The organism is Mesorhizobium sp. B263B2A (genome assembly GCF_020165775.1).
GTDB classification, from domain to species: domain Bacteria; phylum Pseudomonadota; class Alphaproteobacteria; order Rhizobiales; family Rhizobiaceae; genus Mesorhizobium; species Mesorhizobium opportunistum.
In genome coordinates this window covers 1-48,525 of record NZ_JAIUIU010000037.1, presented here as the reverse complement: position 1 = coordinate 48,525, position 48,525 = coordinate 1, and the positions used below count along the sequence as shown (strand labels likewise).

The 48,525-nt window shown below is 65.2% G+C and carries 42 protein-coding genes and 1 pseudogene; 27 read left to right on the top strand and 16 right to left on the bottom strand.

The features are described from left to right. The 5 genes from LB568_RS31270 to LB568_RS31250 form a co-directional block, all read left to right on the top strand. The coding region (locus LB568_RS31270) for a hypothetical protein (protein ID WP_224732195.1) at positions 1-359 on the top strand (359 nt) is incomplete at its 5' end. A gap of 273 nt (positions 360-632) precedes the next feature. After that, entirely contained in the window at positions 633-1,901 is a 1,269-nt protein-coding gene (locus LB568_RS31265; protein WP_224732194.1) for an efflux RND transporter periplasmic adaptor subunit, read from the top strand. Between the two features lie 3 nt (positions 1,902-1,904). Beyond that, positions 1,905-5,084 carry an efflux RND transporter permease subunit gene (locus tag LB568_RS31260; protein WP_224732193.1) on the top strand — a complete coding sequence of 1,060 codons (3,180 nt, stop codon included), beginning with the start codon at positions 1,905-1,907 and terminating at the stop codon, positions 5,082-5,084. A gap of 10 nt (positions 5,085-5,094) precedes the next feature. Then, positions 5,095-6,588: an efflux transporter outer membrane subunit gene (locus LB568_RS31255; protein ID WP_224732192.1), complete on the top strand. Its 1,494-nt coding sequence runs from the start codon at positions 5,095-5,097 to the stop codon at positions 6,586-6,588. A 199-nt stretch (positions 6,589-6,787) separates the two neighbouring features. Further along, complete coding sequence (locus tag LB568_RS31250; protein ID WP_224732191.1) at positions 6,788-7,669, top strand: EamA family transporter; 882 nt, start codon at positions 6,788-6,790, stop codon at positions 7,667-7,669. A gap of 102 nt (positions 7,670-7,771) precedes the next feature. Here LB568_RS31250 and LB568_RS31245 read toward each other — a convergent pair whose 3' ends face one another. Both LB568_RS31245 and LB568_RS31240 read right to left on the bottom strand, forming a co-directional pair. After that, a complete protein-coding gene (locus LB568_RS31245; RefSeq protein ID WP_224732190.1) occupies positions 7,772-11,734 on the bottom strand; it encodes an autotransporter domain-containing protein in 3,963 nt (1,320 codons plus the stop codon). A gap of 182 nt (positions 11,735-11,916) precedes the next feature. Further along, the gene (locus LB568_RS31240) at positions 11,917-12,936 is read right to left on the bottom strand and encodes an AraC family transcriptional regulator (protein ID WP_013894393.1); all 1,020 of its coding nucleotides are present in this window, start codon (positions 12,934-12,936) and stop codon (positions 11,917-11,919) included. A 230-nt stretch (positions 12,937-13,166) separates the two neighbouring features. Here LB568_RS31240 and LB568_RS31235 point away from each other — a divergent pair, with 230 nt between their 5' ends. The 5 genes from LB568_RS31235 to LB568_RS31215 all read left to right on the top strand — a co-directional run bounded on the left by LB568_RS31235 (position 13,167) and on the right by LB568_RS31215 (position 18,206). After that, positions 13,167-14,231, top strand: coding sequence for a helix-turn-helix transcriptional regulator (locus LB568_RS31235; protein ID WP_224732189.1), 1,065 nt, complete (start codon positions 13,167-13,169; stop codon positions 14,229-14,231). 212 nt (positions 14,232-14,443) lie between these two features. After that, complete coding sequence (locus tag LB568_RS31230) at positions 14,444-15,148, top strand: outer membrane protein (RefSeq protein ID WP_013894395.1); 705 nt, start codon at positions 14,444-14,446, stop codon at positions 15,146-15,148. 76 nt (positions 15,149-15,224) lie between these two features. After that, positions 15,225-15,941 (top strand): outer membrane protein, encoded by a 717-nt coding sequence (locus tag LB568_RS31225; protein ID WP_224732188.1) that lies wholly within the window; start codon positions 15,225-15,227, stop codon positions 15,939-15,941. 127 nt (positions 15,942-16,068) lie between these two features. After that, a complete protein-coding gene (locus LB568_RS31220; RefSeq protein WP_224732187.1) occupies positions 16,069-17,451 on the top strand; it encodes an NfeD family protein in 1,383 nt (460 codons plus the stop codon). After that, positions 17,448-18,206, top strand: a complete 759-nt coding sequence (locus LB568_RS31215) for a slipin family protein (protein WP_013894398.1) — start codon at positions 17,448-17,450, stop codon at positions 18,204-18,206. Before LB568_RS31220 ends, LB568_RS31215 begins: the two co-directional genes overlap by 4 nt. Positions 18,207-18,223: 17 nt before the next feature. On the opposite strand, the gene LB568_RS31210 is transcribed toward LB568_RS31215, so the two are convergent. Beyond that, positions 18,224-19,153, bottom strand: a complete 930-nt coding sequence (locus LB568_RS31210; protein ID WP_013894399.1) for a LysR family transcriptional regulator — start codon at positions 19,151-19,153, stop codon at positions 18,224-18,226. Positions 19,154-19,250: 97 nt separating this feature from the next. On the opposite strand from LB568_RS31210, the gene LB568_RS31205 reads away from it, so the two are divergent. Further along, on the top strand, positions 19,251-20,261 hold the full coding sequence (locus LB568_RS31205; protein ID WP_013894400.1) for a zinc-dependent alcohol dehydrogenase family protein: 1,011 nt from the start codon (positions 19,251-19,253) through the stop codon (positions 20,259-20,261). Between the two features lie 199 nt (positions 20,262-20,460). Here the strand turns inward: LB568_RS31205 and LB568_RS31200 are convergent, their stop codons facing one another. The 6 genes from LB568_RS31200 to LB568_RS31175 all read right to left on the bottom strand — a co-directional run bounded on the left by LB568_RS31200 (position 20,461) and on the right by LB568_RS31175 (position 28,156). Next, entirely contained in the window at positions 20,461-22,758 is a 2,298-nt protein-coding gene (locus tag LB568_RS31200; RefSeq protein WP_224732186.1) for a xanthine dehydrogenase family protein molybdopterin-binding subunit, read from the bottom strand. Further along, entirely contained in the window at positions 22,755-23,738 is a 984-nt protein-coding gene (locus tag LB568_RS31195) for an FAD binding domain-containing protein (RefSeq protein WP_224732185.1), read from the bottom strand. Before LB568_RS31195 ends, LB568_RS31200 begins: the two co-directional genes overlap by 4 nt. Continuing rightward, positions 23,735-24,208, bottom strand: coding sequence for a (2Fe-2S)-binding protein (locus LB568_RS31190; RefSeq protein ID WP_013894403.1), 474 nt, complete (start codon positions 24,206-24,208; stop codon positions 23,735-23,737). The genes LB568_RS31195 and LB568_RS31190 overlap by 4 nt, the downstream gene beginning before the upstream one ends. A 150-nt stretch (positions 24,209-24,358) precedes the next feature. Next, positions 24,359-26,614, bottom strand: coding sequence for a xanthine dehydrogenase family protein molybdopterin-binding subunit (locus tag LB568_RS31185; protein WP_224732184.1), 2,256 nt, complete (start codon positions 26,612-26,614; stop codon positions 24,359-24,361). Next, positions 26,604-27,662 (bottom strand): FAD binding domain-containing protein, encoded by a 1,059-nt coding sequence (locus LB568_RS31180; protein WP_224732183.1) that lies wholly within the window; start codon positions 27,660-27,662, stop codon positions 26,604-26,606. The genes LB568_RS31185 and LB568_RS31180 overlap by 11 nt, the downstream gene beginning before the upstream one ends. Then, entirely contained in the window at positions 27,659-28,156 is a 498-nt protein-coding gene (locus LB568_RS31175) for a (2Fe-2S)-binding protein (protein ID WP_023780491.1), read from the bottom strand. The genes LB568_RS31180 and LB568_RS31175 overlap by 4 nt, the downstream gene beginning before the upstream one ends. Positions 28,157-28,433: 277 nt before the next feature. Between LB568_RS31175 and LB568_RS31170 the strand changes: the two genes are divergently transcribed. The 6 genes from LB568_RS31170 to LB568_RS31145 all read left to right on the top strand — a co-directional run bounded on the left by LB568_RS31170 (position 28,434) and on the right by LB568_RS31145 (position 34,985). After that, positions 28,434-29,057, top strand: coding sequence for a TetR/AcrR family transcriptional regulator (locus LB568_RS31170; protein WP_013894407.1), 624 nt, complete (start codon positions 28,434-28,436; stop codon positions 29,055-29,057). Positions 29,058-29,203: 146 nt separating this feature from the next. Then, entirely contained in the window at positions 29,204-29,950 is a 747-nt protein-coding gene (locus tag LB568_RS31165) for a DeoR/GlpR family DNA-binding transcription regulator (RefSeq protein WP_023780493.1), read from the top strand. A 103-nt stretch (positions 29,951-30,053) separates the two neighbouring features. Continuing rightward, a complete protein-coding gene (locus LB568_RS31160) occupies positions 30,054-31,625 on the top strand; it encodes a sugar ABC transporter ATP-binding protein (protein ID WP_224732182.1) in 1,572 nt (523 codons plus the stop codon). Then, positions 31,622-32,623, top strand: a complete 1,002-nt coding sequence (locus LB568_RS31155; protein ID WP_224732181.1) for an ABC transporter permease — start codon at positions 31,622-31,624, stop codon at positions 32,621-32,623. Before LB568_RS31160 ends, LB568_RS31155 begins: the two co-directional genes overlap by 4 nt. 77 nt (positions 32,624-32,700) lie before the next feature. After that, complete coding sequence (locus LB568_RS31150; RefSeq protein ID WP_224732180.1) at positions 32,701-33,858, top strand: substrate-binding domain-containing protein; 1,158 nt, start codon at positions 32,701-32,703, stop codon at positions 33,856-33,858. 128 nt (positions 33,859-33,986) lie between these two features. Then, a complete protein-coding gene (locus LB568_RS31145) occupies positions 33,987-34,985 on the top strand; it encodes a bestrophin family protein (RefSeq protein WP_140576551.1) in 999 nt (332 codons plus the stop codon). A gap of 251 nt (positions 34,986-35,236) precedes the next feature. Here the strand turns inward: LB568_RS31145 and LB568_RS31140 are convergent, their stop codons facing one another. Both LB568_RS31140 and LB568_RS31135 read right to left on the bottom strand, forming a co-directional pair. After that, complete coding sequence (locus LB568_RS31140) at positions 35,237-35,524, bottom strand: hypothetical protein (RefSeq protein ID WP_013894414.1); 288 nt, start codon at positions 35,522-35,524, stop codon at positions 35,237-35,239. 91 nt (positions 35,525-35,615) lie between these two features. After that, complete coding sequence (locus LB568_RS31135; protein ID WP_224685345.1) at positions 35,616-36,368, bottom strand: DUF899 domain-containing protein; 753 nt, start codon at positions 36,366-36,368, stop codon at positions 35,616-35,618. A gap of 382 nt (positions 36,369-36,750) precedes the next feature. On the opposite strand from LB568_RS31135, the gene LB568_RS31130 reads away from it, so the two are divergent. The 3 genes from LB568_RS31130 to LB568_RS31120 all read left to right on the top strand — a co-directional run bounded on the left by LB568_RS31130 (position 36,751) and on the right by LB568_RS31120 (position 39,612). Then, complete coding sequence (locus LB568_RS31130; RefSeq protein WP_224732179.1) at positions 36,751-37,971, top strand: helix-turn-helix domain-containing protein; 1,221 nt, start codon at positions 36,751-36,753, stop codon at positions 37,969-37,971. 33 nt (positions 37,972-38,004) lie between these two features. After that, a complete protein-coding gene (locus tag LB568_RS31125; protein WP_023769467.1) occupies positions 38,005-38,637 on the top strand; it encodes a DUF5074 domain-containing protein in 633 nt (210 codons plus the stop codon). 144 nt (positions 38,638-38,781) lie between these two features. Next, complete coding sequence (locus LB568_RS31120) at positions 38,782-39,612, top strand: aldo/keto reductase (protein WP_224732178.1); 831 nt, start codon at positions 38,782-38,784, stop codon at positions 39,610-39,612. 95 nt (positions 39,613-39,707) lie between these two features. Here the strand turns inward: LB568_RS31120 and LB568_RS31115 are convergent. Both LB568_RS31115 and LB568_RS31110 read right to left on the bottom strand, forming a co-directional pair. Then, positions 39,708-39,845 (bottom strand): annotated as a pseudogene (locus tag LB568_RS31115) (DUF559 domain-containing protein); the annotation flags it as partial. Between the two features lie 73 nt (positions 39,846-39,918). Then, a complete protein-coding gene (locus tag LB568_RS31110) occupies positions 39,919-40,227 on the bottom strand; it encodes a hypothetical protein (RefSeq protein WP_013894419.1) in 309 nt (102 codons plus the stop codon). A gap of 171 nt (positions 40,228-40,398) precedes the next feature. Between LB568_RS31110 and LB568_RS31105 the strand changes: the two genes are divergently transcribed. After that, the gene (locus LB568_RS31105; RefSeq protein WP_224732196.1) at positions 40,399-41,055 is read left to right on the top strand and encodes a glutathione S-transferase family protein; all 657 of its coding nucleotides are present in this window, start codon (positions 40,399-40,401) and stop codon (positions 41,053-41,055) included. A 279-nt stretch (positions 41,056-41,334) separates the two neighbouring features. Beyond that, complete coding sequence (locus LB568_RS31100) at positions 41,335-42,837, top strand: ATP-binding protein (RefSeq protein ID WP_224732177.1); 1,503 nt, start codon at positions 41,335-41,337, stop codon at positions 42,835-42,837. Positions 42,838-42,862: 25 nt separating this feature from the next. Here LB568_RS31100 and LB568_RS31095 read toward each other — a convergent pair whose 3' ends face one another. Together LB568_RS31095 and LB568_RS31090 are read right to left on the bottom strand one after the other, a co-directional pair. Then, positions 42,863-43,141, bottom strand: coding sequence for an usg protein (locus tag LB568_RS31095; RefSeq protein WP_013894422.1), 279 nt, complete (start codon positions 43,139-43,141; stop codon positions 42,863-42,865). Positions 43,142-43,157: 16 nt separating this feature from the next. After that, positions 43,158-43,313: a hypothetical protein gene (locus tag LB568_RS31090; protein WP_013894423.1), complete on the bottom strand. Its 156-nt coding sequence runs from the start codon at positions 43,311-43,313 to the stop codon at positions 43,158-43,160. Positions 43,314-43,640: 327 nt separating this feature from the next. On the opposite strand from LB568_RS31090, the gene LB568_RS31085 reads away from it, so the two are divergent. From LB568_RS31085 to LB568_RS31065, 5 genes are all read left to right on the top strand, one after another. Then, complete coding sequence (locus tag LB568_RS31085) at positions 43,641-43,955, top strand: co-chaperone GroES (RefSeq protein ID WP_023768249.1); 315 nt, start codon at positions 43,641-43,643, stop codon at positions 43,953-43,955. A 57-nt stretch (positions 43,956-44,012) separates the two neighbouring features. Further along, a complete protein-coding gene (gene groL / locus LB568_RS31080; protein WP_224732176.1) occupies positions 44,013-45,644 on the top strand; it encodes a chaperonin GroEL in 1,632 nt (543 codons plus the stop codon). 68 nt (positions 45,645-45,712) lie between these two features. Then, positions 45,713-45,928: a hypothetical protein gene (locus tag LB568_RS31075; RefSeq protein ID WP_013894426.1), complete on the top strand. Its 216-nt coding sequence runs from the start codon at positions 45,713-45,715 to the stop codon at positions 45,926-45,928. A 60-nt stretch (positions 45,929-45,988) separates the two neighbouring features. After that, complete coding sequence (locus LB568_RS33740; protein ID WP_318013310.1) at positions 45,989-46,696, top strand: DUF982 domain-containing protein; 708 nt, start codon at positions 45,989-45,991, stop codon at positions 46,694-46,696. Positions 46,697-46,807: 111 nt separating this feature from the next. Further along, a complete protein-coding gene (locus LB568_RS31065; protein WP_224732175.1) occupies positions 46,808-47,410 on the top strand; it encodes a cupin domain-containing protein in 603 nt (200 codons plus the stop codon). Positions 47,411-47,442: 32 nt separating this feature from the next. Here the strand turns inward: LB568_RS31065 and LB568_RS31060 are convergent, their stop codons facing one another. After that, complete coding sequence (locus LB568_RS31060) at positions 47,443-48,423, bottom strand: ABC transporter permease (RefSeq protein WP_224732174.1); 981 nt, start codon at positions 48,421-48,423, stop codon at positions 47,443-47,445. Positions 48,424-48,525 lie beyond the last annotated feature (102 nt).

The window sequence follows — 48,525 nt, the reverse complement described above, 5'->3', positions numbered from 1 at the left end:
CTTCCGCCACCCCAGCCCGGGAATGGCTGAACCCTGACCGGCTGCGCCGGCCGGCCCGGTACCCAACCCGTTCTCGGGCCGGCCGGTTTTTTCAAGGGATGGCGGCCGCACCATCCCACCGTTTCAAAGCAAAAAATGGAAGCACGGCAATGTGGGAAGCCATGATGATGCTGCGGCTGATGGCATCGATGAGCCCGCGATTCTCGCTCGGCCAGCGCGCCGACCATGCCATGCCGCCAGCCCTGCCGGTCGATACGCTGAAGGGCGCGATCCGCCTGAGCTTCGCAGCCTGGCGACTGTCGCTTCCGCTTTCGCAGCAGCCCAATAGCCACGGACATCATGACCGCAAGATCGCGTAAGACATGGGCGAGGGTTGGCATACCCTCATCGATGGGCATAATGAGGCGATGGGCATCTCGGCCGGCCCCCCGATCATCGGGCGCTGCGGCCGCGGAGAAGGAGCGCGACATGGGCCGCTTCGAAGCACGCTCGATGCGCCCGCAGGCCCGGCGTGGCCCATCGTCTCGACCGCCATGACCGGGCGACCAACCTTGCCCATGCCGGCAGGCACTCTCCGCCACTCCCGCTACCCGGGCTTCAAGCGACAGCAACTCCAGCGAAAGATCGAGGCCATGCATCTCAAGCCTAGCCAGTCCGCTTTGTCGGCCAAGACCCGCCGGCTCGCGCCGTGGACGGCGGCGCTCGCCGTCACCCTTGTCCTGGCGGCCTGTTCGCAGGAGCAGAGCAAGACCCCTGCCGGCATTGGCGGCGTCGGCAAACCGGAAGTCGGCGTCGTCACGCTGCATCCGCAGTCGGTTGCCATCACCGCCGAATTGCCGGGGCGCACGGCCGCTTCGCTGATCGCCGAGGTGCGCCCGCAAGTTGACGGCATCATCCAGCAGCGTCTGTTCAAGGAAGGCGCCGAAGTGGTGGTGGGGCAACCGCTCTACCTCATCGACCCGGCCAGCTACAAGGCAGCTTATGACAGCGCGGTGGCGTCGCAGCAGAAGGCGGAAGCGGCAGTGCCGACCGCGCAGGCCAAGTTCGACCGCTATGCCGGCCTTTTGAAGCAGAACGTTGTTTCCAAACAGGATTATGACGATGCCGCCGCCACGCTGGCGCAGGCCCAGGCCGATGTGGCGTCGGCGAAGGCCAGTGCGGAGACCGCGCGCATCAGCCTCGACCGCACCTCGATCACGGCGCCGATCGCCGGCCGCATCGACAAGTCGACGCTGACGCCGGGCGCCTTGGTCACCGCCAACCAGGAAACGGTGCTGACCACGATCCGTTCGCTCGATCCGATCAATGTCGACGTCACGCAGTCGAGCACCAATCTGCTCAATTTGCGCCAGGCGATCTCGGAAGGGCGGCTGAAGTTCAGCGGCCCCAATGTCAGCGTCAAGCTGAAGCTCGAGAACGGCACCATCTATCAGCAGACCGGCAAGCTGGAATTCGCCGGTGCCAATGTCGACCAGACCACCGGCACCTTCGCGCTGCGCGCCGAGTTCCCCAACCCGGACCGCCTGCTTCTGCCGGGCATGTATGTGCGCGCGCTGGTCGAGGAGGGCGTTGCCCAGAACAGTTTCCTGGTGCCGCAGCGCGGCGTCAGCCGCAACACCAAGGGCGAGGCGACCGCAATGGTCATCAACGCGGCGGGCAAGGTCGAGACACGTGTGCTCGCGGTGCGCAACAGCGTCGGCAACAACTGGCTGGTGGATTCCGGCGTCGGCGACGGCGACCGTGTCATCGTCGAGGGCATGCAACTGGTACGCCCCGGCGGCGATGCCACGGGCGTCGAGGTGACGATCGACGAGGCGACCGGCGAGATCAAGGACCGCGGGCAAACATCGGCCGTGCCCGCCGCATCCAAGACCGCCAGTAACCAGTCGACCGGGAACTGAGCGATGTCACTATTCTTCATCAACCGGCCGATCTTCGCATGGGTGATCGCCATCGTGATCATGCTGGGCGGCCTTCTGGCGCTCACCACGCTGCCGATCTCGCAATATCCGCAGATCGCGCCGACCACGGTCAACATCAGCGCCACCTATCCGGGCGCCGATGCGCAGACGGTGGAGAATTCGGTGACCAAGGTCATCGAGCAAGGCATGACCGGCATCGACAATCTCGACTACATGACGGCGACCTCGACCTCGACCGGCTCGGCCTCGATCACGCTGACCTTCACCAGCTCCGCCGATCCCGACACCGCACAGGTGCAGACGCAGAACAAGCTGCAGCTGGTGCAGTCGCAGCTGCCGCAAGTGGTGCAGAGCAACGGCATCACCGTCTCCAAATCCTCGACCGGCTTCCTGATGGTCATCGGCTTCGTCTCCAGCGACGGCAAGATGAACTCGACCGATCTCGCCGACTATGTCGACGCCACCGTCAACGACACGCTGAAGCGCGTCGAAGGCGTCGGCTCGACGCAGCTTTTCGGCTCCGGCTATGCCATGCGCATCTGGCTCGACCCCGACAAGCTCGCCAAATACGCGCTGATGCCGAACGACGTGGCGACCGCCATCGAGGCGCAGAACACGCAGGTGTCGGCCGGCCAGCTCGGCGGCCTGCCAGCGCGCAAGGGCCAGCAGCTCAACGCCACGGTGACGGCCAAGAGCCGGCTGCAGACCGCCGAACAGTTTCGCAACATTATCCTAAAGAGCCAGACCGACGGCTCGCTGGTGCGCCTCAATGACGTCGCCACCGTCGAACTCGGCGCCGAAAGCTACACGACGCAGGCCAATTACAACGGCAAGCCGGCGGCGGGTGTCGCCGTCAACCTGGCGACGGGCGCCAACGCCATCAGCACGGCGGAAGCGGTGCGCACGACGATCAACCGGCTGAGCTCGACCTTCCCGCAAGGCGTCGAGGTCGTCTACCCCTACGACACGTCGCCCTTCGTGCGGCTGTCGATCGAGGAGGTGGTCAAGACGCTGGCCGAGGCGATCGTGCTGGTGTTCCTGGTGATGTTCATCTTCCTGCAGAATTTGCGCGCCACCATCATCCCGACCATCGCCGTGCCGGTGGTGCTGCTCGGCACGTTCGGCGTGCTTTCCCTGTTCGGCTATTCGGTCAACACGTTGACCATGTTCGCGATGGTGCTGGCCATCGGCCTCCTGGTCGACGACGCCATCGTCGTCGTCGAGAATGTCGAGCGCGTCATGGCGGAGGAAGGACTGCCGCCCAAAGAGGCGACGCGAAAATCGATGCACGAGATCACCGGCGCGCTGATCGGCATCGCCACCGTGCTGTCGGCCGTGTTCGTGCCGATGGCCTTCTTCGGCGGCTCGACCGGCATCATCTACCGTCAGTTCTCGGTGACCATCGTCTCGGCCATGGTGCTCTCGGTGCTGGTGGCACTGGTGCTGACGCCGGCACTTTGCGCCACGATCCTGCGGCCGCCCAAGGACCATGCGACGCAGACCGGCCCGTTCGGCTGGTTCAACCGCACCTTCGACCGCGGCACGACGGCCTATCGCGACGGCTCGCACGGCATCATCAACCGGTCTTGGCGCTTTCTTGCCGTTTTCCTCGCCATCGTCGTCGCCATGGGCTGGATGTTCGCCCGGCTGCCGAGCTCGTTCCTGCCGGAAGAGGACCAGGGCATCCTGATCACCAGCGTGCAACTGCCGGTCGGCGCCACGCAGGACCGCACCGAGCGTGTGCTGAAGCAAGTGACCGACCATTATCTCAGTGACGAAAAGGATGCCGTCGAAGGCGTCTTCACCGCCTCCGGCTTCGGCTTCGGCGGCGCCGGGCAGAATGTCGGCATCGGTTTCGTGCGGCTGAAGGATTTCAGCCAGCGCAAAACGGCAGCCTCGGCGGCGCAGGCGATCGCCGGCCGCGCCATGGGCGCCTTCTCCAAGATCAGGGACGCGCAGGTCTTCGCGCTTGCCCCTCCCGCCATCCAGGGTTTTGGCAACACCAACGGCTTCGACTTCTACCTGCAGGACGTCAACGGCGCCGGCCATGACGCGTTGATCCAGACGCGCAACCAGCTCCTGGCCTTGGCCGGGCAAAGCAAGCTGCTCGCCAACACTCGGCCCAATGGCCAGGAGGACCAGCCGCAATTCTCGGTCGACATCGACCAGGAAAAGGCAAGTGCGCTGGGCGTCAGCCTCGCCGACATCAACAACACGCTGTCGAGCGCCTGGGGCAGCGACTACGTCAACGATTTCATCGATCGTGGGCGGGTGAAGCCGGTCTATATGCAGTCGGATGCGAACTTCCGCATGCAGCCGGAAGACCTCGACAAATGGCAGGTCCGCAATGCCAGCGGCGCCATGGTGCCGTTCTCGGCCTTCGCCTCCAGCCACTGGACATTCGGCTCGCCCCGGCTCGAGCGCTACAATGGCTCGGCGGCGGTCGAGATCCAGGGTGCGGCGGCCACGGGCATCAGCTCCGGCGCGGCGATGGACGAGATCGACAGGCTGATGGCGCAACTGCCCGCCGGATATTCCCACGAATGGACCGGGCTGTCGCACCAGGAGCGGCTTTCCGGCAACCAGGCGCTGTCGCTCTACGCGATCTCGGCGCTGGTCGTGTTCCTGTGCCTGGCCGCCCTCTATGAAAGCTGGTCGATCCCGTTCGCGGTCATGCTCTCGGTGCCGATCGGCATCTTCGGCGCGCTGTTGGCGGCCACGCTGTTCGGCCAGACCAACGACGTCTATTTCAAGGTCGGCCTGCTGACCACGATCGGCCTTGCCGCCAAGAACGCCATCCTGATCGTCGAGTTCGCCATCGAGCGACAGACAGCCGGCATGGGGCTGGTCGAGGCGACGCTGGAGGCGGCGCGACAACGGTTGCGGCCGATCCTGATGACGTCGCTGGCTTTCATCCTCGGCGTCACCCCGCTCGCCATCGCCCGCGGCGCCGGCTCGGGGGCGCAGAACTCGGTCGGTATCGGCGTCATGGGCGGCATGATCGCGGCGACGGTGATCGGCGTCTTCCTGGTGCCGCTGCTGTTCGTCACGGTGCGGCGCATCTTCAAGGGCAGGGCGGCCAAACCAAGTACTGGGCCAAGTACTGGGCCAGATACCGGACAAGGTACGGGCGAGGCGCCGGTGACGGCCAACCAGCAATAGGAAACTTTACATGAGAGGTTTGGAACGTGGCCCGGTGGCCGCGGGGCGGCTCTTCGTGCCCATGATAACGGCAGTTTTGCTCGCAGGATGCGTCGTCGGCCCGGACTATCGGACGCCCATCCTGGCGATGCCGGCGAACTGGAGCGGTGAGAGGCCGACGAAATCCGTCCAGCCGGCGCAACTGTCGCGATGGTGGCAGCGGCTGCGCGATCCGCAGCTCGACACGCTTGTCGAGGAAGCGGTCGCCGGCAATCTCGACGTCGCCACCGCCAAGGCCAAGATCCGCGAGGCGCGCGCCAGCTATCGCCAGACCGCCGCCACATTGCTGCCATCCGTGGACGGATCCGGATCGGTCACCCGCAACAAGTCGGCCGATACGACGACCGGCAGCAATGCCACCTACACCGAGTATCAGGCCGGCTTCGACGCGAGCTGGGAACTTGACCTGTTCGGCGCCAACCGCAGGGGCGTCGAGGCCGCACGCTATGGTGTCGATGCGTCCGAGCAGGAATTGCGCTCGACCCTTCTGACACTGGTCGGCGATGTGGCATCCACTTACACCCAGGCGCGCGGTTACCAGGCCCGGATCGCGCTCGCCCGGCGCTCGGCCGTGTCGCAGCGGCAGACCGCCGAACTCACCCGCACCATGGCGCTGGCAGGGTCGGCAACGGCCGCTGACGTCGCCAAGGCGATGGGGCAGGCGGCCAGCACCGAGGCCGCGGGGCCGACGCTGGAAGCAAGCTATGCCGAGGCTGTGCACCGCCTGTCTGTACTCACCGGCCGCCCGCCGGCGGCACTCAGCGAGCGGCTGAAGCGCAGCAGGCCGATCCCGTCGCCGCGCCTGCCGATGCCGACCGGGATTCCGGCCGACATCCTGCTCTCGCGCCCGGACGTGCGCATGGCCGAACGGCAATATGCGCAATACACCGCCAAGGTCGGCCAAGCAGAAGCGGCGCGTTATCCGTCGGTCAGCCTGACGGGAAACATCAGCACGGCGGCCCTCAATCTCGGCGATCTCGGCAAGAATTGGTCGATCGGCTGGTCCTTCGGGCCGACGCTGAGCGTGCCGCTGTTCAACGCCGGCCAGTTGCAGGCGGCGGCCGACGTCGCCCGGGCGCAGCGCGACCAGTATTTCATCGCCTACCGGGCTTCTGTGCTGACCGCGCTGGAAGATGTGGAGAATGCGCTGGTGCTGATGGCGCAGGAGCGCATCCGGATCGGCAAGCTTGCCTCGTCGGCGAAATCCTACGGCGAGGCGGCGAGCCTCGAAGGCACGCTGTACAAGGCCGGCGAGACCAGCCTTCTCGATGTGCTCGACGCGCAGCGCTCGCTCTATTCCGCCGAAGACTCGCTGCTGCAAAGCCGCGTCCTCCTGGCGACCAATTACATCGCCCTCAACAAGGCGCTCGGCGGCGGTTGGGACGGCACGGTCGACAGCGGCAGGCCCGAAATCGTCGACGTCAAGACCGGGCCACGGCTGGCGTCGAAGGCGGCGGCGCAGTGACCAAAGGAGGACCATGCTGAACCGTGATTGTCGTCTGAACTTGGCATCAAGACGGGCGCGCTGATGAAAACGGGCGGCCCGCCAGGCTGGCTGTGCCCTTATCAACGCCTCCGCGCTGCCTCACGACAGGCGGGCCGGTTCACCCTATTGCCATGCTCCGGGAAGGTTTTCGCCGGGCGGCATGGGAGGATGAAGTCAATTGACATCGACGCCGGTTGCCAGTCGCGAAGCGGCGCCTTTGCCTGTCGCGGCGCTGATGGGCGCCATGGTGTCGATCCAGATCGGTGCCACCTTCGCCAAGACCTTGTTCCCGGTGATCGGCGCACAGGGCACGACGACGCTCAGGCTCGTCGTCGGCGCGTTGATGCTGATCGCGGTGCTGCGGCCCTGGCAGATGCGGCCTTCGCGCGCCACCTTGCCGTGGCTCATCGCCTATGGGGTGACGCTCGCAGCACTCAACCTCTTGTTCTACGCGGCACTTGCCAGGATTCCGCTCGGCGTCGCCGTGGCGCTGGAATTCTCCGGCCCGCTGCTGGTGGCGACGCTGACCTCGCGGCGCGCCAGCGATTTTGCCTGGATCGCGCTTGCGGTCGCCGGCATCGTGCTGTTGTCGCCGTTCATCCGTTCGCTGCAGCCGCTTGATCCGGTGGGGGTGGTGCTGGCACTGGCGGCCGGCGGCTTCTGGGCGCTCTACATCGTGCTTGCCCAGAAGGCCGGCGCGGAACTCGGCTCGCGCACAACCGCCTACGGCATGGCGATCGCCGCCGTTCTGGTGTTGCCCTTCGGCGTGGCCCAGGCCGGCATGGGACTGCTTTCGCCATCGATCCTGGTCAGCGCATTGCTCGTCGGCCTGTTCTCCAGCGCGCTGCCGTTCTGGCTGGAGATGGTGGCGCTGACCCGGATGCCGGCCCGCATCTACGGCACGCTGACCTGCCTGGAGCCGGGGCTGGGCGCGCTGGCCGGTTTCCTGTTCCTGCACGAGAGCCTGACCGCACCGCAACTGGCCGGTATCGCCGCCGTCATCGTCGCGGCCGCCGGCACGGCGCTGACCTCGAAGCCGCCGGTGCCGTCGCCGGAGTAGGGGTATCGGGCAGGCGAACGCGCGAAAAGTGGTTCAGCGTTCGCCCCCGCCGTCAGCGAGCATTGCCTCGATCCGGCCGAAATACGTTCGCTGTTTTTCTCGTCAGAATTTTACGCTGAGGTTTGCCTTGGCGCCATTGTCGACCGCTCCGCCGCCGAACCGGCCGGTGTAGGACAGGCCGAGCGTGGCGTTGGAGGCAAGCGGCAGATCGACCCCTGCCTCGACTAGCGCGCTGTCCTTGGCGATCGGCACGCCAGCGATGGTGAAGGCGTCGCCGCCGGCGAAGGCGAAATTGGAGGTCGGCGTGACATCGCCGAAGGCATGGCGCCAGCCAAGCATGCCGCGCGCGGTGGCGCCGATGCCGCCAAGCATGAAGTCGGTGGAACCGCGCAAGCCGAGCGTGGTGAAGGTGGCGTCGGCGGTGCGGCCCTGGCTGGTGAGTGCGGCTGGGCCGCCCGTCTCGGTGAAACCGTCGGTGTGGACGCTGACATAGGCAAAGTTGGCGAACGGCTCGAACTTGAAGCTGCCGCCGGTCTCGGCTTTGTAGGCGAGTTCGCCGAAGATTTGCGCGGTGCTGGCATCGTAGTCGGCCGACAGCCCATCGGCAAAACCGTTGAAGGTGACGGAGCGATGCGTCGAAAGGCTGCTCCAAGAGTAGGCGGCGCCGGTGCGGAAAGCGATGGCACCCCAGTTGGTGCCGCCATAGAGACCGAGATGGTAGCTGTCGCTCTTGCCGGAGGATTGGCGCGCGTCGGCATCGAATGAGGAATGGCTGTAGCCGCCGAGAACGCCGACGCGCCAGCCGCCGGCCAGCGTGTCGGCGCCGGCCAGCAGGCCGCCGGTCGATCGATCGAAGGCGGCGGCATTGCCGTCGCTGTCGGTCTTGCCCCAGGAGCCGAAGGCCTGGCCCCAGACGGCGAAACGATCGGTGTCGGCGGCGACCATTTCAGGCCCGCCTTCGCCATAGGCCATGACGGGGAGGGCAGCCGTGCCGGCATCGCCGAAGGCCGCACGGATTCGGGAAGTCGCGGCGTCGCGCACGAAGCGGCTGTCCTCGACCAGCATGCCCTTGGCCGAAGCGTGGATCTCGCCGGAAAGCTGGTCGAAAGCGTCCTGGGCGGCGGCTTCGCTCGGCAATGCAAAGATGGCATCGAACAGCGTATTGCCGCTGCCAAGACTTTCCGCGCCGCCGCCGGTGGCGATCTGGTTGGGCGTCAGGCCGACGGCGGCGAAGGTCTTTGCCTGCACCACATCGAGATAGACATGCTTCGGGTCGTAATTGGCGACAAGGCCGACGAAGGGGCCGGCTCCGGTCAGCGTATAGGTGCCGGTGACGCCCGTATCGGCTTGCAGCACGGTGTAGTGCGTGCCCAACACATAAGGCGCTGCGTCCGTCTTGACCACGTCGAGGACAGCGCCGTCGGCGATCGTCGCCGTTCCCGTCGCCATGATGAGATCGGACTGGCCGGTCGAGGTCAGCTCGACCTGGTAGATCGAGCCCGCCGCCTGGTCGACATTGCCCGCGACATGGAGCGTGCCGATCGAATTGCCCGGCGCGATGATGCCGCCCGACTGTGCCAGGATGCCGCCGACTGTGCCGTTGCCGCTCAATATGCCGCCGGAGACCGTCACCAGCGAGCTGGCCAGCGAACCGTTCACGGCCAGCCGTCCGCCGACCACGTAGGTGGCGCCGGTGAAGCCGCTCGAATCCGCCGTCAGGTTCGTCGTGCCGGCGATCTGGTTGATCCTGCCGGCGCCGCCGATCGCCAGGGCGAAGGCGTAGTTCGTGTCGGTATGATTGAAGTTGATTGTGCCGTCGCCCGATCCGAATTGCACGCTCGCGGCATTGAGCAAGCCCGGCGCCAGCGCAGCCGCACCGGTCGCGCCACCGATGTTGAGCGTGCCGACGGAGCCGACATGGCTGGCAATGGTGACGATACCCGCGGCTGAAACGATGCCGCCGTTCGAAATCGTCAATGTGCCCGCACCGTCGAGGCCAACCGTAAGGCCGGCGCTGCTGGTCCAGGTCGCGCCAGCTCCGTTGACCGTCGCCGTGCCGGTCGAGCCTGGATTGTAGCCGACATAGCCCCAGGCATTGGTGACCGTGCCGCCATTCAAGACATTCAGTGTGCCGGTTCCGAGGTTGCCGAGATAGAGGTCGCCGCTGTTGGCCCAAATCGAATTCGCACCAGCCACGGTCACCAGACCCGTTCCTGTAGCGACGCCGCCAACCGTTGCGGCAGCGCTCTTGACGCTTCCCCCATTTGAGATGGCCAGCGTGCCGGTACCCGCGGTGCCGACGGACAGGGCCGAGCTGTTGATCCAGCTCGAGCCCCCGCCGTCGACGATCACCGTACCGGTGGAGCCGACCGAGTTCCCCAGGTGGCCGACAGTGTTTTTCACCGTGCCGCCCTGGATCGTCAGCGTGCCGACACCGCCGCCGCTGACGCCGACATAGAGAGCCGAACTGCTGTTCCATGTAGAACCCGCCCCGGTGACCAAAGCGGTGCCGACGGAGTAGTTGCCGACATAGCTCAAGACGCCGTCGACAGCGCCCCCGTTCGAAATGGTCAACGTGCCAGTCCCGCTCTGGCCGACAACGAAAAGATTCCCGCTGCTGGTCCATTTAGAGCCCATGCCGTCGACAATCGCGGCGCCGTTCGAGGCAGCACTGTAGCCAATATAGCTCGAACCGCTGTCGACCGTGCCGCCGCCCGAGATTGACAGCGTGCCGGCGCCGAGACCGCCGACAATCAGCGTGCCGCTGTTTGTCCAGGTCGACTTCTTTCCGTCGACGAACACCATGCCGGTCGAGCCCGCCTTCGCGCCAACAGTCCCCGAGGCGTTGCTTACCGCGCCGCCGTGGGTGATTGCCAGAGTGCCCGCGCCGAGATTGCCAACATAAAGATCGGAGGCATTGCTCCAGGTCGAGCCGGCCCCATCGACGAACACCGTGCCGGTCGAGCCCGCGAAGTCGCCAACATAGCCCAGGGCGTTGCTTACCGCGCCGCCGTTCGTGACCGTCAGCGCACCCTTGCCCTGATCGCCGATGAACAGATTGGAACTGTTTGTCCAGGTCGAGCCATCGACCGTCACCATGCCGCTGGAGCCTGCGGCATAGCCCGCATAACCCACCGAACTGGTGATCGCGCCGCCATTCGTGACCGTCAGCACGCCAAAGCCCGCGTTGCCGACCGCGAGGGCTCCGTTGGCCCAGGTCGAGCCGGCACCATCGACGGTCACCGTGCCGGTCGAGCCCGCCAGGTTGCCCACGATGCCGCTCAGGTTGCTGACCGCGCCGCCGTTCGTGACCATCAGCGCACCCTTGCCCTGGTCGCCGACGAACAGGTTGGAACTGTTTGTCCAGGTGGAGTCCGTACCATCGACCGTCACCGTACCGCTGGAGCCCGGATGCCAACCGATGGTGCCCACGGCATTGCTGACCACGCCGCCCTTGGTGATATCAAGCGTGCCGACACCGAATTCGGCGACATACAGGTCTCCACTGTTGGTCCAGGTCGAGCCGGCCCCATCGACGGTCACGGTGCCGGTGCCATAACCGAAGCCGACATGACCCACGGTGTCGCTCACAGCGCCGCCTTTTGAGATCGTCAAGGTGCCGGTGCTGTTGGTGCCCAAGGCAAGGAAGAGGTCCGAACTGTTGCTCCAGACCGCATCCGCGCCAACGACGCTCACGCTGCCGTTCGCGTCAGAAGCGTAGCCGAGAAAGCCGGCGGTGTCGGCGAGCGTGCCGCCGCTCGTGATGGTCAGCGAGCCCGAGTAGCTCGCAATGGTGCCGACAAACAGGTAGTGTGCGGCCGCATTTGGCGCATTGATCACGGCCGGGTGGGGGAATGTCGGATCGAGAGAAACGTCGTCTGCCGCTGTCGGCACCGACCCAGGGTTCCAGTTTCCCGCGGTAAACCAGTCCGTCGAAGCAGCGCCGGTCCAGATCTCGGCAGCCGTGGCGGCGATCGGCTGGCCAACACCGATCAGCGCCGTCGATGCCAGCGCCAGACATTTTAACGCCTTCGCCTTGCGGCACCCCAAACCATTCTGCGGCATTCAGTCCCCTCACATTACGGTCGTTTCGCCCTGAGGCTGACATCGCATCGCGGATAGAGATTGTCTTGGGCTGGGCCGCACTGGAATTGGACTGGGGTGAACAGCAGTCCATTTTGTGCCCACTGTGGCAGTTCGGTGCGATCGCGCAGGTGGGCCTGCGGACTACAGCAGGAGCCCATCCCCTATCTGGCGCTCGTCGGCGTATGGCCAAACCGGCGGCGAAAACAGCGATTGAAATAGGACACATCGCTGAACCCGCTTATCATGGCGATGTCGCTGACCCGCATGTCGTCATTGTGTCTTTGCGAGAGCATCTTGTGGGCCCGCTGCAAGCGCAATTCGAGGACGCGCTCGGTGAAGCTGGTGCCGGTCTCCTGAAGGAGATCGTGGACGTAGCGCGCCGACAGGCCAAGTTCTTGTGCGACGCCTTGGGCGGAGATGCCGGGGTCGGCGAAATTGTCGGCGATCTTGGCCATGATCGCCTGCAGGCGGGCGGCGCGCAGGCCCCGGAGGCCGGCCAGTTCGGCGCGCTGGCCTTTCGCGCCGGTCACCAGGCCGATCAAATCGACGATCGTTTCCGTCGCGTGTGCTATGAGATCTGGCGAGGCGAGGGGGCGGCCGGCTTCAAGCAGCTGGCAATAACGCTTGAGGAGATCGAGCGCTTCGTTTTCGGCGCCTATCTTTAATGCCAGCCTGTCGTCGATCTGCGGGAAGGCCTGTGTGAGGATGGCGCGCGGAACGACCACGTTCGTCCAGACGTTCCAGTCGGCACCGCCCATTTTCAGCGCTTCCGCTGCCGTGACCAGGACCGCTTCGCCCCGACCGACGCCGTATTCGCGGCCGGCCTGGGTCCCGGACAACAGGGTGTCGGCCTTGTTGATCAGCAGCAGGTATCCGTCATTGTCGTCATCGGCAATGTTGCTCGCCTTCCTCGTCGCATGCTTGATTGTTCCGGACATCTGGCCAAGAACCAGTTCTCCCACGGTCGTGGCTTCGATCGAGGCTTGGAAGGGCAGGTTTTCCGATGTGCCATATTCGACCGACCATATCTCCGCGACATGGATGTCCTGCCAGAGGGAAAACCGATCTCGTTCGCTGAGATGCGATGGCAACTGAGCCGATGAAAAGACCGTCTTTTGTGACAATGGTGCAACCCGATATGTATTCGCTAACTCTAATATATTGAGCGCGATGCTTCCCATTCCAAGAATAACCAGCGACAATAGCCGCCAGTATCAACTGATCGAATTCAAATCCTTAATCGAGATCAACCGCGCGTGGCGTCACCTGAAAGTATGACGCTACAAATTCCTTCGAGGCGAGATCGGAGCAAAATGGGGGGCGTGTGGAGAGACTGAGCAGTGAAGTTCTCTGTTCGATCATTGGCGATATCTATGATTGCGTCCTGGACCCCGACGGTTGGGCCGGGGTGATGATCCGGATCACCGGGGCTGTCGATGCGGCCTATACCACCATCGCGCTTGCCAGCACCGCCGGCAATCAAGGCCGCTTCGCGGCCCAATCGCCCTGGGATCCCGAACAGATGCGCGTGCTCCAGGAGGACTATGATTTTGACACGATTCCCGGGCTGAAGGCTGCGGTCGTCGGCGACGTCGACAGTCCTGTCGCGACGCTGTCGCAGATGAGCGAAGCCGAGCTCCAGCAGACTCCGTTTTTTCAGAATTGGGCCAAACCGCAGGGACTGCGCGAAGGCTGCATCACCAAATTCGTCCATACGCCGGACCGGATCGGGCTGATGGGTTGCACCACGCGGGCCAGCAGGGAGGCCATATCAGCCGAGGATCAGCGTTTCCTGGCGTTGCTCTCGCCGCATCTGCGCCGTGCGTCGCTGATCGGAGATCTGCTCGATCAGAGCCGCGTCACCGCCAATCTCTACCGCCAGGCACTCGACCATCTGGCGGTGCCTGTTGTCCTGACCGGAGCCAGTGGAGCGATCCTCCACGCCAATGGCGCCGCCGAACGGATGTTTTCCGCGCAAGGCCCCATTCTTTCGAGGAACGGCGTGCTCCAGGTTCAAAATCCGGCGGTGGCCCGCGCCCTGCTGGAAGCGATCGCCAGCGCGGCGAGCGCGGATTTTCTGCTTGGCTCCCGCGGCATTGGCCTGCCCATTTCGGCCCCGGGCCAGCCGCCCGCCGTGGCCTATGTGCTGCCGTTGAGCGAAGGAACGGCTCGCGCCGCTTTCCAGCCCGCATGTGCCGCCGTCTTCGTGTCGACGACGACGTCCTCTTCCCCGCTCCCCGAGGCCGTTCTCACCACCTTGTTCGACCTTACGCCGGCGGAGGCGCGGGTCCTGTTGCGCATCGGCAGCGGATTGTCCGCCTCGAAGAGCGCATCGTCTCTCGGCATCGGCGAAAACACGCTGAAAACGCATCTCAATCGTATCTTCGCCAAAACCGGTACGAGACGCCAAGCCGATCTCGTCAAACTCGTCTCGGACATAGGTACGCCGCTGGCGGTTCAGGCCTCAATAGGCTAAAGCCGCTCGCCGCCGAACACAGGCCACCGATCGACTGAGGCCGAATGGCCACACCGACCGAGAAAGCATTGCAGTGCTCTCCAGGACAATTCAGGTGCGGCCCAGCCCAAGACGGGACCGGCGGACAATGCAACACCGGGGACGCGACAACAGCTGGATCTCCGCGACGCATTTCGCGCGGGACCATAACCCTTGGGGCGGCAGACAAACAAATGAAAACCCTTCTTCTCGCGACAGTCTTCATTCTCGGGCCTGTCGGCATGGCCTGCGCGGCCGACATCAATGAGGTTTCGCCTGTTGCCGGCTACGACTGGTCCGGCCTCTATGCCGGCGTCGATGCCGGTTACGCGGCCGGAAAATCCAATCTCTTCATCGCCGGCGGCGGCTTCGGCGGCGGATCCGACCTCAACGTGCCGCTTGATCCGGACGGTTTTGTCGGCGGCATCCATATCGGCACCAACTACCAGATGGCGAACAACTTCGTGATCGGCGCCGAGGCTGATATCGCCTACAGCAATGCCGATGGACTGACACCTGTCGACACCGGCGGCGGTGGCGTCACCACATTGCTCAAGAGCGAACTCAAATGGCAGGGATCGGCGCGGCTGCGGGCGGGCTACGCGTTCGACCGGACCTTGCCCTACATTACCGCCGGCGTGGCCGCGGCCAAATATGAAGTGACCGCGATCAGCGCCGGCCCCGGCGGTGAAATACCGTTCCACGACGAGAGCCATGTCGGCTGGACGGTTGGCGCCGGAATCGAGCATGCCTTCACCGACAGATGGATCGCGCGGGCCGAATACCGCTACTCCGATTTCGGCAGCCAGGACCTCTCGTTGGCAGCCGGTCTTCCGACGGTGACGAGCGTCGATCTCCAGACGCACGATGTCCGGGTCGGCCTCAGCTACAAGTTCTGATCCACAAGGCCGAACAATACCCCGCGCCGGCTTTTTCGGCGCGGGCAACGCAATATTTCGGGGCAACATACAAACGATGAAAACCATTCTTCTTGCCATGGCGGTCATCACGCCTGTCGGTATGGCGTCGGCAGCGGACACCAACGTGGTTCTGCCGGGTGACACCACCTACAACTGGTCCGGGGCCTATATCGGCGCACAGGCCGGATATGCATGGGCAAATGCAAGGGTCGGCCAGACCTTTGCCCCGGGCAGCTTCGACGATTACGGCTGGGGATACAATCCGTCGGGTGGGTTCGGCGGCCTGTATGCCGGCGTCAATCATCAGTTCGATAGCGGGCTTGTTCTTGGCATCGAGGCTGACTACAGCTTTGCTGGCGTGAAGGACACGACGCATTATCGAGCGCTTGGTGTCGATGACCCGGCCTTTGGCGGTGAACTCAAACTGGATACGGTCGGCTCGCTACGCCTGAGAGCCGGCTATGCGGTGGATCGGTGGCTTCCCTTTGTCACCGGTGGCCTGGCGGTGGCAAGCTACAAGCACACCACCGTGAACCTTCCCGGCAGCACACCTTGTGCCGACGTCAAGGGCACAGTCGCAGGCTATACACTTGGCGCCGGCGCCGAATACGCGGTTACCGACAATTGGCTGGTTCGCGGCGAATACCGGTTCGCCGATTTCGGCCGCCACACTTCTGTGCGCCACTCCTTGGTTAATGGTGCTCCTCTAAACCCGGATGCGGTCGACCTGACGACGCATGATCTGCGGATCGGCGTGGCCTATAAATTCTGACCGCCGAAGCCGCCAATCTCCCCTAGAGCGGGGAAATTGCGCTCAGCCGCTTCGCCAATCATTGCCACCATTCCCCTCATGGACTTCGCTGAAATGGAACCCATATTGAGTTCATGGAGCGTTGAGCGTGTCCTTCGCGCGGGTGGCCCTTCTTGCCGTGACCCTTGTCGTCGCGGCTGTCGTTTCTCCCTTCCCTTCGGCCGGGGGCGAGAGGGTTGCGTTGAGCGTCGCCATCGACGGCGCCATCGGGCCGGCAAGCACCAGGCAGCTCGAGGAAGCGCTTGACGTCGCCGCCCGGCGGGACGCCGCGGCACTCATCCTGAAGCTCGACACGCCCGGCGGGCTGGTTACTTCGATGCGCGAGATGATCGCCGACATCCTGGCCTCGCCGGTGCCGGTCATCGGCTATGTCGCGCCGGCCGGCGGCCACGCGGCGAGCGCCGGCACCTATATACTCTACGCCACCCATGTCGCGGCGATGGCGCCCGGCACCAATCTCGGAGCTGCAACACCGGTCGAGATGGGCGGGCTGCCGTCGCTTCCCGGCGGCGAGAAGGACAACGGCCCGGCTAAGGACCAGAAGGATGCCAACGGCCGGCCGGCCGGCGATGCGATGATGGCCAAGGTGACCAATGACGCCGTCGCCCTGATCCGCTCGCTCGCCGAATTGCGCGGGCGCAATGGCGATTGGGGCGAGAAGGCGGTGCGCGAGGCGGCGAGCCTGTCGGCCAATGCGGCGCTGCAGGAGCATGTGATCGACCTCGTCGCCCGTGACACCACCGAGCTGTTGCAGCAGGCCGATGGCCGCACGGTCGATGTGGCCGGCAGGAAAGTGCTTCTGGCAACCAGCGGGCTGCCGGTAGAGACGCTGGAGCCCGGCTGGTTCATCCGGCTGCTCGCCGTCATCACCGACCCCAACACCGCCGTCATCCTGATGCTGGTCGGCGTCTACGGCATCGTCTTCGAGTTCACCAGCCCAGGCGCGGTGGCGCCCGGCGTCGTCGGCACCATCTGCCTCGTGCTCGGGCTTTATGCGCTCGATCTCTTGCCGATCAACTATACCGGCCTTGCCCTGATGCTGCTGGGCATCACTTTTCTGGTCATCGAGGCGTTCAATCCCACCGTCGTGCTTGGGCTCAGCGGCGTGGCCGCCTTCGTGTTCGGTGCCGCCATGCTGATGAGGGTCGAAGGGCCAGGCTTTGCCATGTCATGGGCCGTCATCGGTCCCGCCGCCGCACTGACGCTTGGGCTGGCGCTGCTGACCGGCACCTACGTCTGGGCGGTGCGCCGGAACCCGCCGCGCGTCGGTGGCGAGGCCATGCGCGGCGTGCCGGCCGAGATCCTCGACTGGCAGGGCGGCGAGGGCCATGTGCTTGCCTTGGGCGAGCGCTGGCGGGCGAAGGCCGATGAGCCGATCGAGGCGGGCGACAGCGTCGAGGTCACCGACATCAGCGACCTGGTGCTGACGGTTCGGCGGCGCGATGCGGGAGGCAATGGAGCAAGACAATGATGATTGGTTATGTGGCCTATCTGGTCGTCGCGCTGGTGGTGATCATGTTCCTGTCCGCGGCCATCCGCATCCTCAGGGAATATCAGCGCGGCGTGGTCTTCACGCTCGGCCGCTTCACCGGGGTCAAGGGGCCCGGTCTCATCATCCTCGTTCCCTTCGTCCAGCAGATGGTGAAGGTCGATCTGCGGGTGGTGGTGCAGGACGTGCCGCCACAGGACGTGATTTCGCGCGACAACGTCTCGGTGAAGGTCAACGCGGTGCTCTATTTCCGCATCGTCGACGCCGAGCGGGCGGTCATCCAGGTCGAGGACTTCATGGCGGCCACGAACCAGCTGGCGCAGACCACGCTGCGCTCGGTGCTCGGCAAGCACGAGCTCGACGAAATGCTGGCCGAGCGCGACAAGCTCAACAGCGACATCCAGGAGATCCTCGACCAGCGCACGGATGCCTGGGGCATCAAGGTGTCCAATGTCGAGATCAAGCATGTCGACCTCAACGAGAACATGATCCGCGCCATCGCCAAGCAGGCCGAAGCCGAGCGGCTGCGGCGTGCCAAGGTGATCAACGCCGAGGGTGAGCAGCAGGCGGCGGCGAAGCTGGTCGAAGCGGGGCGGATGCTGGCGGCCGAGCCGCAAGCCATGCAACTGCGCTATTTCGAGGCGCTGCACGACATTGCCGGGGAGCGTTCGTCCACGGTGGTGTTCCCGCTGCCGGTCGATCTGCTCGGGCAGTTTTTGAAGGGGCAGGGGAAGTAAGGGCGTTGCGGCACCCTTCATCCCCGCCACGGCGGCTCCGGCGAAAAGCGCTTGGCGATCCAGTCGGCGAAGGCGCGGGTCTTGGCGGCTTGTCCCTTGGCCGAGGGCATGACGACATAGACCGCGCCTTCGTCGGCCAGCGTCCAGTCCTCAAGGACGGGCACCAGCCGTCCGTCAGCGAGCTCGCGGCCGACCAGCCAATCAGTGCTCATCATCAGGCCGACGCCTTGCACGGCGGCCTCGACCAGCACCTCGGCATCGTCGCTGACCAGCGGCCCGGAAACCTCGACGCGCACGCGCCGGCCTTCGCGGTTGGTCATCTCCCAGGCCGGAAAGGTCTGGAAGCCGGAGAAGCCCAGGCAGGAATGTTCTAGCAACGCCTGCGGTGTCTCCGGCGTGCCGCTTCGGGCGAGATAGGTGGGAGCGGCGCACAGCAGCCGGCGCCGCGTCGCCACTTTGCGTGCCACCAGACGTGAATCCTCCAGCGCGCCGAGCCGCACGGCGACGTCGAAATTCTCGGCGACCAGATCGGCGAAGCGGTTGGAGAATTCGGCCTCGATGCGGACATCGGGAAAATCGGCCAGGAATTGCGGCAGCAGCGGGCCGATCCACATGCGCCCGAAGGTGCCGGGCAGCGCCAGCCTGAGCAGGCCGCGCGGGCCGCCGCCGGCATGGGCGGAAGCCGCTGCCTCGGCCTCGTCGACCGACGCGAGGATGGCGCGCACGCGCACCAGGAATTCGGCGCCCGCTTCGGTCAGCGACACGCTGCGCGTCGTGCGATGGAGCAGCCTTACCCCCAGCCGCTCCTCCAGCGATTGCAGGCGCCGCGACAGGATGGTCGCGTCGCGCCCGACGCGCGCCGCCGCCCTGGTGAAGGAGCGCGCCTCGGCGATGGCCGCGAAGGCCGCCATTTCGGCAAGGGCTGCCGGCTCGTGTGATTGCTGCATGATCCGCAATACTCAAATGTAGATGACGAGGATTATCTATGGATAGCGCAGCAGCTAGGTTCACTCAACCCATCCATCGTCACACAGGAGTGAAACCATGAAAGCCATCGAACTCAGCCAGGCCAGGCTGGACGCCTTCCACGCCACGACCGTCGCCACCCCCGAACCGCAGCGCGGCGAGGTGCTGATCCGCCAGCGCGCGGCGAGCCTCAACTTCGTCGATGTCGCGGTGGCGAGCGGCAATTATCCCGGACCGACCTTTCCGCTCATCCCGGTCGCCGACGGCGCCGGCGAGATCGTCGCGCTGGGCGAGGGCGTCACGACATTCAGCACGGGCGATCGCGTGATCGCGCATGCCAAGCCGCACTGGATCGGCGGTCCGCCGCGGCCTTACGAGATGAGGCAGATGCGAGGCATCTCGCTGCCGGGGTCGCTGTCCGAATATGTCGCGCTGCCGGCCAATGCGCTGGTGCCGGTTCCGGCGCACCTCTCCTTCGAGGCGGCATCGACACTGCCGATCGCCGGCACCACCGCCTGGAACGCGATCCGCGCCGCCAATGTCGGGCCGGGCTCGGTCGTCGTGCTGCTTGGTACCGGCGGCGTCTCGATCTTCACGTTGCAACTGGCGAAAGCCTTCGGCGCCACCGTCATCATCACCTCCTCGTCGGATGAGAAACTGGAGCGGGCGAAGGCACTCGGCGCCGATCATTTGATCAACTACCGAGCGACGTCAGACTGGGACGACAAGGTGCTGGAGCTGACCGGCGGCCTCGGCGCGGACCTCGTCGTCGAGACCGGCGGCGCCGCCACCTTTGCCCGTGCGGTCAACGCCACCGCGCCCGGCGGCACGCTGTTCACCATCGGTTTTCTCACGGGCGCCGAGGTCACGGTCAATCTGCTGCCGATCATCATCAAGGCGCTGAAGGTGGTCGGCAACAACACCGGATCGGTGTCCGACCTCCGTGACGCGGCCCGCGCGATCGGTGCAGCCGGGATCGAGCCGGTCGTCGACAAGGTGTTTTCACCTGACGAAGCAGCCGAAGCCTACACCCACATGGCCGCCGGCGGCCTGCATTTCGGGAAATTGGTGTTTGGGTTGGAGTGGTGAGGGGAGGATGAGGCTTGCGCCTGGCCGCCCCCCTCTGGCCTGCCGGCCATCTCCCCCTCAAGGGACCCTCAAGGGGGGAGATTATTCACTTCATCGTCCTCACCAATGATCAACGCTGGAAAGCCGAAACTGCCAATCTCCCCCTTGAGGGGGAGATGCCCGGCAGGGCAGAGGGGGCGCCTCGCACCATGCCCTCTACCTAAATCAGCTTCTCCAGCGTGATCGGCAAATCCCTGATCCGTTTCCCCGTCGCATGGAACACCGCATTTGCTATAGCCGGCGCGACGCCGACGATGGCCACTTCGCCGACGCCCTTGCCGCCAAGGGCCGAGGAATGCAGATCGGGGATGCCGACCGAGATCACCTCGATATCGGGAATGTCGGCGTTAGTCGGCACGAGGTAATCGGCGAGGTTGTCGTTGACGATGCGGCCGTGGCGGCGGTCGACGATGCCTTCCTCCAGCAGCGCCTGGCCGATCCCCATGATGATGCCGCCCTTCCACTGGCTTTCGGCCAGTTTCGGATTGTAGAGCCGGCCCGAATCCAGCGCCGACACCACACGCGAGACGCGCACCGTGCCGAAATCCTCGTCAACGCGCACTTCGACGAAATGCGCGCACCAGGAGTAGCGGGAATAGTCGCCTTCGGTGTGCGGCAGCGCCATGGCGATGGTGGTGTAGTTCTTGTAGCGATCCTCGGCGCTCGAATTGGCCGGCATGGTGTCGCCGGTCGCCTCGATATGGTCGCGGCCAACGCTCTTGAGCAATTCGGCGATCGAGACATCGGGGCCATCACCGCGCGGCGAACCGATGCGGCCGTTGCTCACCACCAGCGTGTTGGCCTGCAGCGCATGGAAGGGCGATCGCGGATCGCTGATCGCCAAGCCCACCAACTGGTCGAGCGCCGAGGTGGCGGCCTTATGGACCGCACCGGTCATCACGCCGGCCAGCCGCGAGCCGCCGGTGACGCCGGCGCGGGGGAAGCGGGAATCGCCGAGCTTCACCACCACGTCGTCGGCCGGCACGCCAACCGTCTCGGCAGCGGTCTGCGCCAGGATGGTGTAGGTGCCCTGACCCATGTCGATCGAGGAGCTTTCGACCTCGACCGAACCGTTGGCCAGGATGCGCACGATCGCCTCGCCATAAGCGCGCCGCACCGGATATGTGCCGGCGGCGACGCCCCAGCCGATCAACTGGTTGCCGTCGCGCATCGAGCGCGGCTGCGGCGTGCGCCTTGCCCAGCCGAAGCGCTCCGCGCCTGCGGCAAAAGCCTCGCGCAACTGCCTTGTCGACCAGGCTTTTTTGACGTGTGGATCCTGTTCGGCGTAGTTGCGCAGCCGGATCTCCATCGGGTCGATGCCGACCTCGTAGGCGAGTTCATCGATGGCGCTTTCTATGCCGAAGGCGCCGGGGTTCTCGCCTGGCGCGCGCATGGCGCCCGGCACCACGCTGTTGACCCGCACGACATTCTGCTTCGAAGAGAAATTCGGCGTCGCGTACATGATCGAGGTGACCGAACCCAGCGGCTCGACCCACATGCCGTCGATCGATGTTTCGTTGACGCCGCGATGCACGATGGACTGGATGACGCCGTCATGGCCGGCGCCTATCGTCACCGTCTGTCGCGTCGCGGCGCGGCCGCCATAGCCGGTGAAGGTCTGCGGCCGGGTCATCACCAGCCGCACCGGCCGGCCGAGCATCTTGGCGGCACTCGCGGCAATCGCGCCGTGGCCGAGCGCCAGCGCCTTCGAACCGAAGCCGCCGCCAACATAGGGCGAGACCAGCCGCACATTCTGGAACGGCACGCCGAACCATTCGGCATAGGTGCGGGCCATGCCGTCCAGCCACTGGCTCGGCTCCCACACGGTGAGATGATCGCCCTCCCAGCGCGCGATCAGGCCGTGCGGTTCCATCGGCGCCTGATATTCGCGCGGCGTGTTGTAGGCGGCGCAGATCCGCACCGGCGCCGAGGCGAAGGCGGCAGGCGCATCGCCCCATTCCTTGGTCATGGCATCGATCGGAATGCCGTCCCCGGCCTTGCCGTCGCTGAGGTCGACAATGGAAGGCGTCTCGTCATAGCTGACCTTGACCAGGGCCGCTGCCGCAACCGCCTGCTCGAAGGTTTCAGCCACCACGGCGGCGACATGCTGGCCCGAAAAGGTGATGTCGCGCGCCAGCGGGCAATAGGGCTTGTCGGGCGGCGGCGTGCCGAACCAGTCGGACGCGGTCCTGAGGCTGATAATGGTGTCCGGCGTCAGCACCTTGAGCACGCCCGGCGCTGCCTCGGCCTCCGCTGTCTCGATCGAACGCACCTTGCCGGAAGCAATCGTGCTTTCGACCAGCGCGGCATATGCGAGGCCTTCGAGCTGCTGCTCGACGGCGTATTTGGCCGCACCGGTGATCTTGGCCGGGCCGTCGACACGCGACAGCCGGCCGCCAACGGCTTGCGCCAGCGTTCCGTCCGAGGCGTCACCATGTCTGATGTCGTGAACGGTCATGCCGTCTCTCCCAACTTGAGAATAGCGCGCGCGACGACACGCGGCGCGAGCTCGATCTTGTAGTGGTTGGCGCCATGGTCGACGGCGCCGTCAACGGCGAGCCGGCTGGCGGCGCGGACGGCGTCCGGCTCCAGCGCCTTGCCTTTCAATACGTCTTCGACGGCCCGCGCCCGCCATGGTTTGGTGGCGACACCGCCGAGCGCGACGCGCAGGTCACGGATGGTACGGCCATCCGCCTCGAACTCGATGCCGACAGCGGCGCTCGCGGCGGCGAATTCATAGGATTGCCGGTCGCGGATCTTCAGGTAGGTCGAGCGGCGGGCGGCGGCGAAACCGGGGATCTCGATGGCGGTGATCATCTCGCCCGGTTCGATCGGATGTTCCCTATCCGGCGTGCTGCCAGGCAGCAGGAAAAAGTCGTCGACGGGGATGCGTCGATCGCCGAGATGGACCGTCGCGTCGAACGCGATCAACGCGACGGCAAGATCGCCGGGGTACATGGCGATGCAGGCGTCGCTGGTGCCGAGCACGGCGTGTCCCCTGGTGACGCCGCCGATCGCCGAACAGCCGCTGCCGGGTTGCCGCTTGTTGCAGGCCCGAAAATTGGCGGGATCGCGGAAATAGGGGCAGCGCGTGCGCTGCATCAGATTGCCGCCAATGGTCGCCATGTTGCGGATCTGCGCCGAGGCTGCCTGCCATAGCGCTTCGGAGATGGCCGGGAAGCGGCTTTTGATCCCGGCATGGTCGGCGGCATGGCCCATGCGGGCCAGCGCCCCGATGGTGGCGCCGCGCTCGTCGACTTCGATCCGGTCCAGTCCCTTGAGATGGGTGATGTCGACCAGCATGTCCGGCTCGGCAACGCCGCATTTGGCGAGGTCGATCACCGTGGTGCCGCCGGCCAGCAGCATGGCGCCGGGCAGGGCGGCCGCCTGGCGTGCGGCGTCAGCCGAAGCGGCGCGGAGATAGGAAAAGTCCCTCATGACGCGGCCTCCAGGGCTGCCTGGCGCACGGCGGCGACAATGTGCGGGTAGGCGCCGCAGCGGCAGAGATTGCCGGCCATGTATTCGCGGATCTCTTCATCCGAGCCGGCATGGCCTTCGCGGATGCAGGCCACCGCCGACATGATCTGGCCTGGCGTGCAATAACCGCACTGGAAGGCATCCTGTTCGAGGAAGGCAGCTTGCACGGGATGCAGTTCGCCCTCCCGTGCAAGCCCCTCTATGGTGGTGACGGTGCGGCCCTCGGCCTGGGCTGCCAATGTGAGGCAGGCCAGCACGCGCTCGCCGTCGATGTGCACGGTGCAGGCGCCGCACTGGCCGTGGTCGCAGCCTTTCTTGGTGCCGGTCAGGCCAAGGCGGTCGCGCAAGGCGTCGAGCAGCGTCACGCGCGGTTCGAGCTGCAACTCGTGCCGATGGCCGTTGATATCGAGATGGACGGGGATTTTTGTCATGGGCGTCTGGCTCCAGTTGCTTGACGCGGATGGGATTGGGATAGGGCAGGTGAGGGCCGGACGGCTTCCAGCCCTGTCGCTGCGCTGTCGTTTCTGGTGCGCGTCGTTCGGAAGGGGATCGGCTTCCGAACGCCCCCCACGCTCGTCACCTCAGAGCAGGTCCTCCAGCCGGATCGGAAAGCGCCGGGCCCGCACGCCAGTCGCATGCCAGACCGCATTGGCGACGGCACCGGCCGTGCCGGTGATGCCGATTTCGCCGACGCCCTTGATGCCGAGCGCATTGACGTGGGGATCGTGCTCATGGACCAGCAGTGCCTCGACCGACGGTACGTCGGCATTCACCGGCACATGATATTCGGCGAGGTTGGCATTCTGGATCCGGCCCGAGCGCCTGTCGGTAACGGCTTCCTCATGCAGCGCGAAGGAAACGCCCCAGATCATGCCGCCGTAATACTGACTGCGCACCAGCCGCGGGTTGATGACCCGTCCGGCGGCGAATGCACCGACCAGCCGGGTGACGCGGATCTGGCCGAAATCGGGGTCGATTTTGACCTCGGCGAACACCGCGCCATGTGCGTGCTTGGCATAGGCCTCCTGCGAAGCCGGATCCGGAACACCCTTGCCATGGCCTTCAACCTCGGAGAGGCCCGCGCGGGTAAGGATCTCGGCATAGGTCTCGCTGCGGCTTTCGTCCTCGCGCCGATAAAGCCGTCCGCCGCGCGCCAGCAAACCTTCATTGCCGGCGCCGAACAGCGGCGAGCGCTCGTCACCGGTGGCAAGATCGGCAAGCCTTGCGATGACGGCGGCGCCCGCATTGTGGATCGCCATCCCGGCTGTCGCCGTGTGGCCGGAGCCGCCGGCAATGCCGGCATTGGGAAGATCGGAGCTGCCGGCCTTGAACTCGACCCGGTCGATGTCGAGCCCCAATCCGTCGGCGGCGATCTGGGCAAAGGCGGTCCATGCGCCTTGCCCCATATCCTGGGCGCCGGTCTCCATCAGGCCGCTGCCGTCGCTTCTCAGCACGGCGCGGGCCTCGGCCTGGAACATGATGGCGGGAAATGTGGCTGTGCCCATACCCCAGCCGACGAGGAAACCGTCCGCGTCGCGCATCCGGCGCGGTTGAAGCGGGCGACTCGCCCAGCCGAACGCCTCGGCCGCCTGTTGATAGCATTCGCGCAGCGCTTTGGAGGAGAACGGCTTGCCCGTCATCGGCTCGATTTCGGCATAGTTCTTGAGCCGGAATTCCAGCGGGTCCATGCCGCAGGCATGCGCGGCCTCGTCGATGGCGCTCTCCAGCGCGATCGAACCGGTGGCTTCGCCGGGAGCCCGCATGAACAGCGGCGTGCCGGTGTCGAGCCGCACGGCATCGTGCGAGGTGGCGATGGCCGGACTGGCATAGAGTGTATGCGAAGCGTCGGCGGCCGGTTCGAAGAAATCGTCAAACGTGCTCGATGTGGTCCTGGCGTGATGGGAGATCGCGGTCAGTTGGCCGTCGCCGTCGATGCCCATACGCAAGGTTTGGCGGGTCGGGGCGCGATGGCCGACGGGGCCGTACATCTGCTCGCGCCGCAGCACCAGCTTGACCGGACGGCCGACGAGGCGTGCCGCCAGGATGCCGAGCACCTGAGGCCCGGAAATCATGCCTTTGGAGCCGAAGCCGCCACCAAGGAAAGGGCTGCGGATATGGATATTTTGCGGCGCGATGCCGAACAGGCCGGCGATGCGGCCCTGCGCCATGGCAAGGCCCTGGCTCGGCGTGTCTATCGACAGGCGGTCGCCATCCCAGGCGGCCACGATCGCGTGCGGCTCCATGGCGTTGTGGTATTGAGCCGGTGTCTCGTAGGTCGCCTCGATCCGCGTCGTTGCCGATTTGAGGCCGGCATCGACATCGCCCTTCTGCTGCACCGCCGGGCCGCCGACGCCGACACCGCGGGGTACGAAGCTTTCAGCGCCGTCGAGACCGACGCGCGCGGGCAGCGCTTCATAGCGCGGCGACAGCAGCGCGGCTCCTTCGGTCGCTGCTTCAAGGGTTTCGGCGATCACCACGGCAATGCTCTGGTTGGGATAGCGGACCTGGTCGTTCTGCAGCAGATCGAGCCGGAACATGAAGGGGTTGTCCTTGGCATCCGGATCGATGGCGAGGGCCGGGCGGTTGCGTGGCGTCATCACCTCGACCACGCCCGAATGCGCCTTGGCCGCCTCGATATCCAGCGCGACGACGCGGCCGCGCGCGATGCTGCTGACGGCCAGCACTGCATAGAGCATGCCGGGCGGATGGTTGTCGGCGGCATAGCGCGCGGTGCCGGTGACTTTCAGAAATCCGTCGCGGCGGGTCAGCGGCTGGCCGATGCTGGAGCCGTGCCGGGTATGGGCGGGTTGCTGGTTGAGGTTGAGTTCAAGCGTCATGGCGCGCTCCGGGGATGGAGGAAAAAGGGGAGGCAGGCAGGGCCGGCAGCCGTTCGGGCGTTCCTGCCCGTGCCGACGTCAGCGCCCGGACGACAATGCGCCGGGCAAGTTCGATCTTGAACGCATTGTCGCCGGACGGGCTGGCGTCGGCCAACGCGGCATCGGCGGCGCGAACGAAGCTCGCCTCGTCGGCATCGGCGCCGAGCAGGGCGGCTTCAGCCGAACGCGCCCGCCACGGTTTGGCGGCCACACCGCCCAGCGCCAGCCTTGCACCGCGGATCTTGCCGCCGTCGATGACGAGCGCCGCGGCGGCCGAGACGACGGCGAAGGCATAGGAGGTTCGTTCACGCACTTTCAGGTAGCGCGCATTGGCGCGGAAGGAGGCGGCCTCCGCCGGCAGCCGCACCGCCACGACCAGATCGCCGGGCTCCAGCGGATTCTCCAACTGCGGCGTCTCGCCGGGAAGCCGGTGGAATTCCTCCAGCGTGACGTGGCGCCGGCCCGCCTTGCCCTCGATCTCGACCACGGCGTCGAGTGCCACCAGCGGCACGCAGAAGTCCGACGGGTGCGTGGCGATGCAGGCATCGCTCCAGCCAAGCACTGCGTGCAGGCGGTTCTCACCGCCCAACGCATCGCAGCCGGCGCCCGGCTCGCGCTTGTTGCAGGCACTGGCAGTGTCATAAAAATAGCTGCAGCGCGTCCGTTGCAGCAGATTGCCGCCGACGGTGGCGGCATTGCGAAGCTGCGCCGAGGCCCCCGAAAGCAGCGCTTCGGCCACCGCGGGATAGGCGCTGGCGAACGCCGCGTCATGGGCCAGATCGGCATTGCGGATCAGCGCGCCGATGCGCAGGCCGCCATCGTCCAGCCGTTCGATGCGATTGAGTTCCGGCAGTCGGGTGATGTCGACGATGCGCTCGGGGCTGGTGATGCCGCCCTTCATCAGGTCGAGCAGATTGGTGCCGCCGGCGAGATAGGACGAACCTGGCTCGGCCGCCGCCGCGATGGCGTCGGAAATGGTGGCGGGCCTGATATAGTCGAAGTCTCTCATGCCGCGGTCCTCCGGTTGGTTCTGGCAAGTTGCTCCTGGGCTTCCAGGACGGCCTCCACGATGCCGCCATACGCCGCGCAGCGGCAGATGTTGCCGCTCAGCCCCTCGCGGATGCGCTCGGGATCGTCGCCTGCCTGTCCTTCGGCGATCAGGCCGAGCGTGCTCATGATCTGGCCGGGCGTGCAGAACCCACACTGGAAGCCATCATGGGCGATGAAGGCGGCCTGCACCGGATGCAGTTCTTCACCGTTCGCGACGCCTTCGATCGTCAAGACGTCGGCGCCGTCATGGCTGACCGCCAGCGCCAGGCAGGAGTTTATGCGCTTGCCGTCGACCAGCACCGTGCAGGCGCCGCACTGGCCGCGGTCGCAACCCTTCTTGGTGCCGGTGAGGTCAAGCCGCTCCCGCAACAGGTCGAGCAGCGTTACGCGTGGATCGACCTCCAGTTCGTGTCGGTGTCCGTTGATGGTGAGCGTGATGGGAAGGCTGGTCATTGACCTCTGGCTCCAGTGCTTAGGTCGGGAATTGAACTGGCGCCTTGCCGGGAAGGGCAAGGTACCTCGTGGTCAGATGCTGGTGATGAAAGCAGAGACGAAGACGGTTCTCTCGCACGCAGGGGAGATGTCGGCTTGCAGGCTGGAAAGACGTGACATACCCATTCCCCTGATTATATGATAAAGGTACTCCACTAAAACGGAGGTGCCTCCGTTTATTACGTGGGGGCTGGCCCGGCCGGGTTCAAGCCCCCATATTTGATCCGTGGAGAAAAAATTGGCCGTCGAGCCGTCAGCACTCGCCGAAACGAAGACCGCCGCGGAGGCCAAGCCGCTGCGCGCGGATGCCCAGCGAAACCGCGACCGGCTGGTCGAGACGGCGGCGGCGCTGTTTGCCGAGCGCGGCATCGATGCCTCGCTGGAGGAGATCGCACGCCGCGCCGGGGTCGGCATCGGCACGCTCTACCGGCATTTCCCAACGCGCGAACACCTGGTCGAGGTGGTCTACCGTCGTGAAGCGGAGGCGCTTTGTGCCGCTGCCGGGGAGCTTGCGGCAAGATATCCGTCCGATGTCGCGCTGGAAGAATGGATGCGGCGCTTCGTCGACTACATCGCGACCAAGCGCGGCCTGGCGACCAGCCTGCGCATCCTCTTCACCACCAATTCAACATTGTTTTCCGACACGTCGGGGCGGATATCGCAGGCCTTGCGGCAACTGGTCGAGGCGGCGGTGGCCGACGGCACTATCCGCGGCGACGTCGATGCCTCCGACGTCCTGCACGCGCTGGGTGGCATCTATTCCGCACCCGATACACCGGAGTGGCGCGACCGCTCGTGGCGGCTGGTCAAACTGCTGATGGACGGCTTGCGGTTCGGGGCGGGGAAATCCGCCAAAGCCTGATGGTCGAACGATTGGCCCGGCGACCGGTAAAGCCAAGCCGGGCATGCCCGTCAGCCATTGCAGGACCAAGTCGCGCACCGCGCTTGCATCTGAGTGCGAGCGGTTGTTAAAATCCTCACATTTCAGGCGACCAACAGGCCCAACGCATGACTGCTCGCAAAGCGCAAAGGACGGCCCGGCTGATCCACCTTTTGTCGGAACGGCGGGTCATCCATCTGAGCGAAGCGGCAACGCTCCTCGGCGTCTCCGAAATGACAGTGCGGCGCGACATCGCCAACAACCAGGGGCAGATCGCCTATCTCGGCGGGCACATATTGGCCGCGGCCGAGATCGAGGCCGATATTCCCTACGAACTGGCGACCGCGGCCGACAGCCATGCGGCGGCGAAGCGCGAAGCCTGCCTGCACGCGGTGCGCAAGATACGGCCCGACGAGACGATCTTCATCGACTGCGGCACGACGCTGATCCACCTGATCGACCTCATTCCCGACAATTATCAAATAACGGCAATATGTTACGCGATGAATATCGCGGAGCGCCTGAGCCGCAAGCCCAATGTGACGATCATCATGCTGGGCGGTGTTTATCACCCCGCGTCGGCATCTTTCTCGGGCACGCATGATTTCGACATTTTGAAGAGCGTCGGTATCAACGCAGCCTTCCTGTCGGCCGCCGGCGTCGATGCCAAGCGCGGCGCCACTTGCGAGCATTTCCACGAGGCGGTGGTGAAGCAGAAGGTGATGAGCCTTGCGCGCGAGAACTATCTCGTCATCGACTCGAGCAAGATCGGCAAGCTCAAGCGCGCCTTCTTCTCAGCCATGGACGGCTTCGACGCCATAGTCACCGAGCATGGCGAAGTCGGACCGGATTCATTTCAGCCTGACTCCGTTTGACATTTCCCCAAGCTGATGGAAAAGTCACAAAAAAAGTAAGATAAGTCTCAAAAGAGATATCGTCGGGGTAGGGGACGCTTCAAAGGGAGGAAGTGCGGGCGTCATGATCGAACCGGGTTCGACTGCGATGATGTCCGAAATCCCCTTGCTGCGCGTCGAGGGCGTCAGGAAGCGGTTCGGCGGCGTCAATGCGCTGCGCGGCGTCAGTCTGGAAATCCGGTCCGGTGAAGTGCACGCCCTGCTCGGCGAAAACGGGGCCGGCAAATCGACGCTGATCAAGATCCTGAGCGGTGTGCACGTGCATGATGGCGGTTCGATCGAAATCGACGGCAAGCCTGTCTCGTTCGCTTCGCCCGCCCAGTCGCGCGATGCCGGCGTGGCGGTCGTCTACCAGGATCTGAGCCTGGTCGAGTCGCTGTCGGTTGCCGACAATCTGCTCTTGGGACGAGAGCCGAAGACGCGGCTTGGCTTCCTGAAGAAGCGGCAGCTGGTGGCGCAGGCCGAAGCCTTCCTCAAATCGCAGAACATCCCGCTCGACGCCCGCGCCATGGTCGGCTCGCTGCCCTTTGCCTATCGCCAGATGACCGAGATCGCCAAGGCGCTGATGGGCGATGTCCGCCTGCTCATTCTGGACGAGCCGACCTCGGCGCTGACCGACGATGAAGAGAAGATCCTTTTCGAGGCGATCCGGGCGGTAGCGGCGCGCGGCGTCGGGGTGATCTATGTCACGCATCGCCTCAACGAAGTGTTCCGGATTTCGAGCCGGGTGACGGTCTTCCGTGACGGACAGAACGCCGGAACCTTCGTCACGGCGCAAACCACTATGCGGCAATTGGTCGGTGCGATTGTCGGGCCCGATCACGCCGTCCTGAAGGCTGAGGGCACGGCATCAGCGCAAAGCGTGCCGTCATCGGCCGGTCCATCTCAAAAGCCCGTGCTCGAATTGACCGACGTCAGCAACGACCGGCTGGACCGCGTCGATCTCGAGCTGCGCGGTGGCGAGATTCACGGCCTCGCCGGCCTGATCGGCAGCGGACGCACCGAAATCCTGCAGACCATCTTCGGCCTGCGGTCCATTCAGTCCGGCGAAGCCAGGCTGGAGGGTGTTTCGCTTGCTGGAACCGATCCGGCGGCGGCAATAAGGCGAGGCATCGCGCTGGTGCCGGAGGACCGGCATGTCCAGGGCCTTGTGCTCGAACATTCGATCGAGCGCAACCTCGTGCTGCCAAGGCTGCGGGAGTTCTCCCGCCTCGGTTGGCTGCAGCGCCGGTCCTCCAGTGAGCGCGCCAATGCCGCGATGCGCCGGCTGGCCGTCAAGGCCCCCAACGCATCGACCACGGTGAAGAACCTGTCCGGCGGCAACCAGCAGAAGGTCGTGTTCGGCAAATGGAACGAGCCGCGGCCGCGGGTGCTGTTGCTCGACGAGCCGACGGTCGGTGTCGATGTCGGCGCGCGCGAGGAGATTTATGGCGTCATTCGTGCCGCGGCCGCCGCGGGCAGTGGCGTTCTTTTGGTGTCTTCGGATCTCTCGGAACTGCTGCAGCTTTGCGACCGCATCTCGATCGTCGTCGATGGCCACATCGCCAGGACGATTGGGCGGCAGGAATTCGGCAGCGCCGAGGATCTCCATCACCTCATTCAACTTTCGCAGCCATCGGAAGAGCACGCGGCATGATCGATACCCAAAGCCCGGCAAAGGCACCAATGGCAAGGGGCGCCTCCAACCAAGCGGGCGGTCGCTCGGCGCTGCAGCATCTGCTTCAGGGCGAGCGTCCCTACATGCTCTACGTCGCCTTCGCCGTCATGCTGATCGTCTTCAGCCTGGCATCGCCCTGGTTCCTGTCGATCGACAATTTTCTCAACATCGGCCGGCAGACGACGCTGGTCTCGATCATCGCGGTGGGCATGACATTCGTCATCATCTCCCGGCAGATCGACCTGTCGGTCGCCTCGACGCTGGCGCTTTCGGGCATGAGCGCGTCGCTGGCCATGGCTTTCCTGGCCAACAATTGGGTCGTCGGCGCCGTCGCGGGGCTGGGCACCGGCGCGCTGATCGGACTGATCAACGGTGTCTTGACCACCCGCCTCGAAATCCCGTCCTTCCTGGTGACGTTGGGCACGTTGAGCGCTGCGCGCGGCCTGGCGCTGATGGTCACCAACACCAAGCCGGTCATCATCACCAACGAATACTATTTCGCGATCTTCGGTGAAGGCTCGGTGCTTGGTATCCCGGCGCCGATCCTGTGGACGCTTGGCGTCACCGTGGCCGGCATCCTGCTCTTGCACTACAGCGTCTACGGGCGGCGCATCTACGCGGCGGGCGGCAATCCGACGGCCGCACTCTATTCCGGGGTCCACATCAAGCAAGTCACCACGCTGGCCTTCGTGCTGACCGGAACGCTCGCCGGACTGGCATCGCTGATCCTGTCGGCGCGCTCGCACGCGGCGCGGCCAGATGTCGTGCAAGGCATGGAGCTCGATGTCATCGCTTCGGTCATCCTTGGCGGCTGCAGCCTGTTCGGCGGCCGCGGCTTCGTGCTCGGTACGCTGCTCGGCAGTCTGATCATCGGCACACTCAACAATGGGCTGGTGCTGCTCGGCGTCAGTTCGTCGCTGCAACTCGTCATCAAGGGAGCAATCATCGTCGCCGCGGTCGCGTTCACGAGGAGGTAAGGCGCGTCCCGCTCACCAGCAGAAAATCGCCGGCTCCAAACGGCGACAGGAACGTCAACGATCAACGGAGGAAAGTCATGAAACAACAGGCACGAATCCACTCGCTTTTATGTACATTGAGCCTCGCCGCCAGCGCCTTCGCGCTGTCGACGTCGCTTGGACTGGCGCAGACGCCGGAGACTTGCGTCACCGGTGTCGACATGGCCACGCTCGGCCCCAAGGGTATTGTGGGGCAGGGCCCGCACGGCGAAAAGGCAGCCTCGCCCGACGAGCTGAAATTGACCGACGACGAAGCCGCCAAGGTCAAGGCCGGCAAGTTCAAGGTCGGCATTTCCATGCAGACGGTGAACCTCGACTGGTCGCAGTTGCAGGTGCAAGGCATCAGTGAAACGCTTGCCAAATATGGCGTCACTGTCACCGGCGTGGCATCGGCCGAATATCAGGTCGACAAGCAGATCGCCGATATCGAAAACACCATCCAGCAGCATCCAGACGGCATCATTTCCATCCCCGTCGATTTCACCGCGACGGCGCCGACCTACAAGAAGGTGGGCGAGGCCGGTATCAAGCTGGTGTTCATGGACAGCATTCCGGTCGGCCTCGAATCTCCGAAGGATTTTGCCTCGATGATCTCGGCCGACAGCCAGGGCAATGGCCAAATCGCGGCAACGATCCTGGCGTCCTGCATGCCCAAGGGCGGCACGATCGGACTGGTGAATTTCGGCGTCGACTATTTTAGCACCAACGAGCGCACAAAGGGCGTCAGCGAGTGGATGAAGAAGAACCGTCCCGACATCGTCATGAAGCAGGTCGACTTCACCGATCCCTCGAAAGTATCGCAGATCGCCGGCGACTTCCTCACCGGCAATCCCGATGTGAAGGGCCTGTACGCGGTGTGGGACCAGCCGGCGCTCGACACGCTGTCCTCGATGCGTGCGCAAGGCATCGACATTCCGATCACCACGGTCGATCTCGGCCTGCAGTCGGCGATCGAGATCGCCAAGGGCGGGCCGCTCAAGGCGACCGGCTCGCAGCGCCCTTATGACCAGGGCGTCGCCGAGGCGCTGGCCATGATGAAGGCGCTGATCGGGCAGCCCACACCCGCCTGGGTCGGTGTGCAGTCGCTGCCGGTGGTGCAGTCCAACGTTCTGGAATCCTTCAAAACCGTCTTCCACAAGGATCCGCCGGCCGAACTGGTCGACGCCTGCAACAGCGCCAAGCCGAAATGCAACTGAGGTAGCGCCATGGGCGCGGGAGAAATCCCGCGCCCATGGGCCAGAACGGCCATTCATCGCGGGCACGCGGTATGCTAGGCGTCACAACAGCTTGATTTGTCTGTTATCCACGCTTTCGAGGGCATGCGATGTATGTAGGCCGTTCCTACAAACTGATCGATTTCGCGCTGTGGTCGCGGCGTAGCGTCATCTACATGGTGGTGGTGAGCGGCCTGGCCGTCGCGGCCTACCGCCTTCCCGGTATCGCTGGCTTCTCGGTGCCATGGTCGGTGGTGCTCGTGCTCGGCACCACGGTGTCGCTCGTCGCCGGCTTCAAGAATTCGCAGGTCTTCACCCGCAGCGGCGAGGCGCTGCAGGCGTTCACGCAAATCACCGCCAGCAGCCGGGTGTGGTCCAATTTCTGCCGCGACTTCCTCGATGCACCGACGGCGAAGCAACTCATCTACCGCCACATCGCCTGGATGACGGCGCTGCGCTTTTCCCTGCGGCGGCCGATGCCGTGGGAATCCATGGGGAAGGCGGCCAACATCGAGTACATGCGGCGCTACCGCATCCGGGAGGACAAGGGCTCCATCGCCGACGAGTTGCGCCCGTTGCTGGCCGAGCAGGCCGACAAGGTGCTGAAATCGTCGCAGCCGGCGTTGGCCCTGCTCGAGATGCAATCGGTCCAGGTCAACGCGCTGTTCAAGGACGCCAAGCTTCCCCCGCAGATTTACGTCGAACTGACGAAGCTGATCCGCGACCTCCACGACCAGCAGGCGCGCTGCGACCGCATCAAGAACAACCCCTATCCGCGCCAATACGCCATCGTCAGTTCCATGTTCGTCATGATCTTCTGCACGCTGCTGCCGTTCGGCGTCGTTCCGGTCTTTGCGGAGATGGGCAAGCTTGGCGGCGTGCTGAGCACGGTCGGCATCTGGCTGACGATCCCATTCAGCACGCTGCTGGGCTGGGCCTATATGTCTCTCGACCAGGTCGGCGAGAGCAGCGCCAACCCGTTCGAGGGCAATGCCAACGACGTTCCGATCTCGCAGATCTGCCGCGACATCGAGATCGAACTGCGCGCGGGACTTGGCGAGGTTGAGCTGCCCAAGCCATTGTTGCCGGTGAATGATATCGCGACTTGAAGTGCTGGCCACCTCTCCGGCGCCGTCGGAGAGCGGAACGTCAGCCATCGGCATCTTGCCGCACACCGCGAAATCGTCGCGCAGGTTGAGCGCGCAGGCGCGGATCCTGACCAGCGCGTCATCCGGCCCTGGCCGGGGCGGATCTTCCTCGACCAGGTCGAGCCTGTCCGAGCCACCGGGCGCTCTTAGCCTGACCAGCCGCATAGTCTTTCTCCGACGTGTGCGATATTTTGATATGCGGCGAGCCGGATCTAGCGGGCCTGCCGGCCGGAAATCACGCGCAACCAGGGCGCCAGATGGAAGGCGCTCATCAACAGATACATGGCCGGCATCCCGGTTAAAGACGCGCTGGTTAAAGACGGGCCGGTCAGCGGCGAGCTGCCCATGCACAGCATGGCCGCTTCGCCGCCCTGAACGCAGGAGAGCAGGGCCATCACGGCGAAGGTGGGTGCTGCCGCGAGGCACAGCCAGTCGGCGATGCCAGGGGCGGCGATGTGTTCGGAAGTCGCGCTGCCGATGCCAGAATGGATGTCGTTCATGGTCTTTTCCTTGGTGTCCTGGCCTGCAGGGTTTGGTTTCCTCTCCCCATTTCATGAGGGAGAGGAAACTTTCGGCCTTTCCGGCCAGACGCTACTGATCGCTCTTTTCGCGGAAGGCGGCTTCGCCGGCCGCCGACACCTCGGCCCACTTCTTGTCGGCCCCGGCTTCGTAATTGTCGTGCCAGTTCCACCAGCTGTAGAGCTGGGTCTGGGGATAGCCTTCGGGCGAATCTTCCCAGATCTCCTGGCGGCCGAGAGGGGTGGCGTCGAGATAGCTCCACACCGTGCCCAAGGCCTCGTCGCCGCGGGTGTTGATGAAATAGGTTCGGAAGACGCGGTCGCCATCATGGATGAACACGTTGTGGCCGTGCCATTCGTCGACGCCGAAATCCTTGTCGAAGCTATCGGTGATCGTATACCAGGGCATCTTCCACTCCATCCGCTGCTTCAGCCTGACGATGTCGGGCTGCGGCGCGCGCGAGATGTAGGCAAGCGTGGTGTCGCGGGCGTTGAGATGGGCGAGGTGGCCGACCTGGTCGGCGCCGAGCGAGCAGCCGCGGCAGGCGTGGTCGGGCCAGCCATAGACGCCAGGCTCGAAGAAGGCGCGGTAGACGATCAACTGGCGGCGGCCTTCGAACAGGTCGAGCAGGCTGGCCTTGCCATTCGGGCCCTCGAACACATAGGCCTTGTCGACTTCCAGCCAAGGCATGCGGCGACGCTCGGCGGACAGCGCGTCCTTGGCACGCATGGTGGCCTTTTCCTTGACCAGCATCTTTTCGTACGCGGCATCCCATTCCTGTCTTGAAACGATCGGTGGGGTCTTCATCGTCATGTGCTTGGTCATTGGTCTTCTCCTTTGCCAGTGGCGCCATCGCGGCGTGTTGTCGTGTGGGGATCCGGAACCAGCGTAGAACGGTGAAGCGGAGCGCTGGGAGTTACAAAAGTGGCGGGATCTGAATCGTCCGGCCCGGCGCAGCAGGGGTGGCGGGGCCGTGCGGTGTGCTCGAGGTCGTCGGTTGCAGGCATTTTCAATTTCCCTATTAAGATGCTTATTGTTCGTACCTGAGATGCTCAGGTTGGCGACGCCGGTATTGACATCAACGGTGGCCGTGATGCCCTCAGCCATGTGGCCAGGTTTGGCCGATGCGGCTTGCTGACCGGCGGTGGTGATTTAAGTTAGGGCGGCGTGGCGTTGGGGTGGGAGTTACAAGTGTGACGGGATTTGAATGGACTCGCTGATCACCGCGGCAGGACTGGCCTTGGCGGCCGGCGATCCGCTCGGCGCGCTGGACCGCGTCGCCTTGCGCGAGGACGCGCCCGCGCTGGCGCTACGCGGCATCGCCATGGCGCAGCTCGGCGACTTCGAACGCGCCAAGCTGCTGCTGCGGCGGGCCGCGCGCGCCTTCGGCCCGAGAGAGGCCGTGGCGCGCGCCAGATGCGTTGTCGCCGAGGCCGAGATCGCGCTGGTCTCGCGCGACCTCGGCTGGCCGGCCAAGGCGCTCGATGCGGCGCGCACGACGCTGGAGAAGCACGGTGACGGCCTGAACGCGGCGCATGCCGGCCACCTCAAGGTGCGGCGGCTGCTCTTGATCGGCCGCCTCGACGAGGCCGAGCATGTGTTGGCCGGGCTCGACCCGACGCCGCTCCCGCCGGCGGCAAGAGCCGCGCATGAGCTTGCCGTTGCCGGCATCGCCATGCGTCGCCTGCGGACCAGGCCGGCGCGCGCGGCGCTGGAATGGGCACGCCACGCTGCCCAGCGGGCTGGCATTCCAGGCCTTATGGCTGAGGTCGACAGCGCGTCCCTGGCGCTTGAAACACCCGCTGCGCGGCTGATCGCGCAAGGCACGGAGCGGCCGCTGCTGCTCGAAGAGGTCGAGGCGCTGCAGGGGTCGCCGGCGTTTGTCGTCGATGCCTTTCGCTATGCCGTGCGTGCCGCGGATGCCACGGTCACGCTGGCGAGCCGGCAGGTGCTGTTCGCGTTGGCGCGTGCGCTCGCCGAGGCCTGGCCCGGCGACGTGTCGCGCGAGGAGCTGGTGGCCAGGGCCTTCGGCGGCAAGCATGCGGATGAATCGCACCGCGCGCGCCTGCGCGTTGAGGTCGGGCGGCTGCGCGCCGAGCTGCGCGGACTGGCGGAGATCAGCGCCACCAAGCGCGGCTTCACGCTGGCCCCGCGCCAGGCGCGTGCCGTGATGGTTCTGGCGCGGCCGATCGAGGAGCGGCACGCGGCCGTGCTGGCCTTGCTCGCCGATGGCGAGGCCTGGTCGAGCTCGGCCCTGGCGCTGGCGCTCGGAACCGGCCAGCGCAGCGTGCAGCGGGCGCTGGAGCCGCTCGCCGAGACCGGCAAGGTGCAGTCTTTCGGCCACGGCAGGGCGCGCCGCTGGATGACGCCGCCGGTGGCGGGTTTCACGACCACCTTGTTACTCCCGGCACCGCTCCCGCAAGGGTAGGAAGGGATGACGACCACAATCGAGGACAAAGACATGAAACATTCAGCGGCCGAAATCCTGCGCGAATACGGACCCTTTCCGGGGGTGAACAGCGTGCATGGCGTGAGTTTTGACGGCAACAATGTCTGGTTTGCCTCGGGCGACAGGCTGAATGCCTTCGATCCGCAGAGCGGGCAGGCGTTGCGTTCGATCGATGTCGCGGCCCATGCCGGCACTGCCTATGACGGCAAGCACTTCTTCCAGCTCGCCAATGATAGCATCCATAAGATCGACCCGGATACCGGGGCGGTTCTGGCCACCATTCCCGCGCCCGGCGGCGGCCGCGACTCCGGGCTGACCTGGGCCGAAGGGACGCTCTGGGTGGGGCAGTACCGCGAGCGCAAGATCCACCAGATCGACCCGGAGACCGGGACGATCCTGCGCACCATCGAATCCAACCGCTTCGTCACCGGGGTAACCTGGGTGGATGGCGAGCTGTGGCACGCCACCTGGGAAGGCGACGAGAGCGATTTGCGCCGTGTCGACCCGCAAACCGGCAAGGTTCTGGAGACGCTCGGCATGCCGGCGGGCATGGGTGTCTCGGGGCTGGAATCCGATGGCGGCGACCGCCTGTTCTGCGGCAGCACATCCGCCGGCGTGGTGCGGGCGGTGCGCCGGCCAAAATGAGCCGGGTGCTCTGACGGAGACAATCGGCACCGCCAGGTCAGTGCCGGGAATTTTGTCCGCCGACGACTGGCCGTTGTCCAGGGAGGTCCCTAGATAGGCTGCGTTGGGCGACCGCCCGGACATTTCTTCGCAAAGGACCTGACCATGCCCGAACAGATCACATTGAACGACGGCGCCGCCATTCCACAGCTTGGCCTTGGCGTCTGGCAGGTCGACGCCGACATCACCGCGCAAGTGGTCGGTTGGGCAATCAAGGCGGGTTACCGGCTGATCGACACCGCCGAGGGCTACCAGAACGAGGAGGGGGTCGGCGAGGCGATCCGCGCTTCCGATGTGGAGAGAAGCAAGCTGTTCATCACCTCGAAGCTGCGCAACGGCGCCCACCAGCGCGACGCGGCTCTCACGGCCTTCGACGACACGATGAAGAAGCTCGGCATCGAGCAGCTCGACCTGTTCCTGATCCACTGGCCGGTGCCCAGCCAGGACAAATATGTCGAGGCGTGGAAGACCCTCATCGAACTCAAAAAGGCCGGCCGCATCAAGTCGATCGGCGTTTCGAATTTCAACCAGGACCATCTGGAGCGCATCATCGGCGAGACGGGCGTGACGCCCGTCGTCAACCAGATCGAATTGCATCCGCGCTTCCAGCAGCGCGCGCTCAGGGATTTCCATGCCGGGCACAACATCCACACCGAAAGTTGGAGCCCGCTGGGCAGCGGCCGTCTGCTCAGCGATCCGACCATCGCGGGCATCGCCAAAAAGCACGGCAAATCCGCCGCGCAGACGATGATCCGCTGGCACCTTCAGGAGGGGCTGATCGTGATCCCGAAGTCTATCCACCAGGACCGCGTCGCGGCGAATTTCGATGTCTTCGATTTCGAGCTGGACGCGCAGGACCTGGAGACGATCCGGGGCATGGATTCGGCTGACGGCCGCAACGGACCGAACCCCGCCACGGCGGCGTTTTTGTTTTAAAAGTTTGACCTGAAGGAGCCGGCGGCGAAGCGGCCAATCTCCCCCCAAGTGGGGGAGATGCCCGGCAGGGCAGAGGGCGCTGTCCCGCCGGCATATCAGTTTGTGCCGCCCAAACCAGCAGCGATGACAATATGTTGGCAGACATTGTCGATGTCGCGAATCACATCGTCGTTGCAGAACCGCGGCACGCTCCAGCCGTCCTGTTCCAGACGCATGGACCTTGAAGTTTGCGCCCTACGGCGCCCCCCTCTGTCCTGCCGGACATCTCCCCCACGAGGAGGGAGATTGGCAGCTTCGCCCTTTGTGCTAAATCCCGGACCCATCCAATTGCTGCGCGTCTTCGCCTTCCCAGGGCGCCGGCATCGAGCCGCCACGGCTGAGATTGGCGGAGGGCAGGGGCATCCAGCATTTCAGCTCCGGCTCGGCGTATTCGACGACGCGGCCCGGCGAGGAATCCGATGCGCGCCAGCCTTCGCCGGCGAACTGGTCGCCGCGTGCCCAGTAGGCGAGGTCGACTTCAGCCGGCCCCTGTTCGGACGGGCGGACCGTGACCAGGATCCGGCTGCCGTCCTTTGGCGCCGTCGACATGTGGCGCCACCGTTCGGGCTCGTCCATCGCATTTCCTCCTGCCTTGGTACGAGATGAAGTGTCGCCTCGCCATCGGAGGCGGTCAACCCAAACTTTGTAGGATTATACCGGCCACAGCCGTCCTGGGTCTGGCGATACTCGCCAGGGCAAGGAGAGCATATGAGTGACGAGATCGAGCCGATGCCGGCCGGAGGCGAAATGAAACTCTACTTCAGCCGCAATCCCAATCCGCGCCTGGCGGTCGCGGTTGCGCGTTACCTCAAGGCTGATGTGACCTTCGAATTCGCCTCACCCTTCGCGCCGGGGCAAGCGGAGCGATTTCGGCCGCTCAATCCCAATCTTTCCCTGCCGATACTGGCGTGGCCGGGCGGCAGCCTGTGGGAAGCGGACGCCATCGCTTGCCGGCTGTCGCGCGACGTCGGATCGGATTTCTGGCGCACCGGCAATGACGAGCCCGAGATGATCCGCTGGCTAAGCTGGGGCAAGGAGAACTTCGCCAGGGCCTGCGACATGGTGCATTTCGAGCGTGGCACCAAGCAGCGCTATCATTTGGGCCCGATCGATCGCCAACCGGTCGAGGAGGGGCTGAAGCTGTTTCACACGATGGCGGCGATCCTGCAGGCGGGGCTAGCCGGGCGGCAATGGCTGGTCGGGGACCGGGTCTCCTATGCAGATTTCCGCATGGCGACGTTCCTGCCGTTCAACGATGTCGGCGGCCTGCCGCTCGGTGATTATCCCGTGCTTGCCGGCTGGTATCGCCGGCTCGAAGCGATCGAGGCCTGGCGTGACCCGTTCAATGGGCTGGATGCACCGCCCTTGCCGCCGGTGCCGCGGCAGGGCGATGGGGGGAGCTGACGACCGGCGTATACACAAAGGAAACTTGAAAACGCCGGTCGCCGGGCGGGGGTTGGGACGCACCACGTTGGGGCGCGATGCAAAGTCAGGCTACGCGGATGTCCGGCATCTTCAATTCGAACGCCGGCCCATGGTGAACAACCGGTTACTATCCACAGGCTCCATCCGGCAAACGGCATCTCTCGTGGCTGTGCGCAACGTCGGCCTGCCGGCCATCGGTGCTCGACGGGCCATGCTCCGGTTGATAAGCCCGTCTGCGAAGGAGCTGATGAGTCTGGCATGACCGTTGCGATCGAGATGGGAAACACGACGGCGGGCGCCCCGGCGACGCTCGATCTCGAGGAGCTGCTGGCGACCCGGCTTCTGGTGCAGGGCAATTCGGGCTCCGGCAAGTCGCATCTGCTGCGCCGGCTGCTGGAGCAGAGCGCACCCTGGGTGCAGCAGACCATCGTCGACCCGGAAGGCGACTTCGTGTCGCTGGGCGACCGCTACGGCCATCTGGTGATCGATGCCGAGGAGCATACCGAGCGCGGCTTGCAGGCCGCCGGGGAGCGGGCGCGCATCCACCGCGTCTCGACCGTGCTCAATCTCGAAGGGCTCGATGCCGAGAACCAGATGCGGCGCGCCGCCGCCTTCCTCGGCGGGCTGTTCGAGGTCGCCCGCGACCACTGGTATCCGATGCTGGTGGTGGTGGACGAGGCGCAGTTGTTCGCGCCGGCCGTGGCCGGCGAGGTTTCGGACGAAGCGCGCAAACTGTCGCTCGGCGCCATGACCAACCTGATGTGCCGTGGCCGCAAGCGCGGGCTGGCCGGCATCATCGCCACGCAGCGGCTGGCCAAGCTCGCCAAGAACGTCGCGGCGGAAGCCTCCAATTTCCTCATGGGCCGCACCTTCCTCGACATCGACATGGCGCGCGCCGCCGACCTTCTGGGCATGGAGCGGCGGCAGGCCGAGGCTTTCCGCGACCTGGAACGCGGGCAGTTCATGGCGTTGGGTCCGGCACTGTCGCGCCGGCCGCTCGGCCTGAGCATCGGCCCGACCGATACCAGCCCCCGCAACGGCACGCCACGGTTGATGCCGCTGCCGGAATCCGCGCTCGAGGATGCCCGCGCCGTCATCCTGGCCGCCCCGCCGCCCGAAACGGCGCGCGCGCCGCGCCGGACGGCGTCGCCGGACCTGCTCGACCAACTGATGGCGGCGAAGTCGGCGGCCCTGGAAATCCGCCCCGAACCAGCCGAGCCGCTGATCAGCGCGGAGGATCTGGCGGAGCGGCGCGAGCGTGTCGACCGCGTGCTGCGCGCCGTGCTGGCCGAGCCCGATGCGGGGTTCCGCGTCATCGGCGTGCTCTATCAGGAGTTCGTGGTTCGCTGCCGCATCGAGGGCCTCGCCTCGGTCGTGCCGGACCTGCCCGCGTTCCGCCGCATGCTGACGCGAGCTCGCGCCGGCCTCGGCTCCGAGACGACGCAGGATGACGCATGGAGGGACGTTTCCGTCCGCGCCTCGCTGCTGCCCGACGACATGCAGGGCGTGTTCATGATGATCGCTCGCGCGGCGAAGGAGGGCTGGCCGTGCCCGAGCGACGCCGCGATCGCGCGCGCCTATGGCTCGCACTCGCTGCGCCGCGCCCGGCGCCTCCTGACCTATATCGAGGAGCAGGGGCTCATCGTTTGCCAGCTCGACGGCACGGGAAAGCGCACCGTGACGCTGGTCGAACTCGCCTGGGCAACGGCGCCCGGCGACCCCAACGCCGAGGAGGCGGAGCAAGGGAGCCTGGCGCTGTGAGGGGGCCATGACTTGGCCAACTGCGCTACTGGATAGCGATGATGCCGTCGATGGCCCGCCATTCCGAAGGCTGGATCAGCCGGTGGTGGGCGACGCGGACCGAGTGCAGCGGGCCTTCGAGTTCGCGCTCCCAATAGGATAGGAACCCGTGAAGTTCGGGGAACTCGGGCGCAAGGTCGTAGTCCTGCCAGACATAGAGCTGGAGCAGGCTCGGATGATCGGGCAGGTGATAGTGAATCTCCGCCGTGGTCAGGCCGTAGCCTTCCATCTGGAGACGGAATTCCTTGCTGACGCTTGCGATCATTCGTTTCTCCTTCCTGTCAGGTATTAGGCATCCAGCCTGTCAAAAGGGTGATGGAATCGCCGCTCGGCTGGCGTAGTGCCGAGACGGTAGCCTGGAGCAGGCGGTCAAGCGCGCGGTTGGAGCTTTCGGCGGCAGGGGTGGATTTGAGCGGTGAAAAAATCTGTTGGTCCATCGATGTGCTCCGTCTGCAAACAACTCCTTGAGCGGATCGCGGTTCCGGCGCCCGGGATGCGCCGGCCGCCTATAATCTGTTGAACAAGGATCGAAGATTCAAGCCGGCGTCCGACCTGGATAAGGTCGCGATAACAGGCTCTTGGCACTCGTGGCGCATGAGTGCCAAAATTTTTTGGCGGGGCTCTTGAAACCGAAAAACGGCAAAACTAGCTCGATATGCGCGCGCGATGCCTGAGCAAGGGTCGCTGCGTTCCGCGCCGGCCGATTTTGCCGGTCCGGTTGCGGAGGAACCGCGAAAAACATGTTTGTCCAGAAGGAGAACGAAATGGCGTTCCGTCCATTGCATGACCGTATCCTGGTCCGCCGCATCGACGCCGAGGAAAAGACCGCGGGCGGCATCATCATTCCCGACACCGCCAAGGAGAAGCCGCAGGAAGGCGAGGTACTCGCTGTCGGTCCCGGCGCGCGCGACGACGGCGGCAAGCTGGTCGAGCTCGACGTCAAGGTCGGCGACCGCATCCTGTTCGGCAAGTGGTCCGGCACCGAAATCCGGCTCGACGGCCAGGATCTGCTCGTCATGAAGGAAAGTGACGTGATGGGCGTGATCGAAGAGGCCGCGCAGATCAAGAAGGCCGCCTGACGGCTTCTTGGAAATTCAACCAGTCAACGAATGCTGCCTAGATGAAGGAGTGATCCAATGGCTGCCAAAGAGGTTAAATTCCATACCGAAGCGCGCGAGAAGATGCTGCGCGGCGTCGACATCCTCGCCAATGCGGTGAAGGTGACGCTCGGCCCCAAGGGGCGCAACGTGGTGATCGACAAATCGTTCGGCGCCCCGCGCATCACCAAGGACGGCGTCACTGTCGCCAAGGAAATCGAACTTGAAGACAAGTTCGAGAACATGGGCGCGCAGATGGTCCGCGAAGTCGCTTCGAAGACCAACGACATCGCCGGCGACGGCACGACGACCGCGACCGTTCTTGCCCAGGCCATCGTCAAGGAAGGCGCCAAGGCGGTTGCCTCGGGCATGAACCCGATGGACCTGAAGCGCGGCATCGACAAGGCCGTGGAGGCGGTGGTGGCCGAGTTGAAGGCCAATGCCCGCAATGTGACAAGGAACGACGAGATCGCGCAGGTCGGCACCATCTCGGCCAATGGCGATGCCGAGATCGGCCGCTTCCTCGCCGAGGCGATGGAGAAGGTCGGCAATGAAGGCGTGATCACGGTCGAGGAGGCCAAGACCGCCGAGACCGAGCTCGAAGTCGTTGAGGGCATGCAGTTCGACCGCGGCTATCTCAGCCCTTACTTCATCACCAATCAGGACAAGATGCGCGTCGAACTCGACGAGCCCTATGTGTTGATCCACGAGAAGAAGCTCTCCAACCTGCAGGCGCTGCTTCCGGCGCTGGAGGCGGTGGTGCAGTCGGGCAAGCCGCTGCTGATCATCGCCGAGGATGTCGAGGGTGAGGCGCTCGCCACGCTGGTGGTCAACAAGCTGCGCGGCGGCCTCAAGGTTGCTGCCGTCAAGGCGCCCGGCTTCGGCGACCGCCGCAAGGCCATGCTGGAGGACATCGCCATCCTCACCGGCGGCACGGCGATCTCGGAAGATCTCGGCATCAAACTCGAGAATGTGACGCTGGAGATGCTGGGCCGCGCCAAGAAGGTGGTGGTCGAGAAGGAGAACACCACCATCGTCGATGGTGTCGGCCGCAAGGAAGAGATTCAGGGCCGCGTCGCGCAGATCAAGGCGCAGATCGAGGAGACCACCTCGGACTATGACCGCGAGAAGCTGCAGGAGCGGCTAGCCAAGCTTGCGGGCGGCGTCGCGGTGATCCGCGTCGGCGGCTCGACCGAGGTCGAAGTCAAGGAACGCAAGGACCGCGTCGACGATGCGCTCCATGCCACGCGCGCGGCAGTCGAGGAAGGCGTGCTGCCCGGCGGCGGCGTCGCGCTGCTTCGAGCCGCCAGGGCGCTCGATGCCGTCCAGACCGACAATCCCGACCAGAAGACCGGTGTCGAGATCGTGCGCCGTGCGATCGAAACGCCGGTGCGCCAGATCGCCGAGAATGCTGGCGCCGAAGGCTCGATCATCGTCGGCAAGCTGCGCGAGAAGAGCGAGTTCGGCTGGGGCTGGAACGCCCAGACCAATGAGTTCGGCGATCTCTATGGCCAGGGCGTGATCGACCCGGCCAAGGTGGTGCGCACGGCGCTGCAGGACGCAGCCTCCGTCGCCGGCCTGCTGGTGACCACCGAGGCGATGGTGGCCGAGAAACCGAAGAAGGAAGCCGCCACCCCGGCGATGCCCGCCGGTGCCGGCATGGATTTCTGAGCCCATGCATGACCGCCCGCTCCCCGGCTGGGGAGCGGGCATCAGGATGAAATCGAGCGGAGGTAAACATGGATGCGATGGCTGGCCTTGGACCCCTGCCGGCGCCGACACATGAGGCAAAGGAGTTCCTGGCCTACGAAAAAGAATGCCGCAGCGTGCTGCAGCCGCGACTGGCAGGGCTGCTCGACATGGCCGAAGCCGCCGGCTGGAGCCGGCGCACCGCGGCCTCGGCGCTGATGTTCCTGGCGGCGCAGCAGGTGTCGGCGGCGGCTGCCGGCGGTTGAACCGGCGAGCGATGTTCGTCGCACAGAAGATGAAGGGCGTTGTTGTTTGGAGGTGGAGACGTGATCGCGGGCCGGTTGCGTGAATGCCTGAGAATACTGAGATGGGAGGCGGCCGACCTCGCCGCCGAACTCGGCCGTCCGCAAGGAGAGATTGCGGCCTGGCTTGACGGCCGCAGCCGATCTCCATTTGCCGTCGCCGCCTGGCTCGAGGCGCTGGTGAAGGCACACAGGATGTTGCCGGCGCCAGGCAGGGGCACGCCGGCGCTGGACTCAGCCAACATCGGGCCGGCCAACATCGGGCCGGCCAGGATCGAACTGCCCAGGTCGAGCCGGGCGCGATCGGCGGTGCCCAACCGGCGGCTCAATCTTCCATACAAGACATCCATGCACCCTGTCGGCGGCGGGCCGCGCTCTCCTGTGTCAGGTCCGCCGCAGGTGCCGCATAATCGAGAGGAGGCAAAAGCCATGAATCGCGGGCAGTTTGAAGAACCGGTCACCGTTCTGGTCGGAATGGGCTTTCCGGTTGCGATCGAGAATGTGATGGAAGCCTACGCGCTGTTGCAGGATTGGCCGGCCGCCGGCCGCAACGGCGCGCACGCCATTGCGCTCAACGCCTGCAAGGCCGGCATTGCCGGCGAGATCGACCCCGAAACCGTGCGGGCGACGCTGGTCACCTTCGCAAGGCGCAACGACATACTGGTGCAGGACATGGTTGCGCCGGCCGCAGCGCTGGGCGATGCGCCGCGCGCGGGCGAACTCGCGGGTTGACCATACGGCCGCCGCCCGGCTTTCGCGCCAGGCGGCGGGCACAGCCTTGATGGAACCAAGCGACGGCACGCAGGTTGAACCGGCGTCGGTTCCCTGATGCGAGGCCATGTCATGAGCATCCTGCAAAGCATGAAGAAAGCAGCCGAACAGGTTACCGGCGTTGCAAGACCAGACAAGCGACAGGCCGCCGATCTCGTAAGGCCGCGAAAACCGAATGAATTCAGGTTCAGGGACGATGGCCTGGTGCCCAACCATCCATCCTGGCCGCTTGTCGTCTATCGCGGCGCCGTGCGGCTGCCGCAAGAATTCGATCCCGCGGCGGTCATGGAGGAGCTTTTCGGCGCCAATGGCTGGGGCGACAGCTGGCGCGACGGCATCTATGACTACGTTCATTACCATTCGCGCATCCACGAAGTGCTCGGCGTCGCGCGCGGCACAGCCAAAGTCCAGTTTGGCGGCAAGAAGGGACGAACACTGGCGCTGAAGGCGGGCGATGTCGCGGTTCTCCCGGCCGGCACCGGACACCAGCGGATCTCGGCGTCCGGCGACTTCCTCGTGGTTGGCGCCTATCCCGCATCCGGCACCTACGACGAATGCACGACCGCCGCCGACCACGCCAAGGCGATCGTGACGATCCCCAGGGTAGGCCGTCCGCGAAAGGACCCTGTCTATGGAAGCGAGGGGCCGTTGCTGACGGCCTGGAAGAAAGACTGAGGCGGTTCCAGCGAAGGCCAGGCGGTCGGGAACTACCGCTCCTCCACTATCCGCAAATAAGCCGCGGTCACGAACAGCACGATCAGCCCGAACAAGATCCGTCTCGCCCCCTCCGGCATCTGCAGGATGGTCAAGAGCGTCGTCAACACGGTCAGGATGAGCGCGCCGATGATGGTGCCGGTATAGCCGCCGCGGCCGCCGAAGATGGAGGTGCCGCCGATGACGGGGGCGGCGACCGAGGGCAGCACCAGGGGTTCGGCGAGGGAGAGCGACGGAGCCTTGATAAGGCCGATGTAGAGCAGGCCGGTGATGCCGGCGAGCACGCTGGAGGTGATGTAGAGCGCGGTGATGACCTGCCAGTATTGCACGCCCGACAGCCGCGTTGCGCGCTCATTGTCGCCGACGGCGTAGAGCAGGCGGCCGAAGCCGGTGCGGGCGAGCGTGAAGACGATCAGCGCGGCGAGCGGCACGAACAACAGCAGGGCGTTGGGAAAGCCCGAGGTGACGCCGGTGCCGAGCCAGGCGAGGAAGTCGGGGATTTTGGCGCCGGATGCGATCACCGTGCGCTGGTAGACCTGCAGGCAACCGGTGCCGATCAGGCTGGTGCCGAGCGTCATGATCAGCGGGTGGACGCGGAAGACGCCGACGCCGATGCCGTTGACCAACCCGATCAGCACCGCCGGCATCATCGCCAGCAGAAAGGCCACCGCCGGATCCTGGTTGACGACCTGCGTCGCCATGATGAAGGCGCTCATCGTCGCCACCGTGCCGACCGACAGGTCGATGCCGCCGGTCAGCATGGTCATGGTCTGGCAGCCGGCGAGGATCGCCAGCGGAATGGCGAATTTGATGGTGTTGGCGATCCAGCGCTCGTTGACGATGCCGGGGCGCAGGATCTGCAGGATCACCACCAGGATGACGAGCAAGATGATCAGCGGGATCAGCGGCCGGTCGGCCATGAAGCGTTTTAGGCGGCGGCCGAAGGGGACGGGGGTGAGTGCGGTGGCGCTCATGGGGTGGCTCGCGATAGAGTTGGCGCGACGCATCTTTCCCTTCTCCCCTTGTGGGAGAAGGTGGATCGGCGCGATAGCGCCGAGACGGATGAGGGGTGCTCC

Bases quoted from the DNA above. Each gene is read 5' to 3' on its own strand.
- LB568_RS31240 (WP_013894393.1), bottom strand. From the start codon at position 12,936: ATGGGAAGCATCGCGCTCAATATATTAGAGTTAGCGAATACATATCGG.
- LB568_RS31065 (WP_224732175.1), top strand. From the start codon at position 46,808: ATGAGCATCCTGCAAAGCATGAAGAAAGCAGCCGAACAGGTTACCGGC.
- LB568_RS31215 (WP_013894398.1), top strand. From the start codon at position 17,448: ATGATGATTGGTTATGTGGCCTATCTGGTCGTCGCGCTGGTGGTGATC.
- LB568_RS31255 (WP_224732192.1), top strand. From the start codon at position 5,095: ATGAGAGGTTTGGAACGTGGCCCGGTGGCCGCGGGGCGGCTCTTCGTG.
- LB568_RS31135 (WP_224685345.1), bottom strand. From the start codon at position 36,368: ATGACCAAGCACATGACGATGAAGACCCCACCGATCGTTTCAAGACAG.
- LB568_RS31060 (WP_224732174.1), bottom strand. From the start codon at position 48,423: ATGAGCGCCACCGCACTCACCCCCGTCCCCTTCGGCCGCCGCCTAAAA.
- LB568_RS31105 (WP_224732196.1), top strand. From the start codon at position 40,399: ATGAAACTCTACTTCAGCCGCAATCCCAATCCGCGCCTGGCGGTCGCG.
- LB568_RS31200 (WP_224732186.1), bottom strand. From the start codon at position 22,758: ATGACCGTTCACGACATCAGACATGGTGACGCCTCGGACGGAACGCTG.
- LB568_RS31185 (WP_224732184.1), bottom strand. From the start codon at position 26,614: ATGACGCTTGAACTCAACCTCAACCAGCAACCCGCCCATACCCGGCAC.
- LB568_RS31120 (WP_224732178.1), top strand. From the start codon at position 38,782: ATGCCCGAACAGATCACATTGAACGACGGCGCCGCCATTCCACAGCTT.
- LB568_RS31190 (WP_013894403.1), bottom strand. From the start codon at position 24,208: ATGACAAAAATCCCCGTCCATCTCGATATCAACGGCCATCGGCACGAG.
- LB568_RS31140 (WP_013894414.1), bottom strand. From the start codon at position 35,524: ATGAACGACATCCATTCTGGCATCGGCAGCGCGACTTCCGAACACATC.
- LB568_RS31205 (WP_013894400.1), top strand. From the start codon at position 19,251: ATGAAAGCCATCGAACTCAGCCAGGCCAGGCTGGACGCCTTCCACGCC.
- LB568_RS31090 (WP_013894423.1), bottom strand. From the start codon at position 43,313: ATGGACCAACAGATTTTTTCACCGCTCAAATCCACCCCTGCCGCCGAA.
- LB568_RS31160 (WP_224732182.1), top strand. From the start codon at position 30,054: ATGATCGAACCGGGTTCGACTGCGATGATGTCCGAAATCCCCTTGCTG.
- LB568_RS31075 (WP_013894426.1), top strand. From the start codon at position 45,713: ATGGATGCGATGGCTGGCCTTGGACCCCTGCCGGCGCCGACACATGAG.
- LB568_RS31145 (WP_140576551.1), top strand. From the start codon at position 33,987: ATGTATGTAGGCCGTTCCTACAAACTGATCGATTTCGCGCTGTGGTCG.
- LB568_RS31100 (WP_224732177.1), top strand. From the start codon at position 41,335: ATGACCGTTGCGATCGAGATGGGAAACACGACGGCGGGCGCCCCGGCG.
- LB568_RS31125 (WP_023769467.1), top strand. From the start codon at position 38,005: ATGAAACATTCAGCGGCCGAAATCCTGCGCGAATACGGACCCTTTCCG.
- LB568_RS31175 (WP_023780491.1), bottom strand. From the start codon at position 28,156: ATGACCAGCCTTCCCATCACGCTCACCATCAACGGACACCGACACGAA.
- LB568_RS31195 (WP_224732185.1), bottom strand. From the start codon at position 23,738: ATGAGGGACTTTTCCTATCTCCGCGCCGCTTCGGCTGACGCCGCACGC.
- LB568_RS31245 (WP_224732190.1), bottom strand. From the start codon at position 11,734: ATGCCGCAGAATGGTTTGGGGTGCCGCAAGGCGAAGGCGTTAAAATGT.
- LB568_RS31155 (WP_224732181.1), top strand. From the start codon at position 31,622: ATGATCGATACCCAAAGCCCGGCAAAGGCACCAATGGCAAGGGGCGCC.
- LB568_RS31130 (WP_224732179.1), top strand. From the start codon at position 36,751: ATGGACTCGCTGATCACCGCGGCAGGACTGGCCTTGGCGGCCGGCGAT.
- LB568_RS31085 (WP_023768249.1), top strand. From the start codon at position 43,641: ATGGCGTTCCGTCCATTGCATGACCGTATCCTGGTCCGCCGCATCGAC.
- LB568_RS31165 (WP_023780493.1), top strand. From the start codon at position 29,204: ATGACTGCTCGCAAAGCGCAAAGGACGGCCCGGCTGATCCACCTTTTG.
- LB568_RS31210 (WP_013894399.1), bottom strand. From the start codon at position 19,153: ATGCAGCAATCACACGAGCCGGCAGCCCTTGCCGAAATGGCGGCCTTC.
- LB568_RS31265 (WP_224732194.1), top strand. From the start codon at position 633: ATGCATCTCAAGCCTAGCCAGTCCGCTTTGTCGGCCAAGACCCGCCGG.
- LB568_RS31095 (WP_013894422.1), bottom strand. From the start codon at position 43,141: ATGATCGCAAGCGTCAGCAAGGAATTCCGTCTCCAGATGGAAGGCTAC.
- LB568_RS31110 (WP_013894419.1), bottom strand. From the start codon at position 40,227: ATGGACGAGCCCGAACGGTGGCGCCACATGTCGACGGCGCCAAAGGAC.
- LB568_RS31235 (WP_224732189.1), top strand. From the start codon at position 13,167: ATGATCCGGATCACCGGGGCTGTCGATGCGGCCTATACCACCATCGCG.
- LB568_RS31260 (WP_224732193.1), top strand. From the start codon at position 1,905: ATGTCACTATTCTTCATCAACCGGCCGATCTTCGCATGGGTGATCGCC.
- groL (WP_224732176.1), top strand. From the start codon at position 44,013: ATGGCTGCCAAAGAGGTTAAATTCCATACCGAAGCGCGCGAGAAGATG.
- LB568_RS31225 (WP_224732188.1), top strand. From the start codon at position 15,225: ATGAAAACCATTCTTCTTGCCATGGCGGTCATCACGCCTGTCGGTATG.
- LB568_RS31230 (WP_013894395.1), top strand. From the start codon at position 14,444: ATGAAAACCCTTCTTCTCGCGACAGTCTTCATTCTCGGGCCTGTCGGC.
- LB568_RS31180 (WP_224732183.1), bottom strand. From the start codon at position 27,662: ATGAGAGACTTCGACTATATCAGGCCCGCCACCATTTCCGACGCCATC.
- LB568_RS31150 (WP_224732180.1), top strand. From the start codon at position 32,701: ATGAAACAACAGGCACGAATCCACTCGCTTTTATGTACATTGAGCCTC.